Annotated in this window: 55 protein-coding genes, 1 tRNA gene and 1 pseudogene (2 of these 57 cut by a window edge); 29 read left to right on the forward strand and 28 right to left on the reverse strand. The window is 64.0% G+C overall.

The genetic code is table 11. From position 1 onward, the window contains the following. The 3 genes in view from FJ546_RS18195 to FJ546_RS18205 are tightly spaced (each overlapping or abutting the next) and all read left to right on the forward strand, a layout consistent with a single transcriptional unit that may run on beyond the window. On the forward strand, positions 1 to 928 hold the 3' portion of the coding sequence (locus FJ546_RS18195) for an ABC transporter ATP-binding protein (RefSeq protein ID WP_140890718.1). It extends 563 nt beyond the left edge of the window; 928 of the gene's 1491 nt are visible here — the last part of the coding sequence; the start codon falls outside the window, past its left edge; it ends in the stop codon at positions 926 to 928. Continuing rightward, a complete protein-coding gene (locus FJ546_RS18200) occupies positions 928 to 1983 on the forward strand; it encodes an ABC transporter permease (RefSeq protein ID WP_140890597.1) in 1056 nt (351 codons plus the stop codon). Before FJ546_RS18195 ends, FJ546_RS18200 begins: the two co-directional genes overlap by 1 nt. Beyond that, positions 1980 to 2924 carry an ABC transporter permease gene (locus tag FJ546_RS18205; protein ID WP_140890598.1) on the forward strand — a complete coding sequence of 315 codons (945 nt, stop codon included), beginning with the start codon at positions 1980 to 1982 and terminating at the stop codon, positions 2922 to 2924. The genes FJ546_RS18200 and FJ546_RS18205 overlap by 4 nt, the downstream gene beginning before the upstream one ends. A 7-nt stretch (positions 2925 to 2931) precedes the next feature. Here the strand turns inward: FJ546_RS18205 and FJ546_RS18210 are convergent. Beyond that, positions 2932 to 3123, reverse strand: a pseudogene (locus tag FJ546_RS18210) (SDR family oxidoreductase); the annotation flags it as partial. Positions 3124 to 3246: 123 nt separating this feature from the next. On the opposite strand from FJ546_RS18210, the gene FJ546_RS18215 reads away from it, so the two are divergent. Both FJ546_RS18215 and FJ546_RS18220 read left to right on the forward strand, forming a co-directional pair. After that, the gene (locus tag FJ546_RS18215) at positions 3247 to 3396 is read left to right on the forward strand and encodes a hypothetical protein (RefSeq protein WP_140890599.1); all 150 of its coding nucleotides are present in this window, start codon (positions 3247 to 3249) and stop codon (positions 3394 to 3396) included. 137 nt (positions 3397 to 3533) lie between these two features. Beyond that, complete coding sequence (locus tag FJ546_RS18220) at positions 3534 to 4475, forward strand: LLM class flavin-dependent oxidoreductase (RefSeq protein WP_140890600.1); 942 nt, start codon at positions 3534 to 3536, stop codon at positions 4473 to 4475. 6 nt (positions 4476 to 4481) lie between these two features. Here the strand turns inward: FJ546_RS18220 and FJ546_RS18225 are convergent, their stop codons facing one another. Then, a complete protein-coding gene (locus FJ546_RS18225) occupies positions 4482 to 5165 on the reverse strand; it encodes an isochorismatase family cysteine hydrolase (protein ID WP_140890601.1) in 684 nt (227 codons plus the stop codon). A 272-nt stretch (positions 5166 to 5437) separates the two neighbouring features. On the opposite strand from FJ546_RS18225, the gene exbB reads away from it, so the two are divergent. Genes exbB through FJ546_RS18240 form a run of 3 tightly spaced genes read left to right on the forward strand, consistent with a single transcriptional unit; the run spans position 5438 to position 7801 of the window. Next, positions 5438 to 6382, forward strand: a complete 945-nt coding sequence (gene exbB, locus FJ546_RS18230) for a tonB-system energizer ExbB (protein WP_140890602.1) — start codon at positions 5438 to 5440, stop codon at positions 6380 to 6382. A 7-nt stretch (positions 6383 to 6389) separates the two neighbouring features. Continuing rightward, positions 6390 to 6857: a TonB system transport protein ExbD gene (gene exbD / locus FJ546_RS18235; RefSeq protein ID WP_140890603.1), complete on the forward strand. Its 468-nt coding sequence runs from the start codon at positions 6390 to 6392 to the stop codon at positions 6855 to 6857. After that, entirely contained in the window at positions 6854 to 7801 is a 948-nt protein-coding gene (locus FJ546_RS18240; protein ID WP_140890604.1) for an energy transducer TonB, read from the forward strand. Before exbD ends, FJ546_RS18240 begins: the two co-directional genes overlap by 4 nt. Positions 7802 to 7852: 51 nt before the next feature. Here the strand turns inward: FJ546_RS18240 and FJ546_RS18245 are convergent, their stop codons facing one another. The 5 genes from FJ546_RS18245 to FJ546_RS18270 form a co-directional block, all read right to left on the reverse strand. After that, positions 7853 to 8173 (reverse strand): hypothetical protein, encoded by a 321-nt coding sequence (locus tag FJ546_RS18245; protein ID WP_140890605.1) that lies wholly within the window; start codon positions 8171 to 8173, stop codon positions 7853 to 7855. A 107-nt stretch (positions 8174 to 8280) separates the two neighbouring features. After that, positions 8281 to 8526: a hypothetical protein gene (locus FJ546_RS18250; protein WP_140890606.1), complete on the reverse strand. Its 246-nt coding sequence runs from the start codon at positions 8524 to 8526 to the stop codon at positions 8281 to 8283. Between the two features lie 66 nt (positions 8527 to 8592). Next, positions 8593 to 9651, reverse strand: coding sequence for a SagB/ThcOx family dehydrogenase (locus FJ546_RS18255; RefSeq protein WP_246686878.1), 1059 nt, complete (start codon positions 9649 to 9651; stop codon positions 8593 to 8595). Positions 9652 to 10042: 391 nt separating this feature from the next. Continuing rightward, on the reverse strand, positions 10043 to 10813 hold the full coding sequence (locus tag FJ546_RS18265; RefSeq protein WP_140890608.1) for a helix-turn-helix transcriptional regulator: 771 nt from the start codon (positions 10811 to 10813) through the stop codon (positions 10043 to 10045). Between the two features lie 315 nt (positions 10814 to 11128). Next, positions 11129 to 11204 (reverse strand) — tRNA-Ala (locus FJ546_RS18270). A gap of 145 nt (positions 11205 to 11349) precedes the next feature. On the opposite strand from FJ546_RS18270, the gene FJ546_RS18275 reads away from it, so the two are divergent. Then, positions 11350 to 11640, forward strand: coding sequence for a YggT family protein (locus tag FJ546_RS18275; RefSeq protein WP_027047523.1), 291 nt, complete (start codon positions 11350 to 11352; stop codon positions 11638 to 11640). A gap of 13 nt (positions 11641 to 11653) precedes the next feature. Further along, complete coding sequence (locus tag FJ546_RS18280) at positions 11654 to 11974, forward strand: DUF167 family protein (protein ID WP_140890609.1); 321 nt, start codon at positions 11654 to 11656, stop codon at positions 11972 to 11974. A gap of 3 nt (positions 11975 to 11977) precedes the next feature. On the opposite strand, the gene FJ546_RS18285 is transcribed toward FJ546_RS18280, so the two are convergent. From FJ546_RS18285 to FJ546_RS18295, 3 genes are read right to left on the reverse strand one after another with little or no spacing between them, the layout of a single operon-like run. After that, positions 11978 to 12859, reverse strand: coding sequence for a MurR/RpiR family transcriptional regulator (locus FJ546_RS18285; protein WP_140890610.1), 882 nt, complete (start codon positions 12857 to 12859; stop codon positions 11978 to 11980). Between the two features lie 42 nt (positions 12860 to 12901). Further along, positions 12902 to 13969 (reverse strand): sn-glycerol-3-phosphate ABC transporter ATP-binding protein UgpC, encoded by a 1068-nt coding sequence (ugpC, locus tag FJ546_RS18290; protein ID WP_140890611.1) that lies wholly within the window; start codon positions 13967 to 13969, stop codon positions 12902 to 12904. A 2-nt stretch (positions 13970 to 13971) separates the two neighbouring features. After that, positions 13972 to 14742, reverse strand: a complete 771-nt coding sequence (locus FJ546_RS18295) for an SDR family oxidoreductase (protein ID WP_095788873.1) — start codon at positions 14740 to 14742, stop codon at positions 13972 to 13974. A gap of 181 nt (positions 14743 to 14923) precedes the next feature. On the opposite strand from FJ546_RS18295, the gene FJ546_RS18300 reads away from it, so the two are divergent. The 4 genes from FJ546_RS18300 to FJ546_RS18315 all read left to right on the forward strand — a co-directional run bounded on the left by FJ546_RS18300 (position 14924) and on the right by FJ546_RS18315 (position 19473). Further along, positions 14924 to 16156: a sugar ABC transporter substrate-binding protein gene (locus tag FJ546_RS18300; protein WP_140890612.1), complete on the forward strand. Its 1233-nt coding sequence runs from the start codon at positions 14924 to 14926 to the stop codon at positions 16154 to 16156. A gap of 97 nt (positions 16157 to 16253) precedes the next feature. Beyond that, positions 16254 to 17123, forward strand: coding sequence for a sugar ABC transporter permease (locus FJ546_RS18305; RefSeq protein ID WP_010912213.1), 870 nt, complete (start codon positions 16254 to 16256; stop codon positions 17121 to 17123). After that, entirely contained in the window at positions 17120 to 17944 is an 825-nt protein-coding gene (locus FJ546_RS18310; RefSeq protein ID WP_140890613.1) for a carbohydrate ABC transporter permease, read from the forward strand. The genes FJ546_RS18305 and FJ546_RS18310 overlap by 4 nt, the downstream gene beginning before the upstream one ends. 23 nt (positions 17945 to 17967) lie before the next feature. Next, complete coding sequence (locus FJ546_RS18315) at positions 17968 to 19473, forward strand: M81 family metallopeptidase (RefSeq protein ID WP_140890614.1); 1506 nt, start codon at positions 17968 to 17970, stop codon at positions 19471 to 19473. Here FJ546_RS18315 and FJ546_RS18320 read toward each other — a convergent pair whose 3' ends face one another. The 6 genes from FJ546_RS18320 to FJ546_RS18345 form a co-directional block, all read right to left on the reverse strand. Then, positions 19474 to 21528 carry a M3 family metallopeptidase gene (locus FJ546_RS18320; RefSeq protein ID WP_140890615.1) on the reverse strand — a complete coding sequence of 685 codons (2055 nt, stop codon included), beginning with the start codon at positions 21526 to 21528 and terminating at the stop codon, positions 19474 to 19476. A 92-nt stretch (positions 21529 to 21620) separates the two neighbouring features. Beyond that, the gene (locus tag FJ546_RS18325; protein ID WP_140890616.1) at positions 21621 to 22055 is read right to left on the reverse strand and encodes a nuclear transport factor 2 family protein; all 435 of its coding nucleotides are present in this window, start codon (positions 22053 to 22055) and stop codon (positions 21621 to 21623) included. After that, positions 22052 to 22696 carry a carbonic anhydrase gene (locus tag FJ546_RS18330; protein WP_140890617.1) on the reverse strand — a complete coding sequence of 215 codons (645 nt, stop codon included), beginning with the start codon at positions 22694 to 22696 and terminating at the stop codon, positions 22052 to 22054. The genes FJ546_RS18325 and FJ546_RS18330 overlap by 4 nt, the downstream gene beginning before the upstream one ends. Before the next feature lie 147 nt (positions 22697 to 22843). Beyond that, positions 22844 to 23614, reverse strand: a complete 771-nt coding sequence (locus FJ546_RS18335; RefSeq protein WP_140890618.1) for a DUF429 domain-containing protein — start codon at positions 23612 to 23614, stop codon at positions 22844 to 22846. Then, positions 23611 to 24495 carry a pyridoxal kinase PdxY gene (gene pdxY, locus FJ546_RS18340; RefSeq protein WP_140890619.1) on the reverse strand — a complete coding sequence of 295 codons (885 nt, stop codon included), beginning with the start codon at positions 24493 to 24495 and terminating at the stop codon, positions 23611 to 23613. Before pdxY ends, FJ546_RS18335 begins: the two co-directional genes overlap by 4 nt. Before the next feature lie 13 nt (positions 24496 to 24508). Continuing rightward, positions 24509 to 24760, reverse strand: coding sequence for a hypothetical protein (locus tag FJ546_RS18345; RefSeq protein ID WP_140890620.1), 252 nt, complete (start codon positions 24758 to 24760; stop codon positions 24509 to 24511). A gap of 162 nt (positions 24761 to 24922) precedes the next feature. On the opposite strand from FJ546_RS18345, the gene FJ546_RS18350 reads away from it, so the two are divergent. The 6 genes from FJ546_RS18350 (at position 24923) to ppa (ending at position 29505) form a co-directional block, all read left to right on the forward strand. Beyond that, entirely contained in the window at positions 24923 to 25561 is a 639-nt protein-coding gene (locus FJ546_RS18350; protein ID WP_140890621.1) for a LemA family protein, read from the forward strand. 177 nt (positions 25562 to 25738) lie between these two features. Beyond that, positions 25739 to 26572, forward strand: a complete 834-nt coding sequence (locus tag FJ546_RS18355) for a YgcG family protein (protein WP_140890622.1) — start codon at positions 25739 to 25741, stop codon at positions 26570 to 26572. Positions 26573 to 26585: 13 nt separating this feature from the next. Beyond that, on the forward strand, positions 26586 to 27467 hold the full coding sequence (locus FJ546_RS18360; protein WP_140890623.1) for a YgcG family protein: 882 nt from the start codon (positions 26586 to 26588) through the stop codon (positions 27465 to 27467). 4 nt (positions 27468 to 27471) lie between these two features. Further along, complete coding sequence (locus tag FJ546_RS18365) at positions 27472 to 28110, forward strand: TPM domain-containing protein (protein ID WP_140890624.1); 639 nt, start codon at positions 27472 to 27474, stop codon at positions 28108 to 28110. A 154-nt stretch (positions 28111 to 28264) separates the two neighbouring features. After that, a complete protein-coding gene (locus FJ546_RS18370; RefSeq protein WP_010912199.1) occupies positions 28265 to 28771 on the forward strand; it encodes a GNAT family N-acetyltransferase in 507 nt (168 codons plus the stop codon). Positions 28772 to 28971: 200 nt separating this feature from the next. Then, a complete protein-coding gene (ppa, locus tag FJ546_RS18375) occupies positions 28972 to 29505 on the forward strand; it encodes an inorganic diphosphatase (RefSeq protein ID WP_140890625.1) in 534 nt (177 codons plus the stop codon). 110 nt (positions 29506 to 29615) lie between these two features. On the opposite strand, the gene FJ546_RS18380 is transcribed toward ppa, so the two are convergent. Beyond that, positions 29616 to 30209 (reverse strand): hypothetical protein, encoded by a 594-nt coding sequence (locus tag FJ546_RS18380; RefSeq protein ID WP_140890626.1) that lies wholly within the window; start codon positions 30207 to 30209, stop codon positions 29616 to 29618. A gap of 42 nt (positions 30210 to 30251) precedes the next feature. Beyond that, positions 30252 to 30869: a TetR/AcrR family transcriptional regulator gene (locus tag FJ546_RS18385; RefSeq protein WP_140890627.1), complete on the reverse strand. Its 618-nt coding sequence runs from the start codon at positions 30867 to 30869 to the stop codon at positions 30252 to 30254. A 74-nt stretch (positions 30870 to 30943) separates the two neighbouring features. Here FJ546_RS18385 and FJ546_RS18390 point away from each other — a divergent pair, with 74 nt between their 5' ends. Further along, entirely contained in the window at positions 30944 to 32227 is a 1284-nt protein-coding gene (locus FJ546_RS18390) for an MFS transporter (protein ID WP_181167983.1), read from the forward strand. A 116-nt stretch (positions 32228 to 32343) separates the two neighbouring features. On the opposite strand, the gene FJ546_RS18395 is transcribed toward FJ546_RS18390, so the two are convergent. After that, positions 32344 to 32628: a hypothetical protein gene (locus FJ546_RS18395; RefSeq protein WP_246686879.1), complete on the reverse strand. Its 285-nt coding sequence runs from the start codon at positions 32626 to 32628 to the stop codon at positions 32344 to 32346. A 197-nt stretch (positions 32629 to 32825) separates the two neighbouring features. Here FJ546_RS18395 and typA point away from each other — a divergent pair, with 197 nt between their 5' ends. Continuing rightward, on the forward strand, positions 32826 to 34655 hold the full coding sequence (gene typA, locus FJ546_RS18400; RefSeq protein WP_095775858.1) for a translational GTPase TypA: 1830 nt from the start codon (positions 32826 to 32828) through the stop codon (positions 34653 to 34655). 59 nt (positions 34656 to 34714) lie between these two features. Here the strand turns inward: typA and FJ546_RS18405 are convergent, their stop codons facing one another. Together FJ546_RS18405 and FJ546_RS18410 are read right to left on the reverse strand one after the other, a co-directional pair. After that, a complete protein-coding gene (locus tag FJ546_RS18405; RefSeq protein WP_140890630.1) occupies positions 34715 to 35341 on the reverse strand; it encodes a DUF1062 domain-containing protein in 627 nt (208 codons plus the stop codon). A gap of 335 nt (positions 35342 to 35676) precedes the next feature. Continuing rightward, the gene (locus FJ546_RS18410) at positions 35677 to 37263 is read right to left on the reverse strand and encodes a TIR domain-containing protein (RefSeq protein WP_181167984.1); all 1587 of its coding nucleotides are present in this window, start codon (positions 37261 to 37263) and stop codon (positions 35677 to 35679) included. A 270-nt stretch (positions 37264 to 37533) separates the two neighbouring features. Between FJ546_RS18410 and FJ546_RS18415 the strand changes: the two genes are divergently transcribed. Further along, positions 37534 to 38148: a LysE family translocator gene (locus tag FJ546_RS18415; RefSeq protein ID WP_140890632.1), complete on the forward strand. Its 615-nt coding sequence runs from the start codon at positions 37534 to 37536 to the stop codon at positions 38146 to 38148. Positions 38149 to 38169: 21 nt separating this feature from the next. Here the strand turns inward: FJ546_RS18415 and FJ546_RS18420 are convergent, their stop codons facing one another. Together FJ546_RS18420 and FJ546_RS18425 are read right to left on the reverse strand one after the other, a co-directional pair. Next, positions 38170 to 38496, reverse strand: a complete 327-nt coding sequence (locus FJ546_RS18420; protein WP_140890633.1) for a YciI family protein — start codon at positions 38494 to 38496, stop codon at positions 38170 to 38172. 133 nt (positions 38497 to 38629) lie between these two features. Continuing rightward, entirely contained in the window at positions 38630 to 39193 is a 564-nt protein-coding gene (locus FJ546_RS18425; protein WP_140890634.1) for a peroxidase-related enzyme, read from the reverse strand. 136 nt (positions 39194 to 39329) lie between these two features. Between FJ546_RS18425 and FJ546_RS18430 the strand changes: the two genes are divergently transcribed. Continuing rightward, positions 39330 to 44147, forward strand: a complete 4818-nt coding sequence (locus tag FJ546_RS18430; protein WP_140890635.1) for an NAD-glutamate dehydrogenase — start codon at positions 39330 to 39332, stop codon at positions 44145 to 44147. A gap of 193 nt (positions 44148 to 44340) precedes the next feature. After that, positions 44341 to 45717: an MFS transporter gene (locus FJ546_RS18435; protein ID WP_140890636.1), complete on the forward strand. Its 1377-nt coding sequence runs from the start codon at positions 44341 to 44343 to the stop codon at positions 45715 to 45717. Between the two features lie 126 nt (positions 45718 to 45843). Here the strand turns inward: FJ546_RS18435 and purH are convergent, their stop codons facing one another. After that, positions 45844 to 47460 carry a bifunctional phosphoribosylaminoimidazolecarboxamide formyltransferase/IMP cyclohydrolase gene (gene purH, locus FJ546_RS18440; protein WP_140890637.1) on the reverse strand — a complete coding sequence of 539 codons (1617 nt, stop codon included), beginning with the start codon at positions 47458 to 47460 and terminating at the stop codon, positions 45844 to 45846. Positions 47461 to 47608: 148 nt separating this feature from the next. On the opposite strand from purH, the gene FJ546_RS18445 reads away from it, so the two are divergent. Continuing rightward, the gene (locus tag FJ546_RS18445; RefSeq protein ID WP_095790281.1) at positions 47609 to 47917 is read left to right on the forward strand and encodes an antibiotic biosynthesis monooxygenase; all 309 of its coding nucleotides are present in this window, start codon (positions 47609 to 47611) and stop codon (positions 47915 to 47917) included. A 27-nt stretch (positions 47918 to 47944) separates the two neighbouring features. Here the strand turns inward: FJ546_RS18445 and FJ546_RS18450 are convergent, their stop codons facing one another. The 3 genes from FJ546_RS18450 to htpX form a co-directional block, all read right to left on the reverse strand. Further along, positions 47945 to 49669 carry a heparinase II/III family protein gene (locus FJ546_RS18450; protein WP_140890638.1) on the reverse strand — a complete coding sequence of 575 codons (1725 nt, stop codon included), beginning with the start codon at positions 49667 to 49669 and terminating at the stop codon, positions 47945 to 47947. A gap of 235 nt (positions 49670 to 49904) precedes the next feature. After that, a complete protein-coding gene (locus FJ546_RS18455; protein ID WP_181167992.1) occupies positions 49905 to 51293 on the reverse strand; it encodes an RsmB/NOP family class I SAM-dependent RNA methyltransferase in 1389 nt (462 codons plus the stop codon). Then, positions 51284 to 52300: a zinc metalloprotease HtpX gene (gene htpX, locus FJ546_RS18460; RefSeq protein WP_140890640.1), complete on the reverse strand. Its 1017-nt coding sequence runs from the start codon at positions 52298 to 52300 to the stop codon at positions 51284 to 51286. Before htpX ends, FJ546_RS18455 begins: the two co-directional genes overlap by 10 nt. Before the next feature lie 102 nt (positions 52301 to 52402). On the opposite strand from htpX, the gene FJ546_RS18465 reads away from it, so the two are divergent. Continuing rightward, the gene (locus FJ546_RS18465) at positions 52403 to 52624 is read left to right on the forward strand and encodes a DUF1674 domain-containing protein (RefSeq protein ID WP_140890641.1); all 222 of its coding nucleotides are present in this window, start codon (positions 52403 to 52405) and stop codon (positions 52622 to 52624) included. A gap of 164 nt (positions 52625 to 52788) precedes the next feature. Here FJ546_RS18465 and FJ546_RS18470 read toward each other — a convergent pair whose 3' ends face one another. After that, entirely contained in the window at positions 52789 to 53454 is a 666-nt protein-coding gene (locus tag FJ546_RS18470; protein WP_140890642.1) for an HAD-IA family hydrolase, read from the reverse strand. A 171-nt stretch (positions 53455 to 53625) separates the two neighbouring features. Here FJ546_RS18470 and FJ546_RS18475 point away from each other — a divergent pair, with 171 nt between their 5' ends. Together FJ546_RS18475 and FJ546_RS18480 are read left to right on the forward strand one after the other, a co-directional pair. Beyond that, a complete protein-coding gene (locus FJ546_RS18475) occupies positions 53626 to 54495 on the forward strand; it encodes a transglutaminase family protein (RefSeq protein WP_140890643.1) in 870 nt (289 codons plus the stop codon). A gap of 457 nt (positions 54496 to 54952) precedes the next feature. Next, on the forward strand, positions 54953 to 55691 hold the 5' portion of the coding sequence (locus tag FJ546_RS18480; protein WP_140890644.1) for a TadE/TadG family type IV pilus assembly protein. It continues 623 nt past the right edge of the window; only the first 739 of its 1362 coding nucleotides appear in the window; it begins with the start codon at positions 54953 to 54955; its stop codon lies off the right edge, out of view.

The following is a 55691-nucleotide window of genomic DNA, read 5'->3' on the forward strand; positions in this document are numbered from 1 at the left end:
CATCTCGCACAAGCTCAACGAGGTGCGGGCGCTCACCCATCGCTGCACGGTGCTGCGGCATGGCCGTGTCGCCGGCCGTGTCGACGATCCGGCCAACACGACATCCGCCGCCATGGCGCAGCTGATGTGCGGCCACGAGATCGTGCCGCCGGCCAGGGGGCCTTCGACGCCGGGTGAAGCGGTGCTGACGCTCGACGGCATTTCCACATCGAAGCACTCGGGAACCGCGTTGCGCGATGTGTCGCTTGCCGTCCGTGCCGGCGAGATTCTCGGCATTGCCGGCGTGTCCGGCAATGGCCAGCAGGCGCTCGCCGAAGTGATCTCCGGCGTGCGCGCGCCCGATGCCGGCCGGATGACGATCGCTGGCCGGACGGTCTCGCGGTTCTCGCCGCGCGAGGTGCAGGCGCTTGGGCTTGGGCGCATCCCGGAGGACCGCATGACCACGGGTCTGGTCACCAATTTGCCGCTTGCCGATTCGATGGTGCTGCCACGCATCGGCACTGCCGCGTTCAGCAGCAAAGGCCTGCTCAAGCCGGACGCGATCCGCGCCTTCGCCGAAGAACAGATCAAGGCCTATGACATCAGGTGCCCTGGACCGATGACGCGTGCCGGGGCGCTGTCGGGCGGCAATCTGCAGAAGGCGCTCCTGGCGCGCGAGCTCGCCTTCGACCCGAAGGTTTTGATCGTCTCTCAGCCGACGCGCGGCCTCGACATCGGGGCTGCCCGCTTCATCCACGAAAAGTTCCTCGACATGCGCGCCAAGGGCTGCGGCATCATCGTCATCGGCGAGGATCTGGAAGAGCTGCTGGTGCTCTGCGATCGCATCGCGGTGATGTATGAGGGCCGCATCGTCGGCACGCTCGACAGCGCCGACGCGACGATCGCGCGGCTCGGCCTGCTGATGACCGGGGCGGAGGGCCACAGCTGATGTTTCGCCTGGAAGTGCGCAGCTCGACGCCGACCTGGTTCAATCTCGCCCTCCCGTTGGTGGCGATCGCGGCGACGCTTGTCCTGTGCAGCGGCCTGATCGCGCTGGCTGGCGCCGGCGTGCTCGAATCTTACGGCGTGATGTTCACGGCCTCGCTCGGCGACAGCTACGCCATCACCGAAACGCTGGTGCGCGCGGCACCGATGATCTTCACCGGGCTGGCGGTCGCCGTCGCCTTCCGCGCCAAATTCTGGAACATCGGTGCCGAGGGGCAATTGCTGGCCGGTGCCGTTGCCAGCTGCTTTGTCGGCGCCATCCCGATGCCGGGAGCGGTCGCCATGCTGTTGATGGCGGTGGTGGGTGCCGCCGCCGGCGCCGCGGTCGCGTTGGTGCCGGCGACGCTGCGGGTCAAATTCAAGGTCGATGATGTCGTCAGCTCGCTGCTGCTCAACTCGGTCATTTACTACGCACTGATGGCGCTGATCGAAGGGCCGTGGAAGGACAGCTTCAGCGGCTATCCGATCTCGCCGCCAATCGAGGATTCGGCCAATTTCCCGGTGCTGATCGAAGGCACGCGGCTGCATCTGGGCGTCATCGTGGCGCTGGTCGCAGCACCGCTGATCTGGTTCTTCATCGCGCGCACGACGCTTGGCTTCCGCATCAGGGTCACCGGTGAGAACCCGGAAGCCGCCCGCTATGGCGGCATCCATGTCGAGCGTGTGCTGCTCTCGACCGCGCTCATGTCCGGCGCGCTGGCGGGGCTCGCCGGCGTCGGCGAAGTCGGCGGTGTGCATTTCCAGGTGATGAGCGACATCTCGCCAGGCTACGGCTATTCCGGCATCGTCGTCGCCATGCTGGCGCGGCTCAATCCGCTGGGTGTGGTGCCGGCGGCGATTTTCCTCGCCGCCGTGATGACCGGCGCCGAGGCGATGTCGCGCGCGACCGGCGTGCCGGCGTTCCTCAGCGACGTCATCCAGGGCACCGCCCTGCTTGCCATGCTGGTGGCGCTGCTGTTCACCGCCTATCGCATTCGCCGTGTGGGGGCCGCCCGATGAGCGTGGTGCTGGAACAGATCTTCCAGGTCGGCTTCCTCGCCGCCATCATCCGCATCGCCACGCCGCTGGCCTTCGCCACGCTCGGCGAAATGTTCTCCGAGCGGGCCGGCGTGCTCAATCTCGGCATCGAAGGCATCATGCTGCTCTGCGCCATGACCGGCTTCACCGCCACCAGCCTCAGCGGCAGCCTGTGGCTCGGCGTCCTGGTGGCGGTGCTGACCGGGATGCTGATGGGCGCGCTGCATGCGCTGTTCACGGTGGCACTCGGCCTGAGCCAGCATGTCTGCGGCATCGGCGTGACTTTGTTCTCGTCGGGCCTTGCCTATTTCCTCTACCGGCTGATCTTCGGCCAGCAATCGGTGCCGCCTGCCATCAAGGGCTTTCAGACGCTGCCGATCCCGGTCCTGTCGGGCATTCCGGTGCTCGGGCCGGCGGTGTTCAACCAGTTCGCGCTGGTCTACATGGCAATCCTAGCCATACCGCTCGCCGCCTTCGTGCTTTACCGTACGCCCTGGGGCCTGTCGGTGCGCATGGTCGGCGAGAACCCGCGCGCCGCCGATTCGGCCGGCGTCAGCGTCATTGCCACGCGCTTCCAGGCGGTCATCCTCGGCGGTGCGCTGATGGGACTGGCCGGCGCCTTCCTGTCGATGGCGCAGTTCAACGCCTTCACCTTCGGCGTCGTCTCAGGGCGCGGCTGGGTGGCGATCGCGCTGGTCGTCTTCGGCCGCTGGGATCCGTGGCGCTCGGCGGGTGCCGCACTGCTGTTCGCCTTTGTCGATGCCTTGCAATTGCGCATGCAGGCGAGCGGGCTCGGGCATATCCCCTACGAAGCGTTCCTGATGCTGCCCTTCATCTTCACCATCGTCGCGATGGCAATCATGTCGCGCAACGCGGTGGCGCCCTCGGCGCTGCTCAAGCCGTTTCGCAGGGAAGAGCGTTAGTAATGCTTGGGCAGACGGCGTTGCGGTCGCGGAACTCCACGGCAATGGCGCGCGCGAACATGTGGCAGGCGCCCTTGGTGGTGTCGTAGAGCACCTCGTTCGGTGTCGGCACCGCCGAGATCGACGAGGTGCAGACGATCGAGCCGCCGCCCGCCGCGATCATGCCGGGCAGCACGGCGCGCGTCATCAGGAACATCGCGATCCCAGCAATTCATGACCAACTTGAGCCCTGGAGGGAGAAAATTATTCTGCCTGCAGCGCAAAAATAGCAATCGACAAAGTCTACAAGTTTTATAGATTAACCGGTGAGACGGAGGTCGATATGTCCTATATCCAGAACGCCGACAGCAACGGCCAGAGGCTGGCCAATGCCCAGACCTTTCGCCCGGCCTATGCCGGAGCTTTCGCCTATCTCGTCTTTGCCCTTGCGTTCGTGTTCACCGGGGCCGTCGTTCTGGGCCTAATTCCCTAGGACACCGGATCGACAGGGGCCAGCCGCCCCGCTGTATCAGGCAATCGGAGTTGAATGAACCGGATCCCGGTGCGTTTGCGCGCGGCCGCGATTCGAATTTCAGCGCATCCATGATTCCAGCGATGGAGGAGATGACAATGCCGATCGAATTCACCCATGTCCCCGGCAAGACCGCCGCCGCCGCCATTCCGTTTTTCTATGATTTTGCCGAGACGGCGACCAAGCTCGGACTGATCGAGGATGGCGGCTTTCAGAAGATCGTCGTCGACGATTCGGCCGGGCTGCTGACCAATATGGATCTTGCCGCTCAGGTGCTCGACCGCACCGCCTCGCTCGAGGTCGTGCTGACCCACTGGGCAGGTGTCGTCGCGCCGATCGTGGCGGCCCGCCAATTGGCATCGATAGACCGAAAAAGCGGCGGCCGGCTGGCGCTCCGGATGATCAGCGAGCCGTTGAACGATGACGATGCCGAGTCACGGCCGGTCGGGCACAGCGTCGTCTGGCAGCGCTTGGACGAATATCTCGTGCTTTTGAAGCGGTTGTGGTCGAATGACCGGCCCTTCGATCATGAAGGCGCCTTCTACAGTATCAAGGGCGGCTACGTGCCGCGCAAAGGCCCGCACGGCGCCGACCTGACCATCCGCATGGGCGGGCAATCAGGAACGGCGCTGAAAGTGGCCGGCCGGCATGCCGATGTCTTCGAACTGGCGCCGGGCTCGATCGACGATGTCAGGCAGCTGATGGAGCGGATGCGCGGCGCCGCGGCCGAACATGGCCGGGCCGGCAAGCTGCGCTTCGCGCTTCCGGTGCGGATCCACCAGGGCGCTTCCGCCGCCGGCCACAAGGCGGTCGACCTGTCCGGGCCGCCCGCCCAGGTCGCGTTGTCGCTGCTTGCCTATGCCGGGCTCGGGATCGATGAGTTCATGATCGTCGGCGTCGACACGCCGCGCGAGATCGCGACGGCCGGCCGGGAAACGATCGCGCTGCTGCGCAACTCGCTGGCGCGCCGCGAACATGATGTTTTCCAGCCGGGGGCCTACGCGCCACGCACGGGGCTGGAGACGCGTGCAGAAGGGTGAAGCCGATCAATCGTCTGCGTGATGCCTGTCGCCAAGCCGCGATAGGCCATCGATGACGGCGGCCGAATCGGCGAGCACGCCGAAGACGCCGTCTTCGACCGTCACCATGTGCAGCGCCGCCTCGTGGGCTTGTCTGTCGCCGCTGGCGCAGGCGTCCAAGATCGTCAGGCACTGAAAGTTGCGGTCGCAGGCCTCGCGCAGCGTGGTGTGGACGCAGACGTCAGTCGTGCAGCCGGAAAACATGAGATGCGTGATGCCTTGCGCGCGCAGCACAAGCTCGAAATCCGTATAGGTGAAGGCGCTGTTGCAGGTCTTGTCGACGATGATGTCATCAGGCGCGACATCGATCTCCGGAACGATCTGGAACCCCGCGCCCGAGCGCAGCAGTATGTCGGTGCCGTCGAGACCGGAGCGCCTGCGGCGCCATTTCTCATAGGGCGTCATGTCGGCCATGTCGGCGCGATAGCCCTGCCTGGTGTGGATGACCGTGACGCCGGCTTTTCGCGCGGCTGATATCAGCCGGTTCACCGTGGGCAGGATCGCCCGCAGCGGCGAGGGGTCATACCCCTTTCTGGCGAAATAGCCCGTGGTCGACAGGAAATCCTGCTGCAGGTCGATGACGACAAGTGCCGTGTTTTCGGCCGCCAGCCTGCCGTCATACGGGAAGTCGAAGGGCGTTGCCTTGATCATCCGAGAGTGTCTCCTTGCCGATCGTGAGAGCCATCCTGACTGGCGAAGCTCAACTCGTCCACTCAGGCCGCGGCTCTGACGCCAAGAAGCAGGATGTTGCGGGTATCGTGCTGCCGCCGGCATACGTCATCGGCCGTCCCGACTAATTGTTGAATGTTGCAGTCATCTTCAATGTTGACTAGTAGAGTCATGTTTCACGCCCGGAGATCGGACCGCCGAGGTGGCGGAACAGGAAGCGGCCGGCCGTTGTGAGGACAAGGAAGAAGCTGTTGTTGTCTAGAACCAGTTTGCTTGCGGCGTTGGTCGCATCCGTCATCCTGTCGGTCGGCAGTGCATCGGCCCAGCAACAGCCGGCCGGCGCTGCCCCTGCGGCGGAGGCCACGCCGGTGTCTGCCGCACCGGCACCCGCCGCAACGGTCCCGGCCACATCAGCGCCCGCGACACCGCCGCCCGGCGCGCCAGCAGCTCCGGCGCCCGTTACAGCAGCGCCCGCGGGGGCGATGGAGCTGAACCTGCCGCACGATCTGTCGCCGTGGGGCATGTTCATGGCCGCCGACATCATCGTGAAGGCGGTAATGATCGGACTGGCCTTCGCCTCGCTCGTCACCTGGACGATATGGCTGGCCAAATCGCTGGAGATTTTTGGCGGCAAGCTGCGCATCCGCCGTGCCGTTCGCGCGATCGGCGATGCCGCGACGCTGAAGCAGGCGAGCCGCGCGCTCGACCGCAGCGGCGGCCCCGGCGCGCTTCTGGTCAAGGCGGCGGAAGAAGAGACCGCACTCTCGGCCGGCGCGCTCGGCCATATCGGCGGTGACGGGTTGAAGGAACGGGTCACCTCGCGCCTGTCGCGCATCGAGGCGGCGGCGTCGCGGCGCATGTCGCGCGGCACAGGCGTGCTGGCGACGATTGGCTCCACGGCTCCCTTCGTCGGCCTGTTCGGCACGGTCTGGGGCATCATGAACGCCTTCATCGGCATTTCGCAGGCGCAGACCACCAATCTGGCAGTGGTCGCGCCGGGCATTGCCGAGGCGCTGCTGGCCACGGCGATGGGCCTCGTCGCGGCAATTCCAGCAGTGGTGATCTACAATGTCTTCGCCCGCTCGATAGCCGGCTACCGGCAGATCCTCGCCGATGCCTCGGCGGGCGTCGAGAGGCTGGTCAGCCGCGACCTGGATTTCCGCACGGTCGCGCCGGCGACGGCGCTGGCGGCGGAGTAGCGACGCCATGGGAAGCAGAATCCGCCAGACCCTGGACGACGATCTCGAGGAGAGCCACGAGATCAACGTCACGCCCTTCATCGATGTCATCCTGGTGCTGCTGATCATCTTCATGGTCGCCGCACCGCTGGCGACGGTGGACGTCAATGTCGACCTGCCGGGCTCGACGGCGACGCCCGCGCCGCGACCCGAAACGCCGCTGTTCCTGACCTTGAAGGATGATCTTACGCTGGCTATCGGCAATGACAGCGTGCCGCGCCCGGCCTTCGCGGCCACGTTGGACAGCAGGACAAGGGGCGACAAGCAGACGCGCATCTTCCTGCGCGCCGACAAGGCGGTCGCCTATGGCGACCTGATGGAGACCATGAACCTGCTGCGCGGCGCCGGCTATCTGAAGATCGCGCTGGTCGGTCTGGAGACGGCGCCCGCGACCGATGCGCCGGCACCCGCTCCCGCGGGAACGGCGGCGCCATGACGCAGGCGGCCGCCCTGCCCACGACTGACCTGACGCGCTTCGGCTGGCGCGATCTTGGCTTGTGGACGGGTGCGGCGGCGCTGGTGCTTGGCGCCCATGTCGCGGTCGCCTATGCGGTGCAGAGCTTCAATCCGATCGAGATGGATGGCGGGCCGCCGACCCCGGTGATCGAAATGGTGCCGATGGCGGTGATGCCGGCCGTGCCCGAACAGGCCGCGATGCTGGAAGCGGCGATGCCCGACCAGGCCGAACCAGCCGAAGAGGCCGAGAGGGTCGCCGAAGCCGAGCCCGAGAAAATGACCCAACAAACCGAACCGACAGCCGAGCAACCGGAAACGGTGCCGCCCGACGAGACCGAGCCGACCGCGACAGCCGACGCCGAACCGATCGACCAACCGCCGCCGGATCAGGTCGTTCCCGAAATTGTCGAAGCCCTGAGGCCAGAGGTCGTCGTTGCGTTGCCGCGGCCGAAGCCGGTCGAGGAAACCAAGGAAAAGAGACCGGTCCAGGCCAAGGCGAAAAAACCGGCCGAAAAGCCCAAGCCGCGGCCAAGGAAGGAAAAGGCCGAGCCGGCAAGGACGGTTGCCACCGCAAGCGCGCAGACAAGGCCGGCGGCCAAGGCGGCGGCGCCGAAATCGGCGGCAGGGTTCTCGGGCATAGATCCGGCCAAGTGGGAATCCCGGCTGGCGGCATGGATCAATCGGCACAAGCGTTATCCAAGTGCCGCGAAATCCAGGGGAGCGCAGGGCAATGTGAACGTGGCCTTCGCGGTGGACGCATCGGGCAGGGTGGTGTCGGTGCGCGTGGCCCGTTCTTCCGGCGATCCTGACCTCGACCGCGCCGCGCTCGCCGTGCTGCAGGGCGCAACGGTGCCGGCACCGCCGCCGGAACTCGGCTCGCGCGTCAGCCGCACGGCGCCGTTCGTGTTCAATTTGCGGGATTAGAGCGGAGGCTGGCCTGATCCTGGCGCTGTCCGATCTTTGCGAGGACCGCGGTCAGTGGCTCATCGAATGGCACAGCGTTTCGACCTGCTCCAGGTAGAAGCGGCATTTCACGCGCAGTGTCCCGAGGTTCGGATCGTCGGCGCCGTTGATCTCGATGGTCTGCATCATGAAGTCGAAATGGGCGTGAAAGGCGTCCGCCGCGCCCCACAGGCTATCTGCCTGCCAGCTGTCGGCCATCGCCAGGGAAATCAGTTGCCGGGCCTCGGCGCGTGCGGCATCCGGCGATGCCGGCCGACGGGCGATCAGGGTCTGGAGCCGGCCGAAGACGCTGTCCCTGGCATCGGCGCTCCTGATGGGTGCGATCATGTTCATTGGCGGGTTCCCCTCGAATCTCTATGCATGAAGTCCATTTGCGGACCGCGGGCGATCAAGGCGGGGGATCGCGATACCAGCGCGCGCAGGGCTGAGTGTTGCATCCGCTACGCTCTCCTTTGCTGAGCGTGGCTGTCCTTCGGCCTGGCATGCATCGGGTTGCCGCTGAGCTGCGCATGCCTTGCAGGCTGCGCGCCGCGCAGGACGTCGAAGGCTTCGGCATAGGCCATGCCGAGCAGGTAGGAGATCATGGGAAAACGGCTTGCTTCGGCCATCCGCACGAGCTCATTGCTCATCGTCGCGATATATTGAAGGCTATCGATCTCTGACTGACGTAGGGACTGATTGGCCACGTGCTTCTCCTGTCATCTGGTGGAACTCAGGGAACGCGTATTGGCTACACGGACATACTAAGACGGCTAATTAATGGACTGGCCCACCGAATGCGGGCCTGGTTCCGGGGTCGAAAGGGTCAACGCATAGATGGGTGCATCGGTGAGGCGGTCGAGGCCGAGAAGACGTTTGATCGCCGAATGGCTGAGCGCTGCCGTGGGGCAGGCCGACAGACCGTGCTTGGTCGCCGCCAGCATCACGTTCTGGCCGATATGGCCGGCCTCGATCAGCACGACGCGGTAGGCGTTGGCATCGTCATATTTCCACATGGTGCGGTCGAGCCTGGCGCAAAGCAGGATCAGGCAAGGCATGGCATCAGCCCATTCCTGCCCGCCGACCAGTTCGGAAATCTTCGGCAGATGGTTGGCCGAGACCATGCCGAGGTCGTGATCGGCGGCGGAATAGTGGTAGACGCCGGGCTCCAGGCCCTCGACGCCAAGCGCAACCACATAAGCCTCGTAAGGGTTGCGCGCGCCGCCCGAAGGGGTCATGCCCAGCGGCAGGGCGCCGACGCAGTTGCTGGTCTCGCCGGTGATGCCCATGCCCGCGAACAGGCAGTCGGAAAGCTGCCGCGCGGTGATCGTGGGGGCGGCCGCGGTGCGGTTGGTGCGGCGCCGCGCCATCAGGGTCAGGAGTTCGTTGTCGTCGAGCGCGTTCGGCAGTCGAATGGCGCCGGCGGCATTCTTGAGTATGAGGTCGGGCTGCGCGACATGGCCGGCGCGTTCGATCTGGCGAGCCTCGGCTTGCTCAATGGTCATGAACTCCGAGTCCTGGAGGCAGAAGTGCATCAGCGCGGTCGGGATGCCCCAGTTCCACTGCCCGGAGAATTTTGTTTCCTGTTCGGCCAGCGGCGAGCCGGCGGTGACCAGGGCGGAAAAATCGAGCAATTGCGGGACGACGGCGTTCAGGTCGGACGTCGACCACCCGTGAGCGCGCGCGATTTCCGCGGGGGAGGCCCATTCGTCCCAGGATGCGAGAAGACCGATCACCTCGGGGCTGCATTCGAAGACGCTGCGGGTCAGGAAATTGCAGGCCGTGACCTTGTTGGTCCCGGGATAGAGGACGAGCGTTTTTGAAGAGCGCATTTTCATGATGCTGAATGCCGTTTTGCCAATGTGAGGCGCCGACAGGCGAACCGCCCATCGGCGCCGAACGACTTCAGCGCTTGTTGTAGTGCATGCCCTGCGAGAAGAAGACGGTCTGCGTGCCCGCGGCAACCGTCAGCTTCGGGGCATTGTTCACTTTCTTGGCCATTTTCGTCCCTTTTCTGACCCCCAAATGGGATCTGTGAAAGATCCCCACAGCGGGATCCGCGTGAGGAAAGGTAAGATCGAAAGGGTTAATGGTTTGTTAAAATTGTAGTAAAGCTGGCGTGACCTAAAATATCTTTCTCGGTGGCAAAGTCTAAAATATCGATTTTGCTCAGATGTGGAGTAAGCAATCTCCAGCCTACGCTTTTTCGGGATATTCTTATTCTTATTTAGCGTAACCGATCGGCCAGCCTAGCCCGTCCCGGGCAAGGCTGACGACGAGTTGATCGATACCGGGATCGTCGAGCCCGACGACATGCGCCATGCGGATGGCATGCCGTGGCCGGATGCCGGACATATCCTGCCGCATGATAACCGATACGAATGCCGGCCCGGCCTCTGTCAGAAGCATGGCCTTGCCCGTCAGCACCGGTTCGGAGATGGGAGCCCACTGCACGGAGATCAGCGACGGTTCGCCGGTCTGGCGACGGTTGACGCCGCTGAAATAGATCCAGTTCAGGCGCGAGATCGCCACACCATAGTGGTTGCCGCGCGCGCGCGCCCATGTCGAGCCACGGCGCTCCGACCACCCGGTGACCCGGCGGAATGTGACCAGCTCGGCCTCGCGACGCACGAAGGTCACCGACCGCATCAAGAGGTCGGGACGGGTGGGGATCGAAAAGTAGGTGAAATAGGTACCGCCCGCGATCGACGGGGCGGGCGGGCGGATCATCTGGTTGAACAGACTTTCGGAAATCGGCGGCAGGCCGGGAACCCTGTGTTCGGGTGCGCCAGGATCCTGGTAGAGTTCGGCCTCGTCGATGCGGAAGTAGTCGCAGATCAGCTTGGCGGTGGCCTTGTTCGGAACGGTCTGCCCTTGCAGGTACCGCTCGAATTGCGTGCGGTTGATGCCCAACTCACGGCATACCGCACTAACGGAGGCATGGTCCTTGCAGAGCCGTCTGAGATTTGCAGCGAGGTTCTCGCGAATGGACACGTCTTTGCTTTCGCAGGCGAATTTTTCATTTCAACTCGGAATCCGTATAGCGCCTTCGGTCGCCCCCCGCCGAAACGCCTTGTCACAACACACAGAAAAAACCGATTTGAGAACGCCACTCTAATGGGGCGGCTTCCAAAAAAAATAGCGGCGATCCGGCAACGGCCATCGCCATAAGTCCAATTGACAATCGCCTTGCCCGGAGATCGCGAAATTGCCTGCGGCTTCCTTTGGGGTGACATTGGCGCGCGGCGCCGCATGGGACGACCATGCGTCCCGGCGGCGCGGCAGAAAGCGGAGAACCGACGACTTTGCTGGTGGAGCTGAGGGGGATCGAACCCCTGACCTCATCATTGCGAACGATGCGCTCTCCCAGCTGAGCTACAGCCCCGTTCCAGCAAGTGGCGCATTTATCGGGCGCGGCTGATTTCTGTCAAGGCGGCGTTGCCGAAATCCTCGTTGCCTGGCGCTTCGGTTGCCGGCCCTTGCCGGTTTGGCGTGCAATGGCTACATGTCGGCAACAATTGGAGACCGGCATGCTCGCCCTCATTCAAACCATCGTCATGGCGCTTGACCTCTACTGGTGGATCATCATCGCCTCGGCGATCTTTTCCTGGCTGTACGCCTTCAACGTCGTCAATTCGCGCAACCAGTTCGTCGGCAGCATCGGCAACATGCTCTATCGGCTGACCGAGCCGGCGCTGCGGCCGATCCGCCGCTTCATGCCGGACCTTGGCGGCATCGACATTTCGCCGATCATCCTGCTCTTGATCCTGTTCTTCGTCAGGCAGTTCATTCTCACCACGGTAGCACCGCTGGTGCTTTGAGCCCGACGATCGCATGAGCGCGCCGTTCCGCATCCGTGAGAACGGCATCGACCTGTTCGTGCGGCTGACGCCAAAATCTTCCGTGGACAGGTTGGAAGGCGTCGAAACGGCGGCGGACGGGCGAAGCCATTTCAAGGCGCGGGTCCGCGCCGTGCCGGAAAGCGGCGCCGCCAATCAAGCGCTGGAGAGACTGGTCGCCAAGACGCTGGGTGTGCCGGCGTCGGCCGTTTCGGTGGTCGCAGGCGGCACGGCACGGCTCAAGACGCTGCGCATAGCCGGTGATCCGAAAGTGCTGGCATGGAGCGTCGAGGCACTCAGTCAATCCTCTGGCTGACGTTCAATCCCCCAATGGGAGCCTTGGATCGTCGACCTTCAGCGTGTTTACACTCTGCTTGATGCGGCGCAAGTTCTCCAGCACCTTCGGACCGCGCGTCTCGGCAACCGATGTCACGATCATGTCGACGATCGCCAGCAGCGCGTAACGCGACGATGTCGGCTTGTAGATGTTGCCGTCCTCGAGCGGCTGCAAATGGATGACCGTGTCGGCGGCCTTGGCCAGCGCCGAATCGGGCGCGGTGATGGCGACCGTGGTGGCGCCATATTGCTGGGCCACCTGCACCGCCTCGATGACCGAGCGCGCATAGCCGGACACCGAAAAAGCGACCAGGGTGGTTTCTGACGTGGCTACGGCGGCGTACATGCGCTGCAACTGGCCATCGATCTGCGCCAGCACCGGCAGGCCAAGCCGGAACATTCGATTCTGCATCTCGGTCGCCATCATCGAGGAGATGCCGCCAGAGCCGATGCACAGCACATTGCCTGACGTCGCAAGCCGCTCGGCGACGGCGACCAGCGTCGTCATGTCGAGGTTCTCGCTGGCGCGCTGGATGGCCGAGATCGCCGCTTCGGTGATGGCCGAGGCGATACGCTGCTCACGCGCGTCGCGGCTCAACGGTTCGGGCGACAGATACTGGCCGCCAATGGCGATGGCCTGGGCCAGGTAGAATTTGAAGTCGCGCAGGCCCTCGCAGCCGAGATTGCGGCAAAAGCGCGTCACCGTCGGTTCGCTGACGCCGACGCGCGCGGCAATCTCCGAGATTGCCGCCTTGGAAGCGAAATCGAGATCGGACAGCACAAGGCCGGCCAGCCGGCGATCCGATTTGGTGCCGTCCTGCGACATCAGCTGCAGCCGCGTGATGATGTCTGCCGGCGTCTTCATGTCTGTTGTTTCGTCTTCATGCCGTTGCCCTCGGGGCAGGCCTTATAGCGGCAGGCCGGTCGCCTTGTCGAACAGATGGATGTTGCCGGGATCGACCGAGACCGGCAGCAGGTCGCCCGGCTTGACCGGCACCCTGTCGCGGAACACGGCGCGCACCGTATCAGTGCCGATGGCGCCATAGACATGGGTCTCGGAGCCGGTCGGCTCGACGACATCCACCTTGAGCGCCATGGCGTCGGCGGCCTCGCCGATGATGAAGTGCTCGGGCCGGATGCCGGCCTCCACCGCATTGCCAGCCGGTGCCGCCTTGCCGGCAAGTGCAAGCCGTCCGCCACCGGCCGATTCGAACCAGCTTTTCTCGGGCGTCGCCTTGAGGGCGCCGGAGACAAAGCTCATCGAGGGGGAGCCAAGAAAGCCGGCGACGAACTTGTTGGCCGGCCGGTCATAGAGCTCGAGCGGGGCGCCGACCTGCTGGATCCGGCCGCGGTCCATCACGACGATGCGGTCGGCCATGGTCATGGCTTCGATCTGGTCGTGGGTGACATAGACGATGGTCGATTTCAGCCGCTGGTGCAGCGCCTTGATCTCGGTGCGCATCTGGACGCGCAACTGCGCGTCGAGATTGCTGAGCGGCTCGTCGAACAGGAACACCGACGGTTCGCGCACAATGGCGCGGCCCATGGCGACACGCTGACGCTGGCCGCCCGAGAGCTGGCGGGGATAGCGGTCGAGATAGGAGAAGAGGTCGAGCACCCCGGAGGCCTTCTTGACCTTGTCGTCGATGGCGGCACGGTTCTCGCCACGGATCTTCGGGCCGAAGCCGATATTGTCGGAGGCCTTCAAATGCGGGAACAGCGCATAGGACTGGAACACCATGGCGATGTTGCGCCGCTGTGGCGGCAGATCGTTGGCGCGCGTGCCGCCGATCATGAGGTCGCCGGAACTGATCGTCTCCAGGCCGGCCAGCATGCGCAGCAAGGTCGACTTGCCGCAGCCGGACGGGCCGACCAGCACCACGAACTCGCCGCTCCTGATGTCGAGGTTGATGTCTTCGAGGATCTTATGCTGGCCAAAGGATTTCGACAGGTTGCGAAACAGGACGTCGGTCATGGTCACGCTCCCAATATGTCGTCGATGAACGGCAGGCAGCCGGCGGTCAGTCCGGCATCCACGGGCATCACCACGCCTGTTACGCCCGATGCGCGGTCCGAAGCAAGGAAAGCCACGGCTTCAGCCACTTCCGCGGCGTCGACGATGCGGCCGAGCGGGTAGAGGCGCTTGAGCTTGCCCAGGATTTCCGGGTCCTTGGCCAGGCGATGGTCCCAGGCGGCGGTGCGGATCGATCCGGGACAGACGACATTGGCGCGCACGCCGCTGCGGCCGAGTTCAACGGCGATCGATTTGGCATAGGCGTTGATGCCGGCCTTGGCCGCGGCGTAGGCCGGGTTGCCGAAATGCGCGATGGCGTTGACGGAGGAGATGAAGACGACGCTGCCTGACCCGCGCGCCGCCATCGCCTTGACGATAGGGTCGGCGAAAGTCATCACCCCGGTCAGATTGAGGTCGAGCTCGTGCTCGATCCTGTCGGCATCGAGCGCGGAAATCGTCTCGGCGCGCGTCCAGCCGGCATTGTTGATCAGGATATCGGGCACGCCGTCTCTGTCCAGCACAGCGGCGATCCCTGCCTCGATCGAAGCCCGGTCGAGAAGGTTGAAGACATGACGCGAGGCAAGGTGCGGGCTTGCCAGCGCCTCCTGCGACTGGTCGCAGCCGACCACCCGTGCGCCCCTTCCGGCCAGCAATGCGACGATCGCCGAGCCAAGGCCGCCGCCAGCACCGGTGACGACCACAGAGCGGCCTTCGAATTCGGCTTTCGAAACCACGGCGCTTGCTCCTCCCGCAGGTCAGGCAGATGCCGGCAGGCTACTGAAAAGAATGTAATTAAGCAACATGATAATCCGCTTGCATCCCACTAATTCCTCGATAATGTAGGAAAGTCACATAAATCTTGTGCCAGCCGTCGGTACAAGGAACGCAAATGCGCGGAACAATGGGAGAGATCAGATGAGCCTTGCCAAATGGACTGTCGGCCTGATGGCCGGAATGAGCATGCTGGCCTTCGCGGCGCAGGCGAATGCGGGTGAAGTGCGCGTCACCGTCGCCGAATACAGCGCCAAGACCGGTCCGTATTTCGAAGCGGTCAAGAAGGAATTCGAGGCCAAGAACCCGGGCATCACCATCAAGTTCGAGGTCGTGCCGTGGGATGTGCTGTTGCAGAAGCTGACCACCGACATCACCGCCGGCACCAATGCGGACCTGTCGATCATCGGCACGCGCTGGCTGATCGACTTCGTCCAGCAGGACGTCGCCGAACCGCTCGACGGCTTCATCACGCCCGACTTCAAGGGCCGCTTCATCGACACCTTCCTGTCGCCCTCGATCATGGGCGGCAAGACCTACGGCCTGCCGATCGCCGCTTCGGCCCGCGCGCTCTATTACAACAAGGAGCTGTTCGAGAAGGCCGGCATAGCCAAGCCGCCGGCGACCTGGACCGAACTGCAGGACGATGCCCGCAAGATCAAGGCGCTGGGGTCCGGCACCTTCGGTTTCGGCCTGCAGGGCAAGGAGATCGAGACCGACGTCTACTACTACTACGCCATGTGGTCGCAGGGCACCGAAATCCTCAACAAGGACGGCACGTCGGGCCTCGGCACACCGGGCGCGCTCGAAGCCGCCAAGCTCTACAAGTCGATGATCGATGAGGGGCTGACCGAGCCAGGCGTGACCTCCAACAACCGCGAGGACGTGCAGAACCTGTTCAAGCAGGGCAAGGTCGGCATGATGATCACCGCACCCTTCCTGTCCAACCAGATCAAGGACGAGGCGCCGAAGCTGAAATACGGCGTGGCGGCCATTCCGGCCGGCCCGACCGGGGCGCGCGGGACCTATGGCGTCACCGATTCCATCATCATGTTCAAGAACTCCAAGAACAAGGATGAGGCCTGGAAGCTGCTCGACTTCCTGTTCACCACGGAACAGCGCGCCAAGTTCACGCAAGGCGAAGGCTTCCTGCCGGTGAACAAGGAAGAGGCCAAGATGGATTATTACGTCAACAATGCCGATCTCGCCGCCTTCACCGCACTGCTGCCCGACGCCCGCTTCGCGCCGGTCATTCCGGGCTGGGAAGAGATCGCCCAGATCACGTCCGACGCCATGCAGAAGATCTATCTCGGCGGCGACCCCGAGGCCGGCCTGAAGGACGCGGCGGCGAAGGCCAATGCCGTGCTGAAGAAATAGGGCGTATCTCCCTGCGCCCCGTGGCGCGCCCCAGACTCAGGCGGGGCGCGCCACATCTTGCAGATGCGAATTTTGGATTCGCCAGCCAGGCCAGCCGATGCAAAATCGTTTCCTGCCCTATCTCCTGACCTTGCCCAGCCTGTTCCTGGCGGCGGTCGTCATCTTCTGGCCGGTCTGGGACCTGATCCAGATCTCGACGCATGACGTCAACCGCTTCGGCCAATTGCGCGAGTTCAGCGGCCTTGCCAATTTTGCCTCGCTTGCCGCCGATCCCGACTTCGTCGCGGCACTCTGGCGTACCGGTGTGTGGACCGTGCTGGTGGTCGGCGGCGCGCTGCTGCTGTCGGTGCCGGTGGCGATGATCCTCAACACCGATTTCTACGGCCGTGGCCTTGCCCGCGTCATCATCATGCTGCCCTGGGCGGTGTCGCTGACAATGACGGCGGTGGTCTGGCGTTGGGCGCTCAGCGGCGAAAGCGGCATGCTGAATTCGGCGCTGCTTGGCCTTGGCCTGATCGACCACAACATCCAGTGGCTGGCCAGCGCCGAGACGGCGTTCCCGATGCAGGTGCTGATCGGCATATTGGTGACGGTGCCGTTCACCACGACGATCTTCCTCGGCGGCCTGTCGTCGATCCCGGACGATCTCTACGAGGCGGCGGCGCTCGAGGGCGCCACGCCGCTGCAGCAGTTCCGCGAGATCACCTTTCCGCTGCTGAAGCCCTTCATCAACATCGCCATCGTGCTCAACACCATCTACGTCTTCAACTCCTTCCCGATCATCTGGGTGATGACGCAGGGCGGGCCGGCCAACTCGACCGACATCCTGGTCACCCACCTCTACAAGCTTGCCTTCCGCATCGGCAAACTGGGCGAGGCCTCGGCGGTGTCGCTGGTGATGTTCGCCATATTGCTGGTCTTCACCATGATCTATGTGCGGTTGGCGATGCGGGAGCAGCGCGCATGACCAGCAAACTCAAACGCACCATCGTCGCCTGGCTGCTTTTGGCGCCGCTGATCGTGGTGACGCTCTTTCCCTTCGCGGTGATGTTGCTCACCGCAGTCAAGCCGCGGCAGGAGGTGCTGTCGCCGACTTGGTGGCCAAGCGAGTTCCGCTGGTCGAATTTTGCCGACATGTGGGTGGCGACCGGCTTCGGCCAGGCGCTGGCCAATTCGCTCTATGTCTCGCTCATCGCCACCGTCGGCGCCATCCTCATCTCCGTTCCCGCTGCCTATGCCATGTCGCGTTTTCGCTTTGCCGGCTACGGCGCCTTCCGCCAGTTCCTGCTGATCTCGCAGATGATTTCGCCGATCGTGCTGGTGCTCGGCCTGTTCCGGCTGATGGCCGCCTGGGGGCTGGTCGAATCGACGACGGCGCTCGGCTTCATCTACATGGCCTTCAACGTCGCCTTCACCGTCTGGATGCTGCAGAGCTATTTCGACACCATTCCGCGCGACCTCGAAGAGGCCGCCTGGATGGAAGGCGCAGGCCGCTGGCTGACCCTGCGCAAAGTGTTCCTGCCGCTCTGCCTGCCGGCCATCGCGGTCACCGCCATCTTCACCTTCATCAACGCCTGGAACGAGTTCGTCGTGGCGCTGACCATGCTGCGCAGCCAGGAAAGCTATACGCTGCCGATCCAGGTCTTTTCTCTCGTCGCCGGCCGCTACACGATCGAGTGGCATCACGTCATGGCGGCGACACTGCTGGCGACATTGCCGGTGGCGATCCTGTTCATCTGGCTGCAGCGCTACCTCGTGCGCGGGTTGGCGCTCGGGGCCGTCAAATAGAATTTGCATTGCACGGAGCTTACATGCGCATCTTCACCGCCTCGCTGGCGACGGAAACCAACACCTTTTCGCCGGTGCCGACGGACCGGGCCTCGTTCGAGATGGCCTTCTATGCCGGACCGGGCAAGCATCCGGAGACGCCGACGCTGTGCTCGTCGCCGATCGTCGCCTTGCGCCGGCGCGCGGCCAAGGAAGGGCTGACCGTGATCGAAGGCACCGCGACCTGGGCCGAGCCCGGCGGCCTGGTGCAGCGGCAGACCTTCGAGGCGCTGCGCGACGAGATCCTCGATCAGTTGAAGGCGGCGCTGCCGGTCGACGCGGTCATTCTCGGCCTGCACGGCGCCATGGTGGCGCAAGGCTATGACGATTGCGAAGGCGACCTGCTGGAATGTGTGCGCGGGATTGTCGGACCTGACGTGGTGATCGCCTGCGAGTTCGATCCGCACAGCCATCTTACGCCCAAGCGCGTGGCGGCGTCCGACATCATGGCCTATTTCCTCGAATTCCCGCATACCGATTTCTACGAACGCGGCGAGCATGTCGTCGAGCTGGGACTGGCCGCCGCGCGCGGCGAGACCAAGCCGGTCATTTCGACCTTCGACTGCCGGATGATCCAGGTGCTGCCGACCAGCCGCGAACCGATGCGCTCCTTCGTCGACCGCATCAAGGCGCTGCACGGCAAGGACGGCGTGCTGTCGGTTTCCGTCATCCACGGCTTCATGGCCGCCGACGTGCCGGAAATGGGCACGCGCATCCTCGTCGTGACCGACAATGACAAGGCCAGGGGCGACGCGCTGGCGGAGCGGCTGGGACGGGAACTCTATGCCATGCGCGAAAAGACGGCGATGACGATGCTCGATACCGCCGACGGCATTGACCGGGCGCTGGCGGTGCGTGCCGAGAACCCCGGCAAGCCGGTGGTCATCGCCGACATCTGGGACAATCCCGGCGGCGGCGTTCCCGGCGACGGCACCTTCGTGCTGCGCCAGATGCTGGCGCGTGGCCTCGACAGATTCGGCGTGGCGACGATCTGGGACCCGATCGCCGTCACCTTCTGCCTGGCGGCCGGCGAGGGCGCGGTCATCGACCTGCGTTTCGGCGGCAAGGCCGGGCCGCAGGCTGGCGAGCCGATCGACGCCCGCGTCAAGGTGCTGAAGGCCGTTGCCGAGGGCTGGCAGAGTTTCGGGCCGAGCCGGGTGACGCTCGGGCCAACCGCGCTGGTGCGCATCGAAGGCACCGAGGTCGACATCATCCTCAACACCAACCGAACCCAGACCTTCGAGCCGGACATTTTTGCCAATATCGGCGTCGATCCGCTGGGCAAGGATATGCTGCTGATCAAGTCGACCAACCATTTCTACGCCGGCTTCGCGCCGATCGCGGCGGAGATCATCTACGTCACGGCGCCAAGTTCGTATCCCAGCAATCCGGCGGTGACGGACTACAGGAAGCTGACGCGGCCGGTCTGGCCGAGGGTGAAGGATCCGTGGAAGCTGCCAATCTCCCCCACGAGGGGCGAGATCGGCTAATTACACCAATCCGCGCTTCACCATCATCGCTTCCGGCGAAGGCATCTTGCCGCGAAACGCCGTGTAAAGTTCCTCGGGGTCCTTCGAGCCGCCGGCGGCGTAGATGTTCTTGCGCAGCCTTTCGGCCAGTGCCGGGTTGAAGGGATCGCCGGTCTCCTCGAAGGCAGCGAAGGCGTCGGCGTCCAGCACTTCCGACCACATGTAGGAATAGTAGCCGGCCGAATAGCCGTCGCTCGAGAAGACATGGCCGAAATGTGGGGTGCGGTGGCGCATCGCGATGGTGCCGGGCATGTTGAGTTCTTCCAACGTTTCGGCTTCGAAACGAAGCGGTTCCGCCGGCGCATCGGGCCGGGCGTGATAGGCCATGTCCATCAAGGCGGAAGACGTGAATTCCACCGTGGCGAAGCCGGCGCCGAAGGTGCGCGTGGCCAGCATCTTGTCGAGCAGCGCCTTCGGCATCGGCTTGCCGGTCTTGACGTGCAGCGCGTGCTTTTCAAGCACCGCCGGTACCGTCAGCCAGTGCTCGTAGAGCTGCGAGGGCAGTTCGACGAAATCGCGGCTGACCGAAGTGCCTGCAACTGACGGCCAGGTGACGTCGGTCAGCATGCCGTGCAGCGCATGGCCGAATTCGTGGAACAGCGTCTTCGCCTCGTCGACCGAGAGCAGGGCCGGCTCGCCGGCCGGCGGCTTGGCGAAGTTCATGATGTTGTAGATAACCGGCTTGGAGCCGCGGCCGAGTCTATAGCCGGACTTCAGCGCGCTCATCCAGGCGCCGGAACGCTTCGAGGGCCGCGCGAAATAATCGGCGAGGAACAAGGCACGCTCGCTGCCATCGGCATTTTTCACCACGAAGACGCGAGCATCCGGGTGCCAGGCGGTGATGCCCGTCTTCTCCTCGAAGGTGATGCCGAAAAGTCTGGTCGCGACGTCGAAGCAAGCGTCGATCACCCGGTCGAGCTGCAGATAGGGTTTCAGCTCCGCCTCGTCGAAAGCGAATTTTTCCGCGCGCAGCTTCTCCTGGTAGAAGCGCCAGTCCCAGGCGGCGAATTTCTCGTTGCTGCCGGCTTGCGCCGCCAGGCGCTCCAATTCCTTCTGGTCGGCGGCCGCCTTTTCCAGTGCCTTTTCCCAGACGGGATCGAGCAGGTCGTGCACCGCCTTCGGCGTCTTGGCCATGGTGTCGTCAAGCTTCAGCGCGGCGAAGGAGGCGTAGCCGAGCAGCCCGGCCTTTTCGGCGCGCAGTTTCAGCATGTCGCGCACCACTTCGGTGTTGTCGCTGGCGCCGCCATTCTGGCCGCGCATGGTGAAGGCTTTGAAGGCGATCTCGCGCAGGTCGCGGCGTTCCGAGAAGGTCGTGAACGGCTCATAGATCGAGCGCGACAAAGTGACGGCGTAGCGCCCCTTTTGGCCGCGCATCTCGGCGGCCTCGGCCATCGAGCTCCTCAGGAAATCCGGCACGCCGGCAAGGTCGGCCTCGTCGAGGAACAGCGCCCAGTCGCGCTCGTCGGCCAGCACGTTCTGGCCGAAAGCCGTGCCGAGCGACGACAACTCCTCATTGATCTTGGCAAGCCGCTTCTTGCCTTCGGCGTCGAGCTTGGCGCCGGAGCGGACAAAACCTTTCCAGGTTTTCTCCAGCACCCGCAGCGTCTCGGCGTCGAGGCCGAGGCTTTCGCGGCGCTGGTAGAGGTCGTCGATGCGGGCAAACAGCTTCTCGTTCATCGAAATCGCCGAAAAATGCCTGGACATCTTCGGCGAGATGTCGCGCTCCAGCGCCTGGATGGTCTCGTTGGTGTGGGCGCCGGCGCGGCACCAGAAGATCGACGAGACCTGATCGAGAGCCTCGCCGCCGAGCTCCAGCGCGGCAAGTGTGTTTTCGATGGTCGGCGCATCCTTGTTGCCGGCGATCGCATCGATCTCCGCCTCATGCGCCTTCAGCGCCGCGTCGAAGACCGGGGAAAAATCGCCGTCGCCGATATGGGCGAAATCGGGCAGGCCGAGCGGCCCCTGCCACGCGGTCAGCGGATGGGCGGCGAGGTCGACGGCTTTCGTGGAAGGCATGGAGGGTCTTTCGCTGGCGTCAAGGAGGAGGGAGTGTCACCGATGTAGGGCGCGGCCCACGAGGCCGCAATATGGCAGGTGGCCGATCCGCCTCAATAGGCTTCGCAGTTTTCGGCGATGGCCGCCTGCGAGCTGGCGGTGATGCGGTTGCCGGCCACCGCGAAGGTTTCCTGCATCAGCATGTCATTGTCGGGGAAGTCGTAGCAGGCGATCACCGTGGTGATGCCGCCCTCGCTCTTCTCGATGCGGTGGCGGATCTCAGCGCCCACAACCGCGCCTTTCCATTCGCCGATCGCCGCGATGAATTCCTGCTTGCTCTGGACGATGCCGAGATCATCGAGCTTGATGCGGACGTCGTCGGCAAGCAGGTCGGCGAGTTCGGTGCGGTCGGCGACCAGCAGCGCAGAATACCAGCGGCTGATGATGGCGCCGTCATCGGCGCGCGCGGCAATGATCGCTATCAGCAGGGCGGCGGCGGTGAAGACGGCCGACCGGAGGTTCCTCACCGGGCGCGCCTTACCGTTCATTCCAGCACCGGCCGCTCGAAATCGCCGGTTTCCTTGTTCATCACCCAGAGCTCACCGGTAGAAATGTCGAACCAGGCCCCGTGCAGCGACAGCCGCCCCTTGCCCTCGAGGATCGAGACACAAGGAAAGGTCCGGAGGTTGGCGATGGAATAGCGGATCGAGATGCGTTCAAGCGCTGTCTGGCGCTCCACCGCCGTCATGAAGGTGCTGGAGGAGACCGTTTCGGCGGCAGGCGCGATCAGGCTCATCCATTTGCCGATGAAATCGCCGGGAGACAGCGGCGCGGCATTGGGGTCGAGCGCGGCGCGGATGCCGCCGCAGCGGCCATGGCCCATGACGACGATGTTCTTGACCTTGAGGCTCTGCACCGCGAATTCGAGCGCCGCCGAGGTCGAGTGAAACTCGCCATCCGGCTCGTAGGGCGGCACCAGATTGCCGACATTGCGCAGCACGAAGAGTTCGCCCGGCCCGGCGTCGAAGATTGCCTCGGGGGCCGAGCGGGAGTCGCAACAGGCGACGATCATCGTCTCAGGGGCCTGCCCCTCGCTGGCGAGCTCGCGGTAGCGGCCGCTCTCGGTGAGGTAGCGGCCATTCATGAAATTGCGATAGCCGGCGAGGAGGTGATCGGGAAGATGAGGCATGGGCGGCTAAGGCCTTTCCGGGGTTGGAGGCGGCAGCTCGTTGCGGTCGAGAAAGCCTCTAACGGCAAAAGCCCGTTGCGAGCAATGCAGAATTGTTGGGGCTGGTTATAAACGCCATGCACATAAGCGGGACGTCCGCCGACATTGTCATGCCCAGAGGGCGACCGGTATGCCAAAACCGTCAGCGAGTGGCGGGTTGGGAAATGGCCTCGCGCTGCCGCTGGCGATGCGGCCGGCGATCAGCATCATGACCGCCGCATCGAGGAAATCGTCGGCGGCCGCGCCACGCGGCGGCGGCTGGTCGAGAAAGTCGATGGCATAGCCGTGCCGGCTCAGCAGCGCCTTGCGCTCCGCCATGCCGGCCGGATTGATGCTGCCCTTGATCTTCTTCGGCAGCAGCATCGCCCGGTCGCCATTCAGGCGGCTGAAGGCGACTTCCGGATGCGATTCGAAGACGCGGCCGCGCAGATCGGGCCGGGCGATCAGCAGGGCGTCGATCTCGCGGATCTTCGAGAAGATGCCGAAGGCCTGGATGGAAACGCCGCGCGGCGGATCGGATGTGGCCCTTGCCACCTCGCTTGCCCTGCGATGCGCGGCGTACCAGGCTTCGATTGTGGTGAAGTCGCTGATCTCGGCATAGAGCGCCGCGCGGGACGGGATCGAAAAGACGCTGGACTGGCGCGCGCCAAGCAGCGGCCTGACCAGCGCCTCCGGTCCGCGGCCGCCCTTGCTGGAGAATTCGGGCAGGCCGATCGGCATGTCGACGGCGACAATCGCATCGTCGGGAGTTGCCGCGAGCAGCGCCGCGAAACTGGGGAAGATTTCAACCGAGGGCGTTGAACCGGGGTTGCGCCGCACGGCGATCCAGCCGGCCCTGCAGCCGTCAGCGCCGATCAACACGGCCCCGGCCGAATTCACGCCCGGCGGTCCCGCCCCGGATGCGTGAGATGGCGCAGCTGCACCATCGCCATCGGGTGCGACAGGCTCTGGGCGTCGGTTTCGAGCTGCAGCTCGTCGCCGCCGCGCTTTGCCGTGCGCGCCAGGATCTCGTAGACCGCCGCGGTGGTCGATTGCAGCGCCTTGATCGCCGGCTGGCCGGAGAGGATGCGGGCGAGATAGACAGCCGCCGTCAGATCACCCAGGCCGTTCGGCGGCTTGTCGATCAGGCGATGTTCGGCCAGCAGCGCCTGGGCGCCGTCGAGCAGCAGATTGCCGGTGCCGCCAGTCATCATCGATTGTGCCGAAGTGACCAGCATCGTCGACGGCCCGGCATGGAGTGCTGCCGCGATCACCGATTTCAGATCGGGCAGCGGCGCGCCGGCCATCCATTCCAGCTCGTAGCGGTTGGGGGTGGCGATGTCGGCGATCGGCATCAGCCGGTCGCGCATGGCGGCGGCGGTGGGCTCGGGCACATAGAGGCCGCCGGAATCGCCCATCACCGGATCGCAGATATAGACGGCATCGGACGTCCTGGCCTTGACGGCGGCGACCAGCGAGGCGACGGCCTCGGCCTGGCCGGCCTCGCCGAGATAGCCCGACAGCACCGCGCCGACCTCGCCCAGCCATGGCGCGCGCTCGAGATCGGCCATCAGCGCCTTGAATTGGTCGAGCGGCGGCACGATGCGCGTCGCCCGCCCATGGCCGGGATGCCAGGGCAGGATGACCGTCGGCACCGCCCAGACCGGAAAGCCCAGGGTCTCCAGCGCAAAGACGGCGGCACGATTGCCGACCGAGCCACGGGCGACATGGCTGGAAATGACGATGACCGCACGCGGCGCGTCGGGTTTTTCGGCGCTCATTGTTTTTTGATTCCTAGCTGCCCCGGATGAGGAAAAGCACGAGCCAGACCATCAGGCCCAGCGCCAGAAGCAGGCCGAGTATCCTGCCAATGCGCGTGCCCCAGACCTCGATCGGGTCGGTACGGTCGGCATCGGCGGCGGTGACATGGTCGCGCACGCCTTTCGTCGTTCGCGCCACGAAGGAGGTACCGGCCGGATCGGTCTCCTGCGCGACACGCTCGAGGATGCGGCGCGATTCCCTGTCGCTGTCCTGGCGTTGCGCCATGATGATATCCCGTTTTGACCGGACCTTATCGCGTTCGCGCGGCCAATCACAGGGCCTTGCGGCAAGGCGATGGATGCCGTCGCTGGTCCGGAGGCCGATGCCGTTTTCTTGCGCGCCGATTGTGGTAATGCTTCGCATGCAACTTCTATCGAGGGACCCATCATGCTCGCCCAGCGCCTTGCTCGACCATCGCCATTCCGCACGCTGCCCGCCTTCCTGATGATGGCAATCGTGCTGCCGCTGCTGGCCGGCTGCGGCTACAACACGATCCCGACAGCGGAGGAAAACGCCAGGGCGGCCTGGAGCGAGGTGCTGAACCAGTATCAGCGCCGCGCCGACCTCATCCCCAATCTGGTCGAGACGGTCAAAGGCTATGCCTCGCATGAAAAGGACACGCTGGATGCGGTGGTCGAGGCGCGCGCCAAGGCCACGCAGATCACGGTGACGCCGGAAACGCTGAAGGACCCCGAAGCCCTCAAGAAGTTCCAGGATGCCCAGGCCGGGCTGACCAGCGCGCTGTCGCGGCTGATCGCGGTGTCGGAGGCCTATCCCGACCTCAAGGCCAACCAGAATTTTCTGGCGCTGCAGGCCCAGCTCGAGGGCACCGAGAACCGCATCGCGGTGGCACGGCGCGACTACATCCAGGCGGTCAGGGACTACAATCTGACGCTGAAGACCTTCCCGTCAGTGCTGTGGGCGACCTTCTGGTTCCGCAGCAGCGAGCCCTTCGCCAACTTCACCGTCGACGAAGACAAGATGCAGCCGCCGAAGGTCGATTTCGGCACGAAGCAGGGCGGATAATTCGCTAAATCGGCTGAGCGTCTCTTTGCAACAAGACGGACCGCTGGCGTGCAAACACCCCCCTCTGTCCTGCCGGACATTTCCCCCTCAAGGGGGGAGATCAGTCGTGGTCCAGGCTTTCGCCAATTCTCAGCCTCTCAAGGTGAGACCCGGCAACGAAGCTGCCAATCTCCCCCCTTGAGGGGGAAATGTCCGGTAGGACAGAGAAGGGGGCCTCGCGCTTACCTCACCCTTCTTGGCCTTCTTGCCAGCCTCCTTTTTCTCCCCCTGGCCGCCCGCGCCGCGGACCTGCCGGCGCTGACCGGCCGCGTCGTCGACAATGCCGGCATCATCGATGCCGGCACAAAAGCGGCGCTGACGCAGAAGCTCGCCGATTTCGAGACAAAGGGCTCCGACCAGATCGTCGTGGCGACGATCCCCAGCCTCGACGGCGAGGAGATCGAGCCCTACGCCAACCGGCTGTTCCGCTTCTGGAAGCTCGGCCAGGCCAAGGAGAACAACGGCGTGCTTTTGCTGGTCGCCAAGAACGACCACAAGATGCGCATCGAGGTCGGCTACGGGCTGGAAGGCACGCTGACCGACCTGCACACCAGGCTGATCATCGAAAACGACATGGTGCCGGCGTTCCGCGCCGGCGATTTCTCCGGCGGCATCAGGAAAGCCGTCGACGACATGGTCATGGTGCTGGAAGGCCATCCGGAGGAACTGGAAGCGCGCGGCAAGCGCAACAACCAGCAGGCGCCGTTCAATTCCGACGACCTGTTCTTCGCCATTTTCATCAGCATCTGGGCGATCATCTTCTTCGGCAGCATCGCCGCCTCCATCCTGCCGCCGATCTTCGGCCAGAAGCTCGGGCCAGGACGCTATCGCTGGCTCGGCATGACCTTCGAGCCAGGCCGGCGCTCCTCAAGTGGCGGCTGGTCCTCCGGCAGTTCCGGCGGCGGCTGGTCTTCGGGCGGCGGTGGCTTTTCCGGCGGCGGCGGTTCGTCCGGCGGCGGCGGCTCCTCGTGAAGCTGGTGACGGCATGACGACACGCCGCCTGCCGAGGCCCGGCCGTTTCAACCCGACGATCCACGTTGTCCTGGCCGTTCTGGCGCTGCTTTTGTCCTGCTTCGCGGTCTTCGCCGCCGAATTGCCAGCGCTGACCGGCCGCGTCGTCGACAATGCCGGCATCATCGATGCCGGCACAAAAGCGGCGCTGACGCAGAAGCTCGCCGATTTCGAGACAAAGGGCTCCGACCAGATCGTCGTCGCCACCATCCCCAGCCTCGACGGCGAGGAGATCGAGCCCTACGCCAACCGGCTGTTCCGCTTCTGGAAGCTTGGCCAGGCCAAGGAGAACAACGGCGTGCTTTTGCTGGTCGCCAAGAACGACCACAAGATGCGCATCGAGGTCGGCTATGGGCTGGAAGGCACGCTGACCGACCTGCACACCAAGCTGATCATCGAAAACGACATGGTGCCGGCGTTCCGCGCCGGCGATTTCTCCGGCGGCATCAGGAAAGCCGTCGACGACATGGTCATGGTGCTGGAAGGCCATCCGGAGGAGCTGGAAGCGCGCAGCAAGCGCAATCCCGCCGACAGCAGCACCCCCATCGATCCGATCGTCGCGGTGTTCCTGGTCCTGTGGGCGACGATGTTCTTCGGCGGCCTGGCCATGGCGTTCCTGCCTCCGATGTTCGGCACCAAGCTGTCGCCGGGCGTGTATAGATGGCTGGGCAAGACGTTTCGTTACGGCAAGGGGCCAAGTGGATCCTCGGGCGGGAGCGGCTGGACGACCGGTTCGTCGGGCGGCGGCTGGTCGTCGGGCAGCTCCAGCGGCTGGTCGTCCGGGTCGAGCAGCGGCGGCGGGTTCTCGGGCGGCGGCGGCTCGTCCGGTGGTGGCGGTTCTTCAGGAAGCTGGTGAGACAATGGCAACACGACCGATCAGCTCGCAGGATCATGAGCGAATCGCCGATGCGATCCGCGCCGCGGAAACCAGAACCGACGGCGAGATCTACTGCGTCGTCGCCCATGCCAGCGACGGCTATTTCGCTCCGGCCGCCATGATGGCGACGCTAGGCATGCTGGTGGTCAGCCTTGCCGTCGCCTATGGGCTGGAGGCATGGTGGCTCACCATCCGCCTGCCGCATTTCGTCATCGCGCAATTGCTGGCGCTGGCCTGCGTGCTTGCCCTGTTGTGGGCTGTTCCCGGCCTGCGCATCCATATGGTGCCACGGCGGCTGCGCTATCAGGCGGCGCACACCAATGCGATCAAGCAGTTCCTCGCCCGCAACGTCCATCGCACCACGGCGCGCACCGGCGTGCTGGTCTTCGTCTCGATCGCCGAGCGCTATGCCGAGGTGGTCGCCGATTCGGGCATCGACGCCAAGGTCGGCCAGCATGTCTGGGACGGCGTGGTGCGTGATCTGACGGCGCATGCCGGCGATGACCGGCTTGCCGACGGCTTCGTCAAGGCGATCGAGCAGGTGGGGGCGGTGCTGGCCGAGCATTTCCCGGTCACGTCTGGCGATACCAACGAGCTCGACGACCATCTGGTCGAAATCTGAGAAGCCGCCTCTAGACGCACACTTGCCGGTCCGGCCTGCTTCCGGACAGGCTTTTGCGTGATGTCAGCAATGTGAGGATCGGCTGTGAGAAAGCGGCCGGCGGGCCGCCCCGGACTCTTGCAATCGGGCGATGCGGGTTTATGGTTAACAAATCATGAATACGCTGACGATCGACATCCGGAAAGCCGACCCGCGCGATGCAGGTGCCATTGCCGAAGTGCATTTGGAAGCCTGGCGCGGCGCCTATTCCGGCATCATTCCACACCGCACGCTGACGTCGATGATCAACCGCCGCGGCGCCGACTGGTGGGCGAATGCGATTCGCCGCGCCGCCACCGTTCTGGTCGTCGAAATCGGCGGCACCATCGCCGGCTATGCGACGATCGGCAAGAACCGCGCGCGGGAACTCAAGCAGCAGGGCGAGATCTACGAATTGTACCTGCGCCCGGAATATCAGGGCATCGGTCTTGGCCGGCGGCTGTTTTCGGCGGCCAGGGCGCGTCTTGCCGACCATGGCCTGAAGGGCATGGTGGTGTGGGCGCTGGAAGACAACCAGAACGCGCTGGCCTTCTATGCCGGCGCCGGCGGCCGCGATGTCGCCGAGGGTGTCGAGATCTTCGAGCAGAAAGCGCTGAAGAAGGTCGCCTTCGTCTGGGAATGACCGCCGAGCGATGATTGCGCAAAGCAAGGCGGGTACCGGTGCGGTATCCCAGTGAAATCACGACGCTGAAACATCTTGTGCCGATGATTGAACGCGCGTGACGCGATCGCGTCCCGCCTGACGTTCGCGAGCACCATTCGCCGCATTGCGCCATTGTGCGCCGCCCGCTATCTCCTCCCAACCGAGAGAGGGACAAATCCATGCGCATTGAAGCCGTAGCCACCGGAAAGAATCCGCCCGAAGACGTCAACGTCATCATCGAAGTGCCGATCGGCGGCGAGCCGATCAAGTATGAGATGGACAAGGAGGCCGGCACGCTGTTCGTCGACCGCTTCCTGCACACTTCGATGCGCTATCCCGGCAATTACGGCTTCGTGCCGCACACGCTGTCGGGCGACGGCGATCCGATCGACGTGCTGGTCTGCAACACGCGCGCGCTGGTGCCGGGCTGCGTCATCAATGTGCGGCCGATCGGCGTCTTGATCATGGAAGACAATGCCGGCCAGGACGAGAAGGTCATCGCGGTGCCGTCGCCCAAGCTGACGCTGCGCTACGAGAACGTCACCGAGTATACGCAGCTGCCCGACATCACCCTGCAGCAGGTGCAGCACTTCTTCGAGCACTACAAGGATCTCGAGCCCGGCAAATGGGTCAAGATCGAAGGCTGGCACGATTCCAAATATGCCAAGAAGATGATCGTCGACGCGATCGAACGGGCGAAGAAGAGCAAGTAGCTTGGAGCGGTCCACGGTTTCACAGAAACGGCAAACCGCTCTAACTTTTTGTCTGACGCAATTCCGGACGGAAAACCGCTTCACACTTTTCCGGGAATTGCTCTGGCCGGTCAGTTATCCACCCGGCCGAAAGCCGGCACATTGCCGATGACGGTGTGCCGGTCCTTGCCGCAGGCGAAGGTTCGCGCCTTCTCGTCGGCGAGCTTGCGCGCCTGATCGTTGGCTTGCGGGTTGCCGGTGGCCAGCACAAGGCCGACCGTGCAGCTATCTCGCGCGTCCATCTGGCCGACCTTGGCGACAAGCAGCACGTCGGTCGACTTGTTCTGATCCTCGGCATCGCCGATCGTGCGGCGGTGGATGACCGCGAAGGGCACGGCCTTGTCGCCATTGGTTTCGATGCGCCATTCAACCTTGGCCGCGGACGAATTGAAGCCGGAAAAACTCTCCCAGACGGACGTCATGTCGCCGCCGGGCGGAAAACCGTAGAACAGCGATTCACGGGCGTCGTCATAGGCGATGAGCACTGGATAGCCGCGATAACCCGAACAGGCGAGATCGGCCCAGTCGCCATCGCCTTCTGCGGCCTGCGCATAGGTCACGCAATCCTTCTTCGAGTCGAGATCGGTATAGGCGCTGGATATGTCGCCGGCACGAGCCGCCTGACACAGGCCGGCAAGCGCAAGCGCGATCAGAATGGCACGCATGACGACAATCTCCAATTAGGCGGAGCAACGTATCGCCAAACGTTATTTCTTCAAGCTCGCTTCGATCAGCAGATCGGCGTTCGTCGCCACCGACTGGGCGGGGCCGCCGAGGCCGAACAGCTGGCCGCTGATATAGGCGCCTTCGATCAAAAGCAGCAGCCCGTCACCCAGCGTGTCGGCGTCTTGCGCTCCCATCGCGGCGGCCATGGCGCGCAGCCGGCGGCGCAGCTCCTGCTTGTTGGCCTCGCTCACCACGCGGGCCGGATGGCTGTGGTCGGGATACTCGACCGCCGCGTTGGTCATGCCGCAGCCGCGATAGTCGGCCACCTGCGTGCGCTTGCCAATGCGGGTCAGGAAAGCCTTGATCTGCGCGCGCGGGTCGCCTGGATGGGCTTTGACGGCCTCGTCGAAACGTTCCCAATATTCAAGATCGTATTGCCGAAGATAGGAAGCGGCCAACTCGTCCTTGGAAGGGAAGCTGCGATAGAGGCTGGGCTTGGTGACGCCGGCGCGTTTGACGATCTCGTCGACGCCGATTGCCCTGATGCCGCGCCGGTAGAAGAGGTCATACGCCACGTCGAGGATCTTCTTGGCCGCCTTCGGCGGCGCCGATGCATGATCGTCGCTGATGGACAGTTCAATATTTTTGTCGGTTGGCATCATGGGACTCGATTGACAATGTTACCGATCGGTACGTATACATGCTCCCGTCTTGCAACGTACCGGTCAGTAACATGATAGCTCAATCCCGTCCGTTTGGCCAGCGCTACGCCTTCGTAGTGGTCGGTGTCATCTTCCTCTGCCTGCTGATCGCCGCCGGGCTGCGCTCGGCGCCCGCCGTCATGATGCTGCCGCTGGAAAACAGCTTCGGCTGGCGGCGCGATGTCATCTCGCTGGCGGCCGGCGTCGGCATCCTGCTCTATGGTCTGACGGGTCCGTTCGCCGCCGCGTTGATGGAGCGGATCGGGCTGCGCCGCACGCTGATCGCATCGCTGCTGGTGATGTCGGTTTCGACCGCTCTCAGCCTGCTGATGACCAAGCCCTGGCATCTCTTCATCACCTGGGGCGTCTTCTCGGGCATCGGCTCCGGCGCTGTTGCCAGCGTGCTTGGCGCCACCATCGTCAACCGCTGGTTCAAGACCAATCGCGGCCTGGTCATGGGATTGATGTCGGCCTCCAGCGCCACCGGCCTGCTGGTGTTCCTGCCGCTGCTCGCCTCGCTGGCGCAATCGGGCGGCTGGAAGCCGGTCGCCATCGCCGTCGCGGTCGCCACGGCCTGTCTGCTGCCGCTGGTCTGGCTGCTGGTGCCGGAGCGCCCGGCCTCGATCGGCATGGTGCGCTTTGGCGCCGAGGCCGACGACGTGCCGCCGGTGCCGCCGGCATCGCAAGGCAATTTCCTGGCGCATACGCTGAACACGCTGCGCCGCGCCGCCGGCACGCGGGTGTTCTGGTACCTGTTCGCCACCTTCTTCGTCTGCGGCTTTACCACCAACGGGCTGGTCGGCACGCATCTGATCGCCTTCTGCGGCGACATGGGCATCGGCGAGGTGCAGGCCGCCGGACTGTTGTCGATGATGGGCATTTTCGACCTGATCGGCACGACGCTGTCGGGCTGGCTCACCGACCGTTTCGATCCGCGCAAGCTGCTCGGCGTCTACTATGCCATCCGCGGCCTGTCGCTGATCTACCTGCCCTATTCCGGCTTCTCGGCGACCAGCCTGATCATCTTCGCCGTGCTTTACGGCCTCGACTGGATCGCCACCGTGCCGCCGACGCTGAGGCTCGCCAACGAGGCGTTCGGCGACCGCAGCGGCCCGATCGTGTTCGGCTGGATCGTCGCTGGCCATCAGGTCGGTGCGGCCACCGCGGCCGCCTTCGGCGGCACGATGCGCGAGCTGCAGGGCAATTACGAACTGGCTTTCCTCATCGCCGGCATGACGGCCATCGCGGCGGCCTGTATTTCGCTGCTGATCAACACCAGCCAGCCGGCTTTCGATCCGGAACCGCAAGCCGCGTAAGGCGAGGCGAGATAAGTGTGAATTCAGACAAGGCGATCTGACGGCCGTCGGATCGCCTCGTGCGTTTCAGGGCGTGTCGATGGTTGCCGCTGTCCGAGACCGCAATTTATCTGCGGTCAGTCCGGGTAACAGACCATCGGAATGTTCGGCCACACGGCGCTGTCGCAGTTGGCGGCGTCCTGGCGCTGCTTGAAGGCGGCGCTGACCGGCCCCGTCACCATCGGGTCAACGCCGTCGGGCGCATCGGCAAAGGCCCGTTCGGCGGTCTGGGTTTCTGCCTGCGCAACGGCCCGCGCGCTTTTCTGGGTCGCGGCAGCCGACTGCGCGGCGTTGGCCGCCAGCAGCAAGGCAAAGGCCATCGAAGCGATGAGCGGCCAAAATCGGTTGAGTTTATCGGTCATGTCGGTCGAACTGCCCGGGCCCCGAAAGGTTCCCGCCTTGGTTAACAAAATCATCTCACACGCAGATGCTTAAGATTTGATGAGTATTTGGTGTCGCGCTTCCCCTTTCGCAACTGCGAAAAACCCTGTATGAGCCGCGCAACCGAAAGAGGCAGCGCCTTTGGCCTGCTGCCTGCAACGCTTCCGAGACCCAGAACATGAAACTCCGTAATATCGCGATCATCGCGCACGTCGACCATGGAAAGACCACCCTTGTCGACCAGCTTTTGAAGCAGTCCGGCTCCTTCCGCGACAACCAGCGCGTCGCCGAGCGCGCCATGGATTCCAACGACCTGGAAAAGGAGCGGGGCATCACCATCCTGGCCAAGGCGACCTCGGTCGACTGGAAGGACACCCGCATCAACATCGTCGACACCCCCGGCCACGCCGATTTCGGCGGCGAGGTCGAGCGCATCCTGTCGATGGTGGATTCGGCGATCGTGCTGGTCGACGCCGCCGAGGGCCCGATGCCGCAGACCAAATTCGTCGTCGGCAAGGCGCTCAAGGTCGGCCTGAAGCCGATCGTCGTCATCAACAAGATCGACCGCCCGGACGCCCGCCATGTCGAGGTGGTCAACGAGGTGTTCGACCTGTTCGCCGCGCTCGACGCCACCGACGAGCAACTCGACTTCCCGATCCTCTACGGTTCGGGCCGCGATGGCTGGGTTTCGGAAAATCCGGAAGGTCCCAAGGACCAGCAGCTTGCGCCGCTGTTCGATCTCGTCATCAAGCATGTGCCGGCGCCGACCGTCCATCCCGGCCCGTTCCGCATGATCGGCACCATCCTGGAAGCCAACCCCTTCCTCGGCCGCATCATCACCGGCCGTATCGAATCCGGCACGCTGAAGGCCAACCAGGCGGTCAAGGTGCTGCACCATGACGGCACGCAGATCGAAACCGGCCGCATCTCGAAGATCCTGGCTTTCCGCGGCCTCGAGCGCCAGCCGATCGAGGAAGCCCAGGCGGGTGATATCGTCGCCATCGCCGGCCTGTCCAAGGGTACCGTCGCCGACACGTTCTGCGACCTGTCGGTGACCGAGGCGCTGCATGCGCAGCCGATCGATCCGCCGACCGTGACCATGTCCTTCCTGGTCAATGACAGCCCGCTCGCCGGCACCGAAGGCGACAAGGTGACCAGCCGTGTCATCCGTGACCGCCTGCTGCGCGAGGCCGAAGGCAATGTCGCGCTGAAGATCGAGGAATCGCCCGACAAGGATTCGTTCTTCGTCTCGGGCCGTGGCGAATTGCAGCTCGCCGTGCTGATCGAGACGATGCGCCGCGAAGGCTTTGAAATCGCCGTGTCGCGGCCGCGCGTCGTCATGCAGAAGGGCGAGAACGGCGAATTGCTGGAACCGGTCGAGGAAGTCGTCATCGACGTCGACGAGGAACATGCCGGCGTGGTCGTGCAGAAGATGTCGGAGCGCAAGGCCGAGATGGTCGAACTGCGCCCCTCCGGCGGCAACCGCCAGCGCATCGTCTTCCACGCGCCGACGCGCGGCCTGATCGGCTACCAGTCGGAACTTCTGACCGACACGCGCGGCACCGCCGTGATGAACCGGCTGTTCCATGCCTACGAGCCCTACAAGGGCGAATTGCCGGGGCGCACCAACGGCGTGCTGATCTCCAACGAGCAGGGCGAATCGGTCGCCTACGCCATGTGGAACCTGGAAGATCGCGGCCCGATGGTCATCGATCCGGGCGTCAAGGTCTATCAGGGCATGATCATCGGCATCCACTCCCGCGACAACGACCTCGAAGTGAACGTGCTGAAGGGCAAGAAGCTGACCAACATCCGCGCTGCCGGCAAGGACGAGGCGGTCAAGCTCACCCCGCCGATCCGCATGACGCTGGAACGCGCGCTGGCCTGGATCCAGGACGACGAGCTGGTCGAGGTGACGCCGAAGACCATTCGGTTGCGTAAGCTCTATCTCGACCCGAACGAGCGCAAGCGGTTCGAGAAGTCGTCCAAGGCGGTCGGCGCGGCATAAGTTTTTCTTCCGACGATTTTCCCAGAGGGGCGGAGCACAAGATGCTCCGCCCCTCTCGTTTACCCGCCGGCAGCACAGATGATCGCTTCCTGGTCCGGCTCGCCGGCCAGGTCGATCCGGACCGTCATCCCCTGGCGGGCCGGCTTGCGCAAGGCTTTGGTGCCATCCGGATCGACGACCAGCAGGCGCCGTTCCTCCAACGCCTGGAGCCGCGAGCGCGAGATGCCGAGTTCATTGGCGAGCAGACGATCAAGCCGGAGCGATGTCGGCATTTCGAGGCCGAGCTGGAGCTCCAGGGCCAACGCGGTTTCCCTGGCGCCGCCGAGCAACCGCTTATGCACCGCGACATCGGGAAACTCCTCGACGCGTCCCACCTGGTTGCGCAAGGCGACGACGTCGAAGGCATGGCGCCGCGCCAGTCCCGGGTCGTTGCTTTCGAGCGCCTGCAGCAGGGCCGGTTCGATGTCGCGGCGGTTGCAGCGTTCGAAAATGCCGAAATTCCAGGAATTGTCGCAGTCGACGCAGCGATAGATGAGCCACACGTCGATGCGCTTGCCATTGGCGTTGACGCGGAATTTTCCGCTGCAGTGATAGGCCTTCACGCTGCCGCAGCGATTGCAGTTGATCAGCGGTTGAGGTGCGAATTGGGCCGCGATCGCCCAGTGGATGCGTAGAGTGCCGGACATGCCGATAAGCCCTTCCCGTCGGGAAGTTCATCAGGTCGGCACGATCGAGATGCCCATGCGGGCGCGGCGTGGCGGTAGGCTGCGGAGATGGTCAGGTGTCGCTGGCGGAAAGCGCGCGACAGTGGTTCAGCAGTGCCAAACCGGTCTCGAACCGCCGCCCAGAGGAACACGTGAACATGAAACAGGCACCGCGGATGCGGCGCCATGCAAGTGTGTCGGGGGAGTTGACGAGACCGGCGGTTACTGAGGCAAAGTGAAGCTCGAAAATGTTTCGCGGCGGGTCTTTTAGCGGCAAGATGTCGAATCGACAAGCTACTTCATTTGTTGACCTATCACTACTTCAGCGGATCGGCTTTTGTCATCCTCGTAGCCCTCTTGGTAGGTCCTTTGCCCTTTGGAGGGTTTGGCGTCGGTGGATCAAATCTTGCTGCCAATGTGTCGTCCCGAGTGATCGCTCGGACAACCGCGCCTAGCAACTGAGTTCCAAAGCCGTCCTCTCCAAGCGTAAAGCTGGCTCTGCCGTAGTATCTCGAAACATCATGTCCTATACCTGCGCCTAATAGTTCAATATCTTCCTGATCTCTAATCCATTTAGTGGTTGCCACAAGATGGTCGTGCAGTATTCGTGGATCGTTCTCGGAAAGTGTTGAGTCGTCAACCGGAGCTCCGTCACTTAAAACGAGAACTATCTTTCTGTCGGCAGCCTGTTTTAAAATGCGAGAGCGAGCCCAAAGCAGCGCCTCTCCATCGATATTTTCTTTCAAAAGTCCCTCACGCAGCATGATTGCAAAGTTTGGCAAACTTTCTTGGAATGAATTCCGGTACTCTTTGTACAGAAGATATCTCACGTCGTTCAATCGACCTGGCGACTGTGGCTTGCCGTCCATAAACCAAAGCTCGCGTGATTGTCCTCCCTTCCATGCGCGGGTGGTGAAGCCCAGGATCTCGTGCGGAATTTCCATCTTTTGGAGCACGTTGCTGACTATCGAAATCCAGGTAGCGACAGTGTTTATTTTGTTTCCGCGCATGCTCCCGGAGTTGTCGATCAAAATAGTGACTGCGATTTTGGTTCGATCAGGCATTGCTCCGAGTAAATCCTCAGCAAGTTTTATTGCTGAATCATGAGATTTCTGACTAATTCCTAACCTTCGTACTAATAATGATTGAAGTTTGAGAGTGTCAGACGGCTCGGAAATTGTGGTAGGTACAATTACCTCGTCAAAAATAGTTGTATATGCGAAGTAATTAACAGACCGTAGTTCAATTAGTCGTGATGGTTCATGTTTTTGTCCCCGTGCGGATTCGATTACAGGGGAGTAACCTGCCATTTCTATCTCTGATAATGGGCTCGGAGGTGATAGAGGGATCCTTTCTGTAGTCGGTTTGGCTGTTGCGACTCTCAGAACTTCACGCAGTTCATCCATCGCCATTCCAATGGTTGAAGCCATTCCGGCGATAGCTTTCTTTAGTTCAGGGGTGCTAAGTGGATCAAATCGATACTGACGCCAATCGGCCCAGTTGCGTGTCTTCAATACGTCGGCAATTGCGTCTGTCCCTCCAGGGAAACCGGCTTCTAGCTGCTTCGCCTGTACATAGTAGATGGGCAAGATAAGCCGATCCTCTCCTAGGGCGTTTTCACGGATAAGGAAGGTCTCGAACTCTTTTCGACACATCTCGCTTCTAAAATAGGTCGGTGTGACGATCGGAATCAAAAACGTAATGTCCAGGATCGTAGTCTCGATTCGTTCCTTCCAGACCTGACCCCATTTAATATCATTCCGATCCTGAAAGATCGGAAAGTCTTCGCCAGTCTGTATCTTGACCTCGCCCTCGAGGCGTTGGCGTAGCTCCGTTATTCGACCAGAATCGTGATCATCGTCTGATCGCACGTAGCTGAGAAACGCAATCGGTTGCTTCGTCATCGTCTGCCTGCTCGGTAACATTCTTCAATGCGACTATAGCTATGATTGTACGACCGCAATAGACGCTCTACTCCCGCGAGTTAGATATTAACGGGTTGCAGCATCCACGTATTTTTGGGGGAATGCTGGTCGAGTTCCAGCCTGTAGGTTCACCACAGTCTTGGCCAGTCAGCCGCCCAAAGAAGAGTCCCGCCCCGCCGGTGCTACCGTCGCAGGAGCAACTGCGGTAATGTCAAAGTTGAACCGACCTTCTCAACCAGAGACTTGGCCATGCATCTCACCTCGCTGCTGATTTTCGCCGCCGCCTTGTTCGTTGCCGCCGGCTCACCCGGTCCGTCGATCGCGGCACTGGTCGCGCGCGTCATCACGAAGGGCTTTCGCGACGTGTTCCCCTTCCTGCTCGCCATGTGGATCGGCGAGGGCATCTGGCTGTCGCTGGCGGTGTTCGGACTTGCCATGGTGGCGCAGACCTTTCACTTCGCTTTTGTCGTGGTGAAGTGGGTCGGCGTCGCCTATCTCGCTTACCTTGCCTGGAAGATGTGGACGGCGCCTGTCGATGCCAAGGAGGGCGAGATGCCGCGCGAGGATTCGCCGGCGAAGCTGTTCTTCGCCGGCATGGCGGTGACGCTCGGCAACCCCAAGATCATGATGTTCTACCTCGCGCTGCTGCCGACCATCATCGACCTCGCTTCGGTCAGCATCGTCGGCTGGGTCGAGCTGACGGCGACCATGGCGGTGGTGCTGATCGCCATCGACCTCACCTGGGTGCTCGCCGCCTCACAGGCGCGCAAGCTGCTGACGAGCAAGCGCGCCATGAAGATCGCCAACCGCGTCAGCGCCACCACGATGGCCGGCGCCGCCGCGGCGATCGCGGCGCGGTCTTGAGCGTGATCCTGAGGTGAGGCGTCAGGCCATCATATTGATGATCGGTGCGATCTCGACGTTGCAGTTCGGCATGGCCAGCATCGGGCAGCCTTTGGCCTTCTCGGCGGCATCGTCGATATCCTTGGCCTCGATGATCGAGTAGCCGCCAGTCGGGTTGCTGCCGCCGTTGTTTTCTATCTTGCCGCCAGGCAGGACGGTCTTCGACATGCCGACTGGGTTGCCTTGGTCGACAACGGCCGAGCCAAGCTTTCCAAACCAGCCTGTCCAGGCGTCGGTCATCGCCTTTCGCTCGGCTTCGCTCGTCGGCATCTTGCCGGAGCCGTGATAGACATAGAGAAACTTCGCCATGTTCTCCTCCCGTGATGAGCAGCATTGAACCGGCATGCGGTCATGCCGCCCGCCGATCATCGGACCAAACTGGCAAACACGCAACGGAAATGAGAGATGACTAATATAAGGCGCGTTGGGCCTCCCGCGAGCCTCAACGCGCCATGGCGTGGTATTCGTCGTTCGGCCGCATGTCGATTGCCGCGGCCACCCGGTTCGACATGTTGAAGAAGGCCGCGGTCGAGGCGATGTCCCAGATGTCGCGGTCGCTGAAGCCGGCCTTGCGCAATGCCGCCCGGTCGGCCTCGACGATCTTGGCCGGCTCCTCTGTCAGCTTGACGGCGAATTCGAGCATCGCGGTCTGCCTCGGCGAAAGATCGGCGGCGCGGAAATTCATCACCATCATCTCGCCGAGCGCCGGGTCGCCCGACAGCTGGCGCACCGCGGCGCCATGCGCGGTCAGGCAGTAGTAGCAATGGTTGATGGAGGAGACTGCAACGGCAATCATCTCGCGCTCCAGCTTCGACAGGCCGGACTCACCCAGCATCAAATCATTGTACATGTCGGTGAAGGCGCGCAGTTTCTTGTCGTCGAAGGCATAGGCCTTGAGCACGTTGGGAACCAGGCCGAGCTTTTCCTCGCATTTGGCGAAATAGGCCTTTGTCGGCTCGCTCAGCTCTCCCGAGGCCAGATCAAGCGCTGAAATTTTGCCGGTCATGTGTCGTTTCTCCTCGTTGGATGATCGCTTGCCGCCGAATTCCGATAATTCTCGGCAAGCCGTCAAACCTTTGTCGCCAAACAGCGGTCATCTGCTACGATAGCCGTAAAAGCATTCGACGGGAGGGAATAGCGTCATGGCCAATCCAAAAACCGCAAATCCGCCAAAAAAGAGCGCGGTAAAGGGAGCGGCAAAGGCAGAAGACAGATCCGGCAAGCTCGCCGACTATCTGCTGGCCCGAGCTCCCGCCGAAGACATTGCCGCCTATGACGTCGCCGATCTCGTGCGCGCCGCCGATCTCGCCGGGCGCGCTGTCGCCAGACATAGAAAGGGCGATTGCGTCGTCGCCATAGATGTCGATTCCGGGGTCGTTCGCCAAGGCCGCCCGGTGACGGTGATCACCGTCGTCAACGACAACATGCCGTTCCTGTTCGATTCCGTCCTTGGCGAGATCACCGACAGCGCCGGTGAGCCTTTGCTGGTTACCCATCCGGTGATCGTCGTCAGGCACGGCAAGGGCGGCGTGGAGGAAATCCTCGGTGACGGCGGCCACGCCAAGGGCGACACCGGCCATGACCGGCTGAGCGTGATTCATGTCCATATCGGCCGCCTGCCGCCCGACCAGGCCGAAGCCTTGGCCGGTCGACTGAAGAAGCTGCTCGGCCAGGTGCGCGCCGCCGTGACCGACTGGAAGCCGATGCTGGCCCGCCTCGACCAGGCGATCTCCGAATTCCGCTACTCGCCGGTGCCACTCGACAAGACCAGCGTCACCGAGGCGATAGCCTTCCTCGAATGGCTGCGGGACGACAACTTCACCTTCCTCGGCATGCGCGAGTTCAAATACACCGGCAGCGAAAAGAGCGGCATGCTGGAGCGCGCCGACAAGCCCGGCCTCGGCATCCTGTCCGATCCCGACGTGCTGGTGCTGCGGCGCGGCACCGAAGCGGTGACCACCACGCCCGAGATTCGCGCCTTCCTGCACGGGCCGGAGCCGCTGATCGTCACCAAGGCCAATGCCAAGTCTTCCGTGCACCGCCGCATCTACCTCGATTACATCGGCGTCAAGACCTACACCGCCAAGGGTGTGCTGTCGGGCGAACTGCGCATCGTCGGCCTGTTCACCTCGACCGCCTACACGCGCTCGGTGATGAAGATACCGTATCTGCGGTCGAAGGCCGAAACCATCATTGCCAAATCCGGCTTCAATCCCGGTGATCATTCCGGCAAGGCGCTGATCAACGTGCTGGAGAGCTATCCGCGCGATGAACTGTTCCAGGTCCCGGTGCCGATCCTGCGCAAGCACGCCGAGGCTATTCTGGGCCTGGTGGAGCGTCCCCGCGTCAGGGCGCTGGTGCGTGTCGACCAGTTCGACCGCTTTGTCTCGGTCCTCGTCTTCGTGCCGCGTGACCGTTACGACAGCGTCGTGCGCGAGAAGATCGGCGCCTATCTGAAAACGGCGTTCGAGGGGCGGTTGTCGGCCTACTACCCGGCCTTTCCGGAAGGCGGTCTGGCGCGGGTGCATTTCATCATCGGCCGCTCCGGCGGCAAGACGCCGAAAATCGAGCAGGCGACGATCGAGGAAGCGATTCGCGACATTGTCCGCACCTGGGACGACGCGCTTCGGGAAACAGCGGCCGAGACCGGAGCCGATCCCGTACGGACGGCGATCGCCGCACGATTTTCCGAAAGCTATCGCGATAGTTTCTCGCCGGCCGTGGCGCTGGCCGATGCCGGGCGCATTGCCAGGATCAGCGCCGCCAATCCGATCGCCATCGACTATTACCGCCATGCCGAGCAGAAGCCGCACCAGGCGGCGCTGAAGATCTACCACCACGGCAGCCCGGTGGCGCTGTCGCGGCGTGTGCCGGTGCTGGAAAACATCGGCTTCCGCGTCATCAGCGAGCGCACCTTCGAGGTCGGCGACGACCAGCCCGGCATGATCAACGCCGATCAGCCCGGCATGGTCTTCATCCACGACATGGAACTGGAGAACAGCTACGGCAAGCCGATCGACCTTACCGATGGCGGCGCGCTGTTCGAGGACGCTTTCCTGTCGGTGTGGCGCGGCGACGTCGACAATGACGGCTATAATGGCCTCGCCCAGACCGCCGGCCTGTGGTCCGGCGAGATCACCATCCTGCGCGCCTATGGCCGCTATCTGCAGCAGGCCGGCATTCCGCAAAGCCAGGATTTCATCGCCGCGGCGCTTAACCGCTATCCGGAGATCGCGCGCGGCCTGCACGCGCTGTTCATCGCCCGGCTTGGGCCAACGGCTGAAACGGAAGGCGTGGTGGCGGCAAAGCACCTCAAGGCCAAGATCAGGGATGCGCTGGAAGATGTGCCCAACATCGACGACGACACCATCATCCGCCGCTACCTCAATCTGATCGAAGCCTCGCTGCGCACCAATCATTTCGTTGCCGATACGGACGAGAAGGGCCAGTCGCTGGCGATCAAACTCGACTCGCAGGCGATCGAGGGACTGCCGGCGCCACGGCCATGGCGCGAGATCTTCGTCTACGGTTCCGAGGTCGAGGGCGTGCATCTGCGCTTCGGCCCGGTGGCGCGCGGCGGCCTGCGCTGGTCGGACCGCGCCCAGGACTACCGCACCGAGGTGCTCGGCCTGGTCAAGGCGCAGCAGGTCAAGAACGCCGTCATCGTGCCGGTCGGCGCCAAGGGCGGCTTCTTCCCCAAGCGCCTGCCGACGGGCGGCAGCCGAGACGCGATCTTCGAGGCCGGCACCTCGGCCTACAAGAATTTCGTCTCCAGCCTCTTGTCGATCACCGACAATATCGGCCTGGACGGGGTCATCCCGCCGGCCGGCGTCAAGAGGCGCGACCCGGATGATCCCTATTTCGTCGTCGCCGCCGACAAGGGCACGGCGACCTTTTCCGACACCGCCAACGCGATCTCCGAGAAGCATGGCTTCTGGCTCGACGATGCCTTCGCCAGCGGCGGCTCTGCCGGCTATGACCACAAGAAGATGGGCATCACCGCCAAGGGCGCCTGGGAAGCGGTCAAGCGGCATTTCCGCGAGATCGATCGCGACATCCAGACCTCGCCTTTCACCGTCGTCGGCGTCGGCGACATGTCGGGCGACGTGTTCGGCAACGGCATGCTGTTGTCGCCGCAGACAAGGCTGATCGCCGCCTTCGACCATCGCGACATCTTCATCGATCCCGATCCCGACATGGCGGCCTCGATGGCCGAGCGCGAGCGCATGTTCGCGCTGCCGCGTTCGAGCTGGCAGGACTATGACAAGACGAAGCTGTCGGAGGGCGGCGTCATCGTCTCGCGCAGCCAGAAGTCGATCACCTTGCCGGCGGCGGCCGCGGCGGCGATCGGCCTGTCGAAGACGACCGCCACGCCGGCCGAGATCATGACCGCCATCCTCAAGGCGCCGGTCGACCTCCTGTGGTTCGGCGGCATCGGCACCTATCTCAGGGCCTCCACCGAAACCAATGCCGAGGTCGGCGACCGCGCCAACGACGCTATTCGCATCACGGCGCTCGACGTGCGCGCCAAGGTGATCGGCGAGGGCGCCAATCTCGGCGTCACGCAGCGCGCCCGCATCGAGTTCGGCATGAATGGCGGCCGCTGCAATTCCGACGCCATCGACAATTCGGGCGGCGTCAACTGCTCCGACGTCGAGGTCAACATCAAGATCGCGCTGGCGTCGGCCATGCGCAAGGGATCGCTGATGCGCCCGGCGCGCAACAAGCTGCTGGCCGAGATGACCGGCGAGGTCGGCGGGCTTGTGCTCTCCAACAACTACCAGCAGACGCTGGCGCTTTCGATCGCCCGCAAGCGCGGCCTTGCCGACATTGCCCACCAGGCCCGGTTCATGTCGGCGCTCGAAGCGCGCGGCCTGCTCGACCGCGCCGTGGAGACGCTGCCGTCGCCGGCTGCCCTTACCGAGCGCGAGGCGCGCGGCGAGCCGCTGACCAGGGCCGAGCTCGGCGTGCTGCTCGCCTATGCCAAGATCGTGCTGTTTTCCGACATCGTCGCCAGCGACGTGCCTGACGATGCGCATTTCGACCGTGACCTGATGGGCTATTTCCCGGACCGGATGGCGAAGAAATACGCCGCCGAAATCCACGGCCACAGGCTGCGCCGCGAGATCATCGCCCGCGTCGTCGCCAACGACCTCGTCAATCGCGGCGGCCCGTCCTTCGTCAACCGGCTGCAGGAAGCCACCGGGCGCACCGCCGCCGACGTGGTGCGCACCTTTGCCGTGGTGCGAGACGGCTTTGCGCTGCCGGCGCTCTATAGCGAGATCGATGCGCTCGATAACCAGATCGACGGCCAGGTGCAGCTCGATCTCTACCAGATGGTCAGCCGGCTGATCTATGTGACCAGCGGCTGGTACCTCAAGAACGATGCCGGCACGGCGCCGCTCGGCCAACGCATCGCCGAGCTGCAGGACGCGCGCAAGGCGCTGGAGCCGAAGCTCGTTTCGCTGCTGCCCACCTTCTCGCGAGAGCGGATCGAGGAGAAACGGCACGGGCTGTTCAAGGCTGGTGCACCGGAAAGGCTGGCAGAGCAGCTGGCGCTGAGCGAGGTGGCGGAACTCATCCCCGACATCGCGCTGACGGCGCGCACGGCCGGCGCCGACATCGTCGCCGCCGCCAAGGCTTTCTTTGCGGTCAGCGATGCCTTCCGCATCCCGCGTGTCGAGGACGCGGCGCGCTCGATCACGCCTTCGGACTACTACGACCAGTTGGCGCTATCGCGGGCCACCGACACGATCGGCGCGGCGCGGCGCGGCATTGCGGTCGCGGCGCTCACCGGCCATGCCAAGGCAGCGGATCCGGTGCCGGCCTGGCTGGAAACCGGCGGCGAGCGCGTGGCGCGCATCCGCGAGCGGCTGCAGGCGCTGACCGAAGGCGGCGACATCACCGTGTCGCGGCTGTCGGTGGCGTCTGGACTGATGAGCGATCTGACCGGGATGTGAGGCTTCGGGGGCCTGCCCTCCCCTCGAGGGGAGGGCAGCTGCGAAGCAGCGGGGTTGGGGCGGCCCGACCCCCACCCCGACCTTCGGTCCGACCTCCCCACAACGGGGTGGCGCCCGCGACGCTTGTCATTTGCATGAGCATCAGAAACATGCAGACATGGCGCCCGACGCGGGTGGGGCCGAGGGAATCATCATGGCGGTAGAGACAGTGCAGCGGGCGTCCGGGCGCGGCATCTGGGGATGGATGTTCTTCGACTGGGCGGCGCAGCCGTTCTTCACGGTCGTCACCACTTTCATCTTCGGTCCGTATTTCGTCTCGCGCATGGCTGGCGATCCCAACACCGGCCAAGCGGTCTGGGGCTACGGCATCGCCGCGGCAGGGCTGGTCATCGCCGTGCTGTCACCGATCCTCGGTTCGATCGCCGACCAGACCGGGCCGCGCAAGCCGTGGATCGCTTTCTTCGCCGCGATCAAGATCACCGGCCTCGCTTTGCTCTGGTTTGCCGCGCCCGGCTCGAACCTGTTCCTGGTCGTGGCTTTGTTCTCGCTGGCGTCGGTAGCAGCGGAATTTTCGACTGTGTTCAACGATTCGATGATGCCGCGGCTCGTGCCGAAGAGCGAGATCGGCCGCATCTCCAACACGGCGTGGGGGCTCGGCTATCTCGGCGGCATGATCGCGCTGATCTTCGTCGTCACCTGCCTCGCCGGCTCGCCGGAGACCGGCAAGACGATCATCGGCATCGACCCGCTGTTCGGGCTCGATCCGAAGCTCGGCGAGGATGCGCGCGCCACCGGACCGCTGTCGGCCGGTTGGTATTTCCTGTTCATCCTGCCGATGTTCTTCTTTACGCCCGACGCCATCAAGGGCATCCCGATCGGGCCGGCGGTGCGGGAAGGCCTGTCGGAGCTGAAATCGACGCTGGCCGAGGTGCGCAGGCGCGGCGGCATCTTCCGCTTCCTCGTCGCCCGCATGATCTACCAGGACGGCGTCAACGCGCTGCTGGCGCTTGGCGGCACCTTCGCGGCGGGCATGTTCCAGTGGTCGATCACCGAGATCGGCATGTTCGGCATCATCCTCAATGTCGTCGCCATCTTCGGCTGCTGGATCGCGGCACGCCTCGACACCGCGCTCGGCTCCAAGGCCGTGGTGATGATCGCGCTGGTCATGCTGTCTATAGCAACCATAGGCGTCATCTCGACGGGGCCAGGCTTCACGCTGCTGGGCCTGGTCCAGCTTCCGACCACCGATTCGGGCGGGCTGTTCGGCACGGCGGCCGAGAAGGCCTACATCCTCTACGGGCTGTTGATCGGCCTGGCTTTCGGCCCCGTGCAGGCGTCTTCGCGCTCCTACATGGCGCGCAGCGTGACAGCGGCGGAATCCGGCCGCTATTTCGGCATCTACGCGCTGGCCGGTCGGGCGACCAGTTTCCTGGCGCCGTTCCTGGTGGCGACCATCACCGCGCTCTCCGACTCGGCGCGGCTCGGCATGGCCGTGATCATCCTGTTCCTCGGCATCGGCATGGCGATCCTGATCAAGACGCCGTATCCGGCGGATCGGCCGGCCGAGTGAACTTACCCTGCCCCTTGTGGGGAGGGTCGATCCGCGAAGCGGAGCGAGGTGGGGGTCAGCGCTATCACCCGGCGCGCTCGCAAGCGAGCGCACCGACCCTCCCCATCCAGGGGAGGGTAAAAGTGCTCAGTGGCGGAAATGCCTAATCCCGGTAAACACCATCGCAATGCCATGTTCGTCGGCCGCCGCAATGACGTCCTTGTCGTTCATCGAGCCACCGGGCTGGATGACGGCGGTGGCACCGGCGGCGACTGCGGCAAGCAGACCGTCGGCGAAGGGGAAGAAGGCATCGGAGGCCACCACCGAGCCCTTGGTCAGCGGCTCAGCCATGCCGGCTGCCTCGGCCGCGTCGAGCGCCTTGCGGGCGGCGATGCGGGAGGAATCGACGCGGCTCATCTGGCCGGCGCCGATGCCGACCGTGGCGCCGTCTTTTGCATAGACGATGGCGTTGGACTTGACGTGCTTGGCGACCCGGAAGGCAAATTTGAGATCGGCCATCTCCGCCGGCGTCGGTGCGCGCCTGGTCACCACTTTCAGCTCGAGATCCTCGACCACAGCGTTGTCCCGGCCCTGGACGAGCAGGCCACCGGCAACGGACTTGACCGTCGTGCCGGGCGAGCGCGGGTCGGGCAGGCCACCGGTGACCAGCAAGCGCAGGTTTTTCTTCGCGGCAACGATCGCCGCGGCCTCGTCCGTGGCATCGGGCGCGATGATCACCTCGGTGAAGGTCTTCACGATGTCCTCCGCCGCTTCGGCGTCGAGCGTGCGATTCAATGCGACGATGCCGCCGAAGGCCGAGACCGGATCGCAGGCGAGCGCCTTGGCATAGGCTAATTTCAGCGACGTGCCCTCGGCGACGCCGCAGGGGTTGGCGTGCTTGATGATGGCGACCGCGGCGGAGCGGCTGGGATCGAACTCGCCGGCCAGTTCAAAGGCGGCGTCGGTGTCGTTGATGTTGTTGTAGGAGAGCTGCTTGCCCTGCAGCTGCCGCGCCGTGGCGACACCTGGGCGCTTGTCGCCATTGACGTAGAAGCCGGCGCTCTGGTGCGGGTTTTCGCCGTAGCGCATCACTTCGGCCAGCCTGCCGCCGAAGGCGCGCCAGGTCGGATGCTCGATCTCCAGCGCCTCGGCGAACCAGCTGGAAATCGCGGCGTCATAGCTGGCGGTGCGGGCAAAGGCCTTGGCCGCCAGCTTCTTGCGGAAATCCAGCGACAGCGAGCCGATGTTCATCTCCAGCGCGTTCAGCACCGATGCATAGTCGCCCGGATCGGTGACGATGGCGACATAGGCGTGGTTCTTCGCCGAGGCGCGGATCATCGCCGGGCCGCCAATGTCGATGTTCTCGACGATGGCCGCATAGTCGGCGCCGGAGCGGCGGACTTCCTCGAACGGATAGAGATTGGAGACGAGGAGGTCGATCGGCTCGATGCCGTATTTGTGCATCGCCGCCGCATGCTCGGGGTCGTCGCGCACGCCAAGCAGCGCGCCATGCACGGAAGGATGCAGCGTCTTGACGCGGCCATCCATGATCTCGGGGAAGCCGGTGAGCTCGGAGACGTCGCGCACCGCCAGCCCGGCCTCGGCGATCGCCTTGGCGGTGCCGCCGGTCGAGACCAGTTCGACGCCGGCCGCGGCCAAGGCCGTGGCGAAGTCGATGAGGCCGGTCTTGTCGAACACCGAAAGCAAGGCACGGCGTACGGGAACGAGGTCCGGGGCGGGAATGTTCTTGGCGGCGACGGCCATGGGCTGGCGGCCTTTCACGGCTGGAGGGGCAAGCCCGCGCCGTAGCACATGACATCAGGAAATCAAGCGCCGTGCACCATTCGACGGTTTGATATGCAATTTGCCGGCCCCGGGGATAGGCTGATCTTCTCGCGATGGAGGAACATCGATGGCATTTGTCCGTATTGGCCAGTTCACGGCATTACCGGATACGACCGAGCGATTGCGGGCGATCTACGAAACCGAGGCGATCCCAGCCATCCGCGCCGCAAACGGCAACATCAGCGCCGTGCTGCTGCAGCAGCATCAGGCGCGTGACACTTTCATGGCAATCACCGTATGGAGCACTGTCGAGGACGCGGAGCGCTATGACCGCAGCGGTCAGGCGGCGGCGATGGTCGACAAGATCCGTTTCGCCTTCGCCGGTCCGCCGACGCTCAGCACCTATGAGGCCTTCGGCATCCCGCAGCAGGCTTGAACGAGCCGGCCGCCTTCGCGCGGCAAATCAGCTGTTTTCCGGATAGCCGACGATGCTGGTGCGCGTCAGCTGCCAGTGGACTTCGGACATGTCGGACGCCTTGAAGGCAAGCACGATCTGCCGGCTGCGGCGCGGGCCGCCAAGACCGGCGAAATAGATCGATTCCTCGACCTCAGGCACCACTTCGCCTGAGGTGAACACCCAGCTGTCGGCCTGCTCGGCGGTCAGCACCAGGCGGTCATGTTCGTCCTGCAGCAAGTTGATGTCGGGGTGGACATGGAAGCGCACGGTGATGAAGTCACGGCCATTGTTGCGGATCGCGGCATTGCCGGGGCGCTGGAACCGGTCCCTGCCGGCCAGCACATTGCCGTTCGACGACAGTTTCAGCTCGCGCTCGTGCAGAAAGCCGAAACGCGGGACGTAGCCGTCATGGCGGGCGATGAAGCCCTGGACGCCCTTCTGGTCGATGCGCTTGCACTGCACATGCTGCGGGCCGCCGATCAGCGGCGAACCCAGCAGGTCGTTGACGCGCAGCGAATGGCTGAAGCGTGCCGACGAGGTGTCGTTGATGGTGGCGGTCGAGTGCGCGGCGGTGGCGCGGGCCAGCGGCCGGAACTCGGCGGCGCCATAGGTGTCGATGCCCGCATTGACGATGTAGTGCTGGCGGCCGGACGACAGTTCGAAGGCGAGGCAGCCGGCGTGCGCGGCGTTGGAAACATCGACCGGCGGCGGCAGGCCGGTGTCGGCGATGACGGTGACGCCGCCCATCGACAGCCGCTCATAGCCCGAATGCGGCGCGTGCAGCAGCGGCGCGCCGGCGGTGTCGTCATGCCGCAATATGGTGGCGATGCGGTCATGGATGGTGGCGCCCATGCCGTTGAAGCGGGCGAGGCTGCCATCCTGGTGGCGGAAGAAGCGCAGCGCCGGCAGCATGCGGTCGATGGCGCCGATCAGTGCCTGCGGCGGGGTCTCCGCCTGGTTGGCGTAGGTCTGGCGCAGCGGCAAAAGGTCGGCGAGGATTTCCAGCACCGACATCGGATTGCGTGAGATATGGCCGCCATCGGCGAGGATCTGGCGGTTGAGTTCCTCGGCGAGGTTGCGGGTGGCGCCGCGCAGCGCAGAAGCCGGCGCCGGCAGGGAAAGCGCGGCGAAGGCAAGTGCTATGCGGGCGCGCAGCCGGTCCTTGCCGTCGGGCATTTCGCGCGCCATCGACCTGAGGTAGCGGATCTGGACGGCCAGCGATTTCAGGAAGGCGCGATAGAAGGGGAACTCGGCGCCCTGCAGCACGACGGAGGAATGCTGAAGCCAGGCGATGACGCGCTTTGCCGTCGTCCCGGGCTCCCAGGCGATGCCGGCAATGTTGTTTCCGTGCATGGCGATCCAGTCGGACACCAGGGCGCGCGCATTGGCGGCGGCAAGTTCGGTGCCGGCAGCGCGCATGTGGCGCAGCCAGCGAAAGCCATGCAGCGTCTTCTGCCAGCCGTGATTGGGCACGTTGATCTGGAAGGGCGACTTGCCGCCGGTCTCGACCAGGTGCCCCGACAGGGGATAGCGGCCGTAATAGATCTCCAGCGCGATTTGCGGGTCGGCCAGCCGCAGGTCCGGCGGTGCGATCAGCACGCGTTCGGGCGTGCGGCCGGAATAGCGCCAGCGATAGACCGGCCCGGCGCGCAAACGCCGGCGCGTCTTGCGCCAGAACTCCTTCGCGACAAGCGTCCACAGACGCGTCGTGTTGCTGGCAGCCAGTGCCAAAAGCCCTCCTGGTCCGTCCTCTACCCCGGTGCAGAGTTTACATGAATGAACGAGTCGTGCGAAGGCGAATTCCGGGGAATGGGTCCGGGGGCCTATACCCTCGCTAAAAAAGTCAGCAAATCCTGTGAGTTAAGTCAAATGGCGCCGCACCCGCCGGCCGGACGCGAGGCGATCTGCTTTTTGTTCCATGCATGTCGTTATCCCAAAACCGCTACGCACTTTTGGGCGACATGCATTAGCCGGCGCGGCGCATGCGCGCGGCGAAGAAGCCGTCCAGACCCGAGCGTTCCGGCGCGCCGAGGTCGAGGTCGGCGGGCGTGGTGCGCAGCGTGCCTTGTAGCGTCAGGAAAGGGTCGATGCCGGCGATCTCGCCTTGCCGCAGCGGATCATCGACGACCACCGGCGTTTCCTTCAGAAACGCCAGATGCAGGTCTTCGCCTTCGAGCGGGTCGAGCGAACAGTTGGAAAAGACGATCCGGCCACCGGGCCTGACCAGCGTGACGGCGCGGGCGAGCAACCGCCTTTGCAGGTCGGCGAGCTTTTCGACATCGGCCGCCGTCTTGGTCCATGGCACGTCGGGATGCCTGCGCACCGTGCCAGTCGACGAGCACGGCGCGTCGAGCAGCACGGCGTCGAACAGCTCCATGGGCTCGTATTTGAGCAAGTCGGCCTGGACGATTTCGGCTGAGAGGCCGAGGCGGTCGAGATTCTGCGCCAGCCGCGCCAGCCGGTTTTTCGAGGTGTCGACGGCGGTGACCCTGGCGCCGGCCAGGATCAGCTGCGCGGTCTTGCCGCCGGGCGCGGCGCAGAGATCGGCGACGCGCAATCCGCCGACATCGCCGAAAAGCCGCGCCGGCAGGCTGGCCGCGGCATCCTGGACCCACCAGGCGCCTTCCGCGAAGCCGGGCAGTTCGGTCACGGCACTGGCAAGATTTTGCACGCGCACCGTGCCGGTCGGCAGCACGATACCGCCGAGCTTTTCGGCCCAGAGTTCGGGATCGGCCTTGATCGAGAAGTCGACCGGCGCCTCGTAGCGGTGCGCGGCGAGAATGAGCTTCGCCTTATCGGCGCCATAGGCAGCCCTCAGCCGGTCGGAAAACCATTTTGGCGCCTCATCGGTCGCGGCAAGAGCGGCGGGCAGTTCGGTTTCCTTGGCACGCGCCAGCGTGCGCAGCACGCCGTTGACCAGGCCGGAAAAGCGCTGCGTGCGCGGATCGGACTTGGCGTGGGTGACCGCAAGGTCGACAGCGGCGCTGTCGGGAATGTCGAGGAACAGGATCTGCGCGGCCGCCACATGCAGTATATGCGACAAAGCGGTGGCGTTGGGCGGCAGCGGCTTTTCCAGGCGCCGCGCCAGCAGACCCGTAATGGTCATGCGGAAGCGCAGCGCGGTGACCAGGATTGCCCGCACCAGGCCTCGGTCGCGCAAATCGAGCGCCTTGTATTGCGGATGGCCGTTTTCATGGTCGGTCAGTCCGTCGAGCGGCGTCCTGGCATCGATGACAGCGGCAAGCAGCCGCGCCGCCGCCTTGCGGGCGGCGAGACCGGCGACGAATTCGCCGCCGTCTCTATGATCCTGGTCGCCTGAGCCTGCGCGTCGAGATCCCGCCACGCTCACGACCACCGGCCTTTGGGTCCAGTCGGATTGCGCCCCCATGGGTTGGCCTTAGGCCTTTCCGGTTCCGCTGGGGCCGCTTGAGGGGCCTGGCCCCACGGGCCGGACGGCTGTTGTTCCCCGGCCTGCCGAGGCGCTGGTGTTGGGCGCGGGGCGGCCTGGGTGCCGCCCGCCATCTGCCGTGCCATCTCCTGCAACGCGGCGATGCGGTTTTCAGTGCTCGGGTGGGTGGAGAACAGGTTGTCCATGCGCTCGCCGTGCAGGGGATTGATGATGAAGAGATGCGCCATCGCCGGATTGCGCTCCGCATCGGGGTTGGGAATGCGTTCGGCGCCGCGGGCGATCTTGTCAAGCGCCGATGCCAGCCACAGCGGGTGTCCACAGATTTCGGCACCGCGCCGGTCGGCCTCGTATTCGCGGGTGCGGCTGACCGCCATCTGCACGATCATCGCGGCAAAGGGCGCCACGATCATCGCCGCCAGCACGCCGACAAAACCGAACGGGTTGTTGTTGTCGCGGTTGCCGCCGAGGAAGAAGGCGAAATTGCCGAGCATCGAGATGGCGCCGGCGAAGGTGGCGACGATGGTCATGGTCAGCGTGTCGCGGTGCTGGACGTGGGCGAGTTCGTGCGCCATCACGGCCGCGACCTCTTCATGGGTCAGCCGCTGCAGCAGGCCGGTGGAGGCGGCGACCGCCGCGTTCTGCGGGTTGCGGCCGGTTGCGAAGGCGTTGGGCTGCGGGTTGTCGATCAGATAGGTCCTGGGCATCGGCAGCCCGGCCTGCTTGGCCAGCGCCTCGACGATGGCGTAATATTCCGGCGCGTTCTTCTCATCGACCTCGACGGCGCGGTTCATCGACAGCACCATCTTGTCGGCGTTCCAGTAGCTGAACAGATTGGTGCCGGCGGCGATCAGCAGGGCGATCATCATGCCGCCCGAACCGCCGATCAGGAAGCCGACGCCCATGAACAGCGCCGTCATCGCGGCAATAAGCATGGCGGTGCGAAGGGTGTTCATCGTCTGCTCCTGGCGTGGCGGTAAAAGGGGGTCGATCGCCGTGGGTTCATGGCTATATGATGGGAAACACCTGCCGCTGTTTCAATCCGCGTGGAATATCGCATGACCGACGAAACCAGTAAAACGCCAGCCGGCCCGAACGACGATGCGCCGCCAAGAGACCTGTCGCCCGCCGCTCGCCGCGCGCTGGCGGAAGCCGAGGCAAGGCGTATCGAGTATCACCAGAAGGAAGCCGCACTGCCGAAGGAAGTCGGCGGCCGTGGCGGCAAGGAACCCGGCCGCTATGGCGACTGGGAAGTCAAAGGCCTGACCAGCGACTTCTAAGGTATGCCGATATTCAGGTGAGGCCGGCCTGCAAGCGATGGTTTCCTGCGCTTCCGGTGCTCACGTACTTTAGTACGCTCCGCTCCGGTTCTCGGAAACCATCGCTTTCGACTCGGCCTGACCTGAATCTCAACACACCTTTAGACGGGCGTTGCGTCACATCTTTAGGCAGCGTTGCGCTGCGCCTCAAGCGCCAGCCAGCCGCGCTCGTCGATGGTGATGCCGACATTGTCATAGCCCGCGATCGCGGCATGCTGCGTCGGCAGCGGGTGCGAATGCGTGGCGCTGATCACCATGACCGCGGCTTGCGCGGCCTCGGCCGCCGCGATGCCGGCCGGAGCATCCTCGAACACCAGGCAGTCGCGCGCATCGAAGCCGAGCCGTTGTGCGCCAAGCCGGAAACAGTCGGGGGCCGGCTTGCCACGCGAGACGTCTTCAGCCGCGACGATGACCGCGGGGACAGGAATGCCGGCAGCCTCCATGCGTGCAAGCGCCAGGGAGCGCGGCGCCGAGGTGACGATCGCCCAGCTTTCGCCCGGCAGCGCCTTGAGAAACGCCACGGCGCCGGCGATCGGGACAATGCCGTCGAGATCGGCGGCCTCGGCCTTCAGCAGCAGGTCGGCCTCATGCGCCGGGTCGACGCCTGGAAGGGCGAGGTTAGTGATGGTCTCGATCGCCCGCACGCCGTGGATCGTCGGCAGGAAGGCGGCGACGTCGAGGCCATGGCGGTGCGCCCAGTCGCTCCACACCCGCTCCGCCGAGGCGATGGAATTGATGAGCGTGCCATCCATGTCGAAAAGGAAGGCCGCGAATTTTCTGCCAGCAAACATGATTTTCCTTGAAGTCGGGGGGAGCGTGTCGAGGGAGGGCTGCACAACCGTAACGTCAAGGCGCGGGCATGGAAAGGCACGAGGGCGTATTTTGCGGCGGTCCAGGGAACCACAGCCATCTCGCGACGTTGGAACGGCATTGCTTTCCATGACGATCGAAGGGGACCTGTGATGCTGATCCGGCTCGGCTACGAAATCGCCATTGAGTGCGCAGAGGCTACTCCGATGATTTCGCTGCTCGAGATCCACAAGGACAGGCAAGCCGACATCAAGCGGCAGACGCGGGTTCTGACCTCGCCTTCGGTGCCGACCAAGCTCTACCATGACCTGCATGGCAATGGCTGCCGGCGCTTCACCGCACCAGCCGGCACCTTTCGCATCCTCTATGACGCAGTGATCGAAGACAGTGGCGAGACGGACGAGGTCAACACGCTGGCCCGGGAAGTGCCGGTGGCCGAATTGCCCGACGAGGTGCTCGTCTATCTCCTGGGCAGCCGCTATTGCGAGACCGATCACCTCAGCAGTCTCGCCTGGCAGCTGTTTGGCCATCTTCCTTCCGGCTGGGCGCGGGTGCAGGCGATCGTCGACTATGTCCACAACCGGCTGTCGTTCGGCTATGGCTATGCGCGTTCGACCCGCACGGCGGCGCAGGCGCATGAGGAGCGGGTCGGCGTCTGCCGCGACTTCGCCCATCTGGCGATCACGCTCTGCCGCTGCATGAACATTCCCGCGCGCTATGTGGACGGCTATCTCGGCGATATCGGCGTGCCGATCGATCCGGCGCCGATGGATTTCTCGGCGTGGATGGAAGTGTTCCTTGACGGCAAATGGTACACGTTCGATCCACGCCACAACCGGCCCAGGACAGGTCGTGTCGTCATCGCGCGCGGCCGCGACGCCACCGACGTGCCTTTGCTGCACAGTTTTGGTCACCATCGGCTCAGCCTGTTCAAGGTGTGGACCTATGAACAGGAAGGCAATCTGTTCAATCCGCCCTATCGCGGTATCGACAGGACCGTCAGCGCGCAGATGCTGGCCTAAGGTATGTTGATATTCAGGTGATGCCGGCCTGCAAATGGTCGATACCCGCGCTTCCGGTGCTCACGTGAAAAGTACGCTCCGCTCCGGTTCTCGGTATCAGCCATTTTTCGACTCGGCCTGAGTTGAATCTCAACACACCTTGGTTCCCGTCGCGCCCCAATTAACTCAGCAATCTCGGGACAGTTGGCCCGTTGCGGCACAGAAGGCCCGTGCCGCATCAGGACGGTGCGGAGCATTCCGTCATTGCTTCGATCCCAGCATGGTAAGCGGTCCGTTAACGCGGCTGATGCCGCAACTTTTCGTTTACCAGTCATTTACCTTCGAAACAGCCGAAGTCCAACAAAAACAAAAGGTTGAAGGTTAGGGCTCGGTTCCGGCGCTCGACGAGCGGCTTCCGGCTGGAATCCTGCATTGCCCTCATTGCGGCGACGGGGCCGAGGCAAGCGGAGGCTGTTGGATGCGAAATTACGGGGGTCTTGTTCACGCGGTTGGCGGGTTCGCCAGACACAGCGGGGGAAATTTCGCGATCCTGTTCAGCTTCGCGGCCTCGGTCTTGGCGCTGGCCGCCGGGTTCTCGGTCGACATCTCGCAGCTCTACAACGCCAAATCGAGCCTGCAAGGCGTGGTCGACGCCGCGGTGACATCGACGGCCCGCGACCTGACGACCGGGGTCATCAAGGAGGCCGACGCCAACAAGGCAGTGCAGAACTTTCTCGTGGCCAACAGCACGGCGGGCATTCTGCAGCCCGACCAGATCGTGCTCGACAAGCTTATCGTCGACAGGACCGCCAAGACGGTGCAGGCGGACGCCCATGTCGATGTCGCCTTGTTCTTCCCGGTTTTCGGCATGGGCAATACGAAGCGCGTCACCGCGTCGACGACATCGCTTTATTCGGACAAGACCATCGAAGTGGCGATGATGCTCGATGTGACAGGATCGATGGCTGGCGAGAAGATCAAGGACCTGAAAACCGCTGCTGCCAACGCAGTGGACAGTTTCCTGGGCGGCCAGGACCCGAACAGGCCGCGGGTGCGCGTTTCGATCGTGCCCTATGCCAACTCGGTCAACGCCGGTCAGCTGGCCGCCAGCAGCGTCTATGTCGAAACCAACACCGGCCAGCGTAAGCAGGCGCCCGGTAATGCAAGCGCTCAGCTTGCGTCCGCGTCGCCGCGCCCGGACAATTGCGCCACCGAAC

The organism is Mesorhizobium sp. B2-4-19 (assembly GCF_006441315.1).
GTDB lineage: Bacteria > Pseudomonadota > Alphaproteobacteria > Rhizobiales > Rhizobiaceae > Mesorhizobium.

Coding starts and splice junctions, on each gene's coding strand:
- FJ546_RS18200 (WP_140890597.1), top strand. CDS start 928: ATGTTTCGCCTGGAAGTGCGCAGCTCGACGCCGACCTGGTTCAATCTC.
- FJ546_RS18205 (WP_140890598.1), top strand. CDS start 1,980: ATGAGCGTGGTGCTGGAACAGATCTTCCAGGTCGGCTTCCTCGCCGCC.
- FJ546_RS18215 (WP_140890599.1), top strand. CDS start 3,247: ATGTCCTATATCCAGAACGCCGACAGCAACGGCCAGAGGCTGGCCAAT.
- FJ546_RS18220 (WP_140890600.1), top strand. CDS start 3,534: ATGCCGATCGAATTCACCCATGTCCCCGGCAAGACCGCCGCCGCCGCC.
- FJ546_RS18225 (WP_140890601.1), bottom strand. CDS start 5,165: ATGATCAAGGCAACGCCCTTCGACTTCCCGTATGACGGCAGGCTGGCG.
- exbD (WP_140890603.1), top strand. CDS start 6,390: ATGGGAAGCAGAATCCGCCAGACCCTGGACGACGATCTCGAGGAGAGC.
- FJ546_RS18240 (WP_140890604.1), top strand. CDS start 6,854: ATGACGCAGGCGGCCGCCCTGCCCACGACTGACCTGACGCGCTTCGGC.
- FJ546_RS18245 (WP_140890605.1), bottom strand. CDS start 8,173: ATGAACATGATCGCACCCATCAGGAGCGCCGATGCCAGGGACAGCGTC.
- FJ546_RS18255 (WP_246686878.1), bottom strand. CDS start 9,651: ATGCGCTCTTCAAAAACGCTCGTCCTCTATCCCGGGACCAACAAGGTC.
- FJ546_RS18275 (WP_027047523.1), top strand. CDS start 11,350: ATGCTCGCCCTCATTCAAACCATCGTCATGGCGCTTGACCTCTACTGG.
- FJ546_RS18280 (WP_140890609.1), top strand. CDS start 11,654: ATGAGCGCGCCGTTCCGCATCCGTGAGAACGGCATCGACCTGTTCGTG.
- FJ546_RS18285 (WP_140890610.1), bottom strand. CDS start 12,859: ATGAAGACGCCGGCAGACATCATCACGCGGCTGCAGCTGATGTCGCAG.
- ugpC (WP_140890611.1), bottom strand. CDS start 13,969: ATGACCGACGTCCTGTTTCGCAACCTGTCGAAATCCTTTGGCCAGCAT.
- FJ546_RS18300 (WP_140890612.1), top strand. CDS start 14,924: ATGAGCCTTGCCAAATGGACTGTCGGCCTGATGGCCGGAATGAGCATG.
- FJ546_RS18305 (WP_010912213.1), top strand. CDS start 16,254: ATGCAAAATCGTTTCCTGCCCTATCTCCTGACCTTGCCCAGCCTGTTC.
- FJ546_RS18310 (WP_140890613.1), top strand. CDS start 17,120: ATGACCAGCAAACTCAAACGCACCATCGTCGCCTGGCTGCTTTTGGCG.
- FJ546_RS18315 (WP_140890614.1), top strand. CDS start 17,968: ATGCGCATCTTCACCGCCTCGCTGGCGACGGAAACCAACACCTTTTCG.
- FJ546_RS18320 (WP_140890615.1), bottom strand. CDS start 21,528: ATGCCTTCCACGAAAGCCGTCGACCTCGCCGCCCATCCGCTGACCGCG.
- FJ546_RS18325 (WP_140890616.1), bottom strand. CDS start 22,055: ATGAACGGTAAGGCGCGCCCGGTGAGGAACCTCCGGTCGGCCGTCTTC.
- FJ546_RS18330 (WP_140890617.1), bottom strand. CDS start 22,696: ATGCCTCATCTTCCCGATCACCTCCTCGCCGGCTATCGCAATTTCATG.
- pdxY (WP_140890619.1), bottom strand. CDS start 24,495: ATGAGCGCCGAAAAACCCGACGCGCCGCGTGCGGTCATCGTCATTTCC.
- FJ546_RS18345 (WP_140890620.1), bottom strand. CDS start 24,760: ATGGCGCAACGCCAGGACAGCGACAGGGAATCGCGCCGCATCCTCGAG.
- FJ546_RS18350 (WP_140890621.1), top strand. CDS start 24,923: ATGCTCGCCCAGCGCCTTGCTCGACCATCGCCATTCCGCACGCTGCCC.
- FJ546_RS18360 (WP_140890623.1), top strand. CDS start 26,586: ATGACGACACGCCGCCTGCCGAGGCCCGGCCGTTTCAACCCGACGATC.
- FJ546_RS18365 (WP_140890624.1), top strand. CDS start 27,472: ATGGCAACACGACCGATCAGCTCGCAGGATCATGAGCGAATCGCCGAT.
- FJ546_RS18370 (WP_010912199.1), top strand. CDS start 28,265: ATGAATACGCTGACGATCGACATCCGGAAAGCCGACCCGCGCGATGCA.
- ppa (WP_140890625.1), top strand. CDS start 28,972: ATGCGCATTGAAGCCGTAGCCACCGGAAAGAATCCGCCCGAAGACGTC.
- FJ546_RS18380 (WP_140890626.1), bottom strand. CDS start 30,209: ATGCGTGCCATTCTGATCGCGCTTGCGCTTGCCGGCCTGTGTCAGGCG.
- FJ546_RS18385 (WP_140890627.1), bottom strand. CDS start 30,869: ATGCCAACCGACAAAAATATTGAACTGTCCATCAGCGACGATCATGCA.
- FJ546_RS18390 (WP_181167983.1), top strand. CDS start 30,944: ATGATAGCTCAATCCCGTCCGTTTGGCCAGCGCTACGCCTTCGTAGTG.
- FJ546_RS18395 (WP_246686879.1), bottom strand. CDS start 32,628: ATGACCGATAAACTCAACCGATTTTGGCCGCTCATCGCTTCGATGGCC.
- typA (WP_095775858.1), top strand. CDS start 32,826: ATGAAACTCCGTAATATCGCGATCATCGCGCACGTCGACCATGGAAAG.
- FJ546_RS18405 (WP_140890630.1), bottom strand. CDS start 35,341: ATGTCCGGCACTCTACGCATCCACTGGGCGATCGCGGCCCAATTCGCA.
- FJ546_RS18410 (WP_181167984.1), bottom strand. CDS start 37,263: ATGACGAAGCAACCGATTGCGTTTCTCAGCTACGTGCGATCAGACGAT.
- FJ546_RS18415 (WP_140890632.1), top strand. CDS start 37,534: ATGCATCTCACCTCGCTGCTGATTTTCGCCGCCGCCTTGTTCGTTGCC.
- FJ546_RS18420 (WP_140890633.1), bottom strand. CDS start 38,496: ATGGCGAAGTTTCTCTATGTCTATCACGGCTCCGGCAAGATGCCGACG.
- FJ546_RS18425 (WP_140890634.1), bottom strand. CDS start 39,193: ATGACCGGCAAAATTTCAGCGCTTGATCTGGCCTCGGGAGAGCTGAGC.
- FJ546_RS18430 (WP_140890635.1), top strand. CDS start 39,330: ATGGCCAATCCAAAAACCGCAAATCCGCCAAAAAAGAGCGCGGTAAAG.
- FJ546_RS18435 (WP_140890636.1), top strand. CDS start 44,341: ATGGCGGTAGAGACAGTGCAGCGGGCGTCCGGGCGCGGCATCTGGGGA.
- purH (WP_140890637.1), bottom strand. CDS start 47,460: ATGGCCGTCGCCGCCAAGAACATTCCCGCCCCGGACCTCGTTCCCGTA.
- FJ546_RS18445 (WP_095790281.1), top strand. CDS start 47,609: ATGGCATTTGTCCGTATTGGCCAGTTCACGGCATTACCGGATACGACC.
- htpX (WP_140890640.1), bottom strand. CDS start 52,300: ATGAACACCCTTCGCACCGCCATGCTTATTGCCGCGATGACGGCGCTG.
- FJ546_RS18465 (WP_140890641.1), top strand. CDS start 52,403: ATGACCGACGAAACCAGTAAAACGCCAGCCGGCCCGAACGACGATGCG.
- FJ546_RS18470 (WP_140890642.1), bottom strand. CDS start 53,454: ATGTTTGCTGGCAGAAAATTCGCGGCCTTCCTTTTCGACATGGATGGC.
- FJ546_RS18475 (WP_140890643.1), top strand. CDS start 53,626: ATGCTGATCCGGCTCGGCTACGAAATCGCCATTGAGTGCGCAGAGGCT.